The organism is Nocardia sp. PE-7, assembly GCF_030486425.1.
Lineage (GTDB): Bacteria > Actinomycetota > Actinomycetes > Mycobacteriales > Mycobacteriaceae > Nocardia > Nocardia salmonicida_A.
This window is the reverse complement of the sequence record NZ_CP129614.1, coordinates 6,359,981-6,415,836: the sequence shown is the minus strand read 5'-3', so window position 1 is coordinate 6,415,836 and position 55,856 is coordinate 6,359,981. Positions and strand designations below refer to the sequence as shown.

Genomic DNA, 55,856 nt, shown 5'->3' with positions numbered 1-55,856 from the left:
TCCGTGGCCGACTGTGCCCTGGACTTCGACGGGGGTCCCGGCATGTACGAACAGGTCTCGGGTCCCTTCGGCGAGACCAGCGGCAAGCCCGTTCCGGTCGCGGTGGAGACGTTCCACGCGCTCAAACAGCGCCAGACCAGCGAATCCACCGGCGTGAGCAGCGGCGCCCGGGTGAACCTGCTGAACTGGGACGGCAAGGGCGCCCCGGAAGGCATGTTCCCGGGCGGCCGAAAATGATGCGCGCACGCGCGGCCCGGCGCGCCGCCGAGCAGCGGCTGGTGTGGCAGGCGGCCTCGCTGCTGCTGGCCTATCCCGACAGCGAACACCGAACGCGACTCGAACTGGTCGGACAACTGTGCGCCCACCTGCCGCGCGAGCGGGCCGAGCCGCTGCTGCGGGTGGCCACCGATCTGAGCATGATCACCGAAGTGGCAGCGGCACAACAGTTCACCGAGACCTTCGATCTGCGTAGGCGGGCCACGTTGCTGCTCACCTACTGGACCGACGGCGATACCCGCAATCGCGGCATGGCGATGCTCGCGTTCACCGAGGCGTACCGCGGCGCGGGCGTGGAGCCGCCGATCGGTGAGGTCGCCGATCACCTGCCCGTCGTGCTCGAGTTCGCGGCCACCGTCGACCCCGTCGCCGGCGCCGCCCTGCTCACCGCATATCGGCGGGCGATCCACGCGATCGGACTCGCGTTGTCGGACGAGGATTCGCTGTATGCCCCGGTGCTGGCCGCGGTGATCGCCACCTTGCCGCCCGCGACCGAACAGGATCTCGGCTGGGCCCGCAGGCTGGTCGACGCGGGACCGGCCGCCGAATCGGTGGGGCTGGCCCCGTTCACTCTCACCGTGCCGCCGCGCCGAAGTGCGCACGACCGGGAACCCGCTGTAGCGAAAGGACTTCGGTGACATGGCAGCCAACGATGTGTCGGCGGGCGAGATCTATTGGGACATCGTCCCGTACGTGAGTCTGGCGATCCTGATCATCGGCACCTGGTGGCGCTACCGATACGACAAATTCGGCTGGACCACCCGGTCCTCGCAGCTGTACGAGTCGACGCTGCTGCGCATCGGCAGTCCGCTGTTCCACTACGGGATGCTGGTGGTGATCGTCGGCCACATCATCGGGCTGGTCATCCCGGAATCCTGGACCGACGCCATCGGCATGAGTCAGCACGTCTATCACATCCAGGCGATCGCGCTCGGCAGCATCGCGGGCGTCGCCACCCTCACCGGCATCGTGTTGTTGATCTATCGTCGGCGCCGCAACGGACCGGTCTTCACGGCGACCACAGTCAACGACAAGCTCATGTACCTGGTCCTGGTCTGCGCGTTGATCACCGGGCTGGCGACCACCCTGCTCGGCTCCGGCGCGATCGGGCCCGAACACAACTACCGGGAGACGGTGTCGCCGTGGTTCCGTTCGATCTGGATCCTGCAGCCGCGCGGTGACCTGATGGCCGCGGCGCCGCTGTCGTTCCACATCCACGTGACGATCGCCTTGATCTTGTTCGCGATCTGGCCGTTCACCCGGCTCGTGCACGCCTTCAGCGCACCGTTCAGCTACTTCTACCGGCCCTACATCGTCTATCGCTCCCGGACCGACGCCAAGCCCGAAGAGCTGATCGGCTCGCGGCCGCAACGGCGGGGTTGGTGAATCACCAGTGGTGGGCGACGTCGACGACCACCCGGGTGGGGTTGTCGAGGGTGCTCACCCGGAACGGCAGGCGGGCGCGGACACCCAGGCCGAAGGTGGTCTGGCCTTCGAAGGAGCCGGCGAACGCGGCTTGGCGGAAGGTCGGATAGCCGTTCACGCCGACGAGCTCGGTGCGGCTCGGCGGGTTGTAGGTGCTGTTGCCCGCGTTGTCGTAGGCGGGGGCCAGGACGGCGATCTGCAAGAACGCGCCACCGCGGAGCGGGACCGCCGCGCCGGAGCCCTCCTGGGTGACCGTGCCGACGTAACCGACGCGGTAACCGGCGGTGGGCCCGGACAGATCGATGACGAGGCGGTCGAAGCACTCGTGGCGGCCCGCGCGGACGTCGGCGACGGTGGCGCCCGAGTAGTTCGAGCTCGAGGTGTCCTGTGAGCCCCAGGCGAGACCGCAGGAGGACGGGGTGGCGGACGCGGGCAGTGCCGACAGGCCGAGGCAGGTCGCGAGGGAAGCGAGGAGGACGAGGACGCGACGCATGTCGCACCACCTTTGAATCAGGCTCGGGGTCGGGGATGCAGTACTGACATATCGGACGAATAAGACATCGCGTTAGCGCCTGTTCGGCGTCGAATACGCCGCGAAACGTACGATCACAGGTCACGATCAACCGGAGGTGGATGTGTTCCTGTGGGAGCAGCACTGTTGTCTGCCGTTGCGGCCCACAGCCAGGGTCGCGGAGCTGGCTCGATACCCGGCGGGGTCGTATCTGTCGGTCAACGTCGGGTACTCGGCGCAGACCAAGGATGATTCGCTGGCCTTGCTGCGGCAGTTCCGGGACGAGGCAGCGGCGGATTCGCGGTTCCGGTTGGTCGACCGAGTGGGCGATGTCGGTGCGCCCGGGGCGATCTCGTTGGCCTTCGACCTCGAGGATTCCGGGCCGCTCGACGGTGATCTCGACAATGTGGAACTGTTCTACGACCTCGGCGTTCGCTCGCTGCTGCCCACCTACAACCACGCGAACGCGGCGGGCTGCGGCTGCCTCGACAGCGACGACACCGGGCTGACCGGATACGGAAAAGACTTGGTGCGCAAGCTCAACGAGGTCGGGGTGTTCGCCGACGGCTCGCACTGCTCGCGCCGCACCGGCCTCGACATCGCCACCCACACCTCGGTTCCGATGATCTACAGCCACTCCAATTTCGCCGCGCTGTGGGACCACCCGCGCAATATCACCGACGAGCAGGCGCGCGCGTGCGCCGCCACCGGCGGGGTGATCGGCATCAACGGCGTCGGAATCTTCCTCGGCCACAACGAGCCCGCCGCGCGTGCTGAGCGGGTCGCGGCGACCGCCGACCACATCCGATACGGCGTCGACCTGGTCGGGATCGACCACATCGGGATCGGGTCGGACTATTCGTTCGACGGTCAAGAGTTCAACGACGAGATCCGCGACAACCCGGGCGCGTTCTCCGACTCGTACACGAAATGGGGCCCGCTGCAATGGACCCCGCCCGAGGACCTGCTCGGCGAATCCGACGTGCCCGGTCTGGACGAACTCCTCGCGGCCCGTGGCTTCACGCCTGCCGAGCGTGCGGCGATCTTCGGCGGCAACTTCGCCAGGGCAGCGAGCCACGTCTGGCGTGAGTGATTTTTCGCCCCGCCGGACCGAGGATTCCGGTGCGCGGCGGGGCGTTCGGGTTCAGGCGAGGTGGACGAGCATCTTGCCGGTGTTGGCGCCGGTAAGAACGCCGAGGAAAGCAGCGGGCGCCTGGTCGAGTCCTTCGTAGACGGTTTCGGCGGTGCGCAGGGCGCCGTCGGCGAGCCAGCCCGCGGCCTCGGCGATGTACTCGCCGAAGATCGGGAAGTAGCTGGTGACCAGCATGCCGCGCAGGGTGATCTCCTTCGTCGCCGCGAGGTAGAGATCGGGGGTCTGCCCGGTGGTGGCGCCGTTGTAGCCGCTGATCGCGCCGACCAGGGCGATCCGGCCGTGCTGGTTGAGCGCCTCGATGGCGACCTTCAGGTGTTCGCCGCCGACGCTGTCGAGGTAGACATCGATCCCATCGGGTGCGGCCGCCGCGAGCTGACCACCGAGATCGCCTGCCCGGTAGTCGATCGCCGCGTCGAAACCGAACTCCTCGAGCAGCTTTCGGGTCTTGACGGTGCCACCGGCCGAGCCGATCACCCGCTTCGCGCCGAGCGCCTTGGCGATCTGGCCCGCCACGCTGCCGACCGCTCCCGCGGCAGCGGAGATGAACACGGTGTCGCCGGGCTCGACCTGGGCGACGTCGGTGAGCGCGGCGTAGGCGGTGAGTCCCGTGGTGCCGAGCACGCTCAGGAAGTGCTGCGGTGCGGCGAGTTCGGGATCGATGGGAGTGGCGGTCGCGGCGTCGACGATGGCGTGTTCGCGCCATCCGGCGAAGTGCGTGACCGTGGCGCCGACCACGATGTCGGCCGAGCGGGAAGCGATCACCTCGCCGATCGCCGAACCGTCGAGGGCCGCGCCGATTTCGAAGGGCGGGATGTAGGACGCCTTGTCGTCCATGCGGCCGCGCATGTACGGATCGACCGACATCCAGGTGTTGCGGACCAGGATCTGGCCCTCGGCGAGTTCCGGCAGCTCCCGCCCCACCAGGGCGAAATCGCCTGCGACCGGTGCGCCGTTCGGGCGGGCGGCGAGGTGGATCTCGCGGGTGGAGGTGGGCAGTGCGCGGGTGGCCGTGTTCGACATGATCGAGCCTTCTTTCGAGGTCAGCCGGTGTTTCTCGCCGGTGATGACTACGTTATGGCGGCCGGGACCCCGCTCCGAGGTCCGCGGACGCCACCACCCGGTCCGTTCACGCCATGGTGGGCGCGCTCACCCCGCGCGCGCAGCGGTCGGGGTGGTGCCGGTCCATCGGTGGAAGGCTTTGCGCAGGGCGCGGTCGTCGGTGAAGGCGAGGCGCTGGGCAATGGTGGCGGTGCTGTGGCCTCGGTCGAGCAGGATTCTCGCGCGTTCGTGGCGGAGCAGGTCGAGCTCGTCGCGCCAGGACGTGCCGTGTTCGGCGAGATGACGTTGCAGGGTGCGCTGGCTCATGGCAAGGCTTTTCGCGACGCGGGGCAGGGCAGGGTCGCCCGCGTCCAGAGCCGCGCCGAGGGCGATGCGAAAGGCATCGAGGGGGTCGGCGATCGGGCGGGCGGAGGCGAGGACCAGGTCGGCGTGGCTGCGCATCAAGTCGGCCAGCATCGGATCCGCGCGGGCCAGTGGTGCGTTGGCGTCGTCGGCGTGGAAGGTGATCGAATCCGCCTCGGCCTCGAATTCGATGTCGGCGGTACCGAATACGGCGACCAGTCCGGCGTGGTCGGCCGGTGCGGCGTGGCTGAAGCTCACCCGGATGGGCGCGAGCGGGCGGCCGATCGCTTCGCGCGCGCGGCGCAGGTAGTAGGCGAGCACGTATTCGTTGACCACCGAGGCCACCGCGGGATCATCGGCCGAGGTCCGATAGCCGATGGTGAGATCCCCGTCGCCGGACAGGTCGAAACCCTCGGTCGCCGCGGTCACCAGGCGGTGATACGGCTGGGCCGCGCGCAGCGAATCCGCCAGTGTCTCGCCGGTTGTCACCAGATAGTCCCAGGTGTTGAGCGAGCCGAGCGGGGCGGCCGCGGCGATCGCGGCCCCCGAACCCGCACCGGGTCGCGCGTGCGCGATCAACTCCCACAACCGGAGCAGCGAACTCATCGGGATCCGGTTGAGCTCACCGCGCAAAACCACCTCGTCGGTACCGGTCACGCGGGCCAGCTGGTCCTCGGCCGCACCCGCCTGCCTGGCTGCTTGTACGAGCAACCGGACGAGATGGGTCGACGCCGTGCCGTCGAGTCGGCTGCCGATTCCGCCCGCCGATCCAGCACCGCTCACCCTTTCGACAGTACTGGCGCCACAGCGGCCAGCGGCCGGTCGAGGGCACATCTCACCTATAGGGGGGACGGGTGGGTGAACTCCTCGAAACAGAGTTAGGCTCGATGGCGTGACTTCCCACTACGATGTCGTCGTTCTCGGCGCTGGTCCCGGCGGATATGTCGCCGCGATCCGTGCCGCTCAACTCGGCCTGCGAACAGCGATTGTCGAGCAGAAATACTGGGGTGGCGTGTGCCTGAACGTGGGCTGCATCCCGTCCAAGGCACTGCTGCGCAACGCCGAGCTGGCCCATATCTTCCACAAGGAGGCCAAGACCTTCGGCATCTCCGGTGAGGTCAGCTTCGACTTCGGTGCCGCCTTCGATCGCAGCCGCAAGGTGGCCGACGGTCGGGTCAAGGGCGTGCACTTCCTGATGAAGAAGAACAAGATCGACGAGTTCGACGGTCTCGGTACCTTCACCGGCCCGAACTCGATCGACGTCGCCCTCACCAAGGGCGGCGCCGAGACGATCACGTTCGACAATGCCATCATCGCCACCGGCACCACCACCAAGCTGCTGCCCGGCACCCAGCTCTCCGAGAACGTGGTCACCTACGAGGAGCAGATCCTCACCCGTGACCTACCGGGCTCGATCCTGATCGTCGGCGCGGGCGCCATCGGCATGGAGTTCGCCTACGTCCTCAAGAACTACGGCGTCGACGTGCGGATCGTGGAATTCCTCGACCGCGCGCTGCCCAATGAGGACGCCGACGTCTCCAAGGAGATCACCAAGCAGTACAAGAAGCTCGGCATCACCATCTCCACCGGTGCGGCCGTGCAGTCGATCGACGACGACGGCTCCAAGGTCACCGTCCAGATCAAGGACAACAAGTCCGGCGCGATCGAGACCGTCACCGTCGACAAGGTGCTGCAGGCCGTCGGCTTCGCGCCGCGGGTGGAGGGCTACGGCCTGGAGACCACCGGTGTCGCGCTCACCGACCGTGGCGCCATCGAGATCGACGAGTACATGCGCACCAACGTGGCGCACATCTACGCGATCGGTGACGTCACCGCCAAGCTGCAGCTCGCCCACGTGGCGGAGGCGCAGGGCGTGGTCGCGGCCGAGACCATCGGCGGCGCCGAGACGATGCCCCTGGGTGACTACCGGATGATGCCGCGCGCCACCTTCTGTCAGCCGCAGGTCGCCAGCTTCGGTCTCACCGAGCAGCAGGCCCGCGACGAGGGCTACGACGTGAAGGTCGCGAACTTCCCGTTCCAGGCCAACGGCAAGGCGCACGGCCTCGGCGATCCGACCGGCTTCGTGAAGCTGATCGCCGACGGCACGCACGGCGAACTCCTCGGTGGGCACCTGATCGGGCCCGACGTCTCCGAGCTGCTGCCGGAACTGACCCTCGCCCAGAAGTGGGACCTCACGGTCAACGAGGTGGCCCGCAACGTGCACACCCACCCGACGCTGAGCGAAGCGGTGCAGGAAGCGATCCACGGCCTCGCGGGGCACATGATCAACTTCTGAGATATCGGCCAGGGCCGGGTGCGCGAATCGCGTGCCCGGCCCTTTGGTTTCTTTTCGGTCTTTTTCCGGGCGTTGATTTGGTGAATCACGGTCTGTGGCCGATGATCGACATCACCTCCAGGTAGTTGTTCCACGCTCGTGTTCGACATTTTGTGTTCCATGAGATGGTCCCCTCACCCGGGCAGGCTCGCGGGTGGCGGGCACGGTTGAGAGGCTACGACTGATGAGCAAGAGCATTCTCGGTTGGACAGCACGGATCGCGGCAGCAGCCGCCGTCGCTGTGGCCGGATTCGGCACGGTGACACCGGCCGTCGCGGAACCTCTTTTCCCCGGTGGGCCGGACATTCCCGGTGTTCCCGCCATCGTTCCCACCGCATCGCCGTGCCCGGTCGTCGAAGCCAGGGCGTGCCTGCGGCTGTCGACGAACGAGGCGTGGCTGGTCGACAACGGCCGGGTGATCTTCGGACCTACGCCGATTTCGCACGGGATGGCCGGATACGAAACGCCCCCCGCGGTGACCAAGATTTCCTTCAAGCGGGAATTCCACTGGAGCACGATGCACAATGCGCCGATGCGATGGGCCACCTTCTTCAACGGCGACATGGCATTCCACGTGGGACCGGTCGATTCGAAATCGCACGGCTGTGTGCGGATGACCGAGGACGGCGCCCACCGTTTCTTCGATTACCTGAAGCCGGGCGACATCACTCAAGTTATCGCGTAGCTGCGCCGGTAACTCACCGGGCCGAGCAGCCACGGTGAGTTACCGTCTGTCCATGCGTCGTTGGCTGGTGGGTGGGGTTGTCGGCATCGTGGTGGTTTCGGTGGTGGCGGTCGGCCTGTACGTGCTGATGAATTCGCGGACCTATCAGGTGGCGGGGCGGCTGGTAGATCGGGTCGAGACCGACGAGAAGGTTGTCGCGTTGACCTTCGACGACGGCCCTACCGCGCGTACCCCGGAAGTGCTGCGAATACTGGGGGAATCGCAGGTTCGCGCGACCTTCTACCTGGTCGGCGACAACCTGGCAGCCCATCCCGAATACGGTGCGGCGATCGTGGGAGCGGGCCACGAGATCGGAAATCACTCCTATTCGCACCGGCGCATGGTGCTGGTCTCCGGTGACACCGTGCGTGCGGAGATCGAACGCACCGACGACGAGATCCGCCGCGCCGGGTATCCCGGGCCGATCACGTTCCGCCCGCCCTACGGCAAGAAACTGTGGGCGCTGCCGCGGTACCTCGCCGACCACGAGCGCACCACCGTGACCTGGGACGTCGAGCCCGATTCCGCGGGCGGCGCGGCACGCTCGGCCATCGTCGCCGACACCCTCGCCCAGACCAGGCCGGGCTCGATCATCTTGCTCCACGTCATGCACGGCGCCGAGTCCCTTGCCGCGGTCCCCGAGATCGTCGACGGATTGCGGGCGCAGGGCTACCGATTCGTCACTGTCTCGGAGCTGCTCACGCGTTGAGCTGGTCCTGGCCGACGACCCCGGCCCGGTGGTAGCTGTCCTGTGCCGCGCGGACGGTGTCCATATTGGATTCCAGTACGACGATCAGCGACCGCAGATGGTCGGCGACCTGCGCGCCCAGCTCGGTGAGGGTGTATTCGACGCGGGGCGGGATCGCTTCCAGTACTTCGCGATGAACCATGCCGTCGCGTTCCAGCGCCTGCAGGGTTTGCGACAGCATGCGCTCGCTCACGCCGTCGACCCGGCGGCGCAGGGCGCTGAAGCGGACGGGACCGTCGCGCAGCGCGACCAGGGCCAGCACACCCCACCGTCCGGCGATGTTCTGCAGGACGGGACGAGAGGTGCAGTTACGCGCGAAGACGTCGGCTTCCAGCGTGGGGTCGTGGTCTGCGGGCGGCTCTGGCATGACTCCATCGTACCCACTTGACGCAAGTGCCCACCAAAGGCATAGTGCTTACTAATAGTTAGTACTTGTATCGCTGGAGGTAGCAATGACCGTGGCAGTGACAGCAGCAGGCGGACAGCTCGGCCGACTGGTCGTGGAGGCCCTGCTCGCCGCAGGGGAGCGGCCCGTCGCGATCGCGCGCGATCCGCAGAAGGTGGCCGACCTGGCCGCACGAGGAGCCGACGTACGGCAGGCGTCCTACGACGATCCGGCGGCCCTCGACGCCGCGCTGGTGGGTGTGGACCGGGTGCTGCTGATCTCGGGCAACGAATTCGGCTCTCGAATTGCCCAGCACACCAACGTCATTCGCGCCGCTGAGCGTGCGGGCGTCGAACTGCTGGCCTACACCAGCATCCCCCGTGCCGACAGCAATCCGATGCTGCTGGCGGCCGAGCATCGAGGCACCGAAGAGGTGCTGGCCACCGCCACCGTGCCGACAGTGCTGCTGCGCAACAGCTGGTACTGGGAGAACTACGACGGCGCCGTCGCGAACGCGGCGGAGTCCGGTGTCCTGCACGGCGCGATGGCCGCCGGTCGCGTCTCCGGCGCCGCACGGGCCGACTACGCCGAGGCTGCCGCGCGCGTGCTCACCGGCACGGGCCACGAGGGTCGCGTCTACGAACTGGGCGGCGACGAGGCGCTGACCGGCGCTGACCTGGCGGCCGCGGTCACCGAGGCCAAGGGCTCCATTGTGCGCTACGCGGACCTCGCCGAAGCCGACTATGTGGCGGCCCTGCGCGCGGCCGGCCTCGACGACCAGATCTCCGCCGCCCTCGCCGACGCCGACGCCCGCATCGGCGAGGGCCTGCTCGAGGTGAACACCGGCGATCTGACCAAGCTCCTCGGTCGTCCGGCGACCTCCGCGTCCACGGTGTTCGCGCGGTAGTCGCCGCCCTCGTGCCGACACCGCACGGGTAACTCACCGGGCACGGGCGATCGGTCTCTACGCCTGGATCTGGCTCGAGTTCGCGGGGAGGCGGTACCGTCGGCTGTGTGGCTGATCAAACTTCCCGTCGACCCGCGCACTCCTGGCTGAGTGGACTGCTGTTCTTCGTGGGCATCCTGCACTTCGTAGCGCCGAAGCCGTTCGACAAGATCGTGCCGCCGCAGCTGCCCGGCAACCCGCGGACCTACACCTATGGGTCCGGGGTTGCCGAGCTGGGCGTGGCGACCGCGCTGGCGGTGCCGCGCACGCGGCGGCTCGGTGGGTGGCTGGCCGCGGCCCTGTTCGTCGGCGTGTTCCCCGCCAATATCCAGATGACGGCGGATGTCCTCGGTAACCCGAAAGCCTCCAAGGTCTTCAAGGCGGGAGTGCTGGCGCGGTTGCCGTTGCAGATCCCGATGATCGTGGCCGCGCTGCGGGTCGCGCGCCGCTGATCAGACCCACTGCACGAGCTGGATGACGATGCCGTTGGGGTCGGTCATCTGGAAGTAGCGCTCGCCCCACTCCTCGGTTTCGATGGGCGTCTCGATCGGGACGCCCTCGGCCCGCAAACGGTCGTATTCGCGGTCGATATCGTCGACGACGAACACGACCAGCAGCCCCTCGCCCGCGCTGCCCGCGATGCGGGCGGGCTTGAACGAGCCGAGGCCGGTACGCAGGTAGATCACGTCCATGCCCGCGTCGGCCCGCTCCACGTTGACGAATCCGTCGGCGGCCATCTTCTCGGTGAAGCCGAGGTGGTCGATCAGGAACTGGGCCGAGGCCCGCGGGTCGGCGACGTTGAGCGAGAGGGCGGAAGCGGTGATCTGCATGGGTTCTCCTCGATGATGATGAACTCCGTACGTTGTACGTCTTTACTGTGGGAGATCCCGCGCGGGCTCGCTATATGACCTGGGTCATATTGTCAGAACGTGTCGCGCTCGATCCGCAGGGTCGTGATCGTCGAGGCCAGACCTTCGTACTGATTGATCAGCAGCACGATCTCGATCAGCACCCGCTCGTCGTAGTGCTCGGCCAGCGCGGCCCACGCCGCGTCGTCCACATTCCGGGTGGATACCAGCTGGTCGACGGCGCTCAACAAGGCCCGCTGCCGAGGTGTCCAGCCCTCGGCCTCCGGACCTGCGGCCACGCGCTCGATCTCGACGGCGGACAGCCCCGCCTTTCGCCCCAGCCGGCGATGATGATCGGCCTCGTAGTCGCACGCGCGCAGCTGCGCGACGCGCAGAATCACCAGTTCGGCCTCGGCGCGCGGCAACCTGCCGCCCGGCATCAGCTTGCCGGAGAAATGCAGCCAGCCGCGAAAGAGTCCGCCGGTGCGACCGAGAGTGCTGAACAGATGCGCGTCGTCGGTGCCAGAGGCACGGGAAAGTACCTGCCAGACAACCCAGTTGATCGGCCCGAGTTCGCCGAACCTGCCCGGCGAAACGCGTGGTAGTGGCGCTGAATCCATCGGTGATCCACCTGTCTTCTCGAACATCGTCGGCCAGGATCGGAGCGTACTCGCCGGTATAGCCGTGGTGGGCCGCCTCGCGGGTCCATCCTGCGTTTCTGCCGGTTTTCTTTGGTTTCCAGTGGTTTTCGGAACAGTTGCGCGTCATGATCGGTGGGTACCGCAGCGGGCAGCGGCGGTGTGAAGTCGCAGCACTGGTAGGGGAACATCGAACATGCTGGTTCGGATCAGACCGGGTGCCGAGCTCACCGGCGCCGAGCGCGAGCTCGTGGATTGCCTGCGCGCTTATCCGAGTACGGGGCTCGCGCTGGTCGATTGCCGGGTGGGTGACCGGCGGCTCGGCGCTGTGGTCGTGACGCCGCGCGGGATCACGGTGATCGAGGTCAAGGGCTTCCGGCGGCGGCAGAGCGGCCTGCTCACCGCTACCGCCGACGGCTCGTGGCGGATCAGCGACAGCCCGCTGGATTTAGAAGCCGAGCCGTCGAACGGTCTCACCGACCGGGTCGAGCACGGAGTGCACGCGGTGCGAGTCGCGCTGGAACGGGCGTTGCAGGACAGCAGGCATGTGTCCGGCGCGGTGGTCTTGGTGCCGTATCGCGGCGTGGTCGTGCGGCCCGCGCGCACCGCGCTGCGGCCGGGGCTCGACGTGCTGGTCGCGAACAGCGTCGACGCGCACGAGCTGCGGGTATACCTCGAAGGGTTCTCGGCGGGGCCACGCGAATGGACGATCGATCGGGTGCTCAACACCTGCGCGACGCTCGGGGTGGCCGAGGTGCCCTCGCGCGCCGAGCTGGCCGAGGCGGGGTTCACCGGCAATCGGCCCGCGCCGACCCCGGTGGTTCCGCAGGTGCGCAAGTTCAGCGCGCCCGCCCCGCCCGCCGATCCGTCGCGCCGGGGAAAGCTCGTCGGCGTCGGACTGTTCGCCGCCGCGGTGCTCGGTATCTTCGTCGTCTTCGTGGTGGTCGGGGTGGCGTTGTTCCAGGATTCGCCTGATTCGCGCCCGATGTCGGACACGTCGCAGACCTCGACGACCCGTGCGCCCTCGACGGTTACCCCGCGCAAGACCGAGTGCTTTCCGTTCCAGCGGGAGTGTTGATCAATCCCGCACGGCGCGACCGAGTTTGGTGAAGGCGATCGCCTGTTCCGCACGCACCCGAACGTGGGCGCGGGAGGAATCGATGTGGGCGGTGAGGGTGTGCAGGGCCTGTTCGTCGTCGCCGGCCAGTACCTGCTCGGCGATCGTGATGTGGTCGGCCGTCATGGCCGCGACCCGTTCGGCGGTGGGCACATCCATGGTCCGCACCGGACGAACCCGCAGGTACACGGCCGCCAACGCCTCGGCGAGCGCGGAATTGCCCGCCGCCCGCAACAGTTCGGTGTGGAACTGCTCGTCGGCGGCGACCAGATCGGGGCCGGGTTCCGGTGGGGTGTCACGGTATTCGAGCCAGCGGGCCAACTCGGCGCGCACGGTGAGTAGGTCGTGCTCGGTCGGGACGTGCACCTGGACGGAACCACCGGCAGCTATTCTCTGAAAACCCCGGGATTCCAGCACGATTCGCAGCTCGTAGAGTTCGTCGAGTTCGTCGAGACGGGGCCGGTAGAGGTAGAGCCCATCGGAATGGCGCTGCACGAGTCCGTCGGCCTGGAGCCGGGCCAGCGCCTCGCGCACCGGGGTACGCGAGACGCCGTAGCGCTCGGCCAGCCGTTCGGCGCGCAGCCGTTCGGTCGGCGCCAGTTCCCCCGTGGCGAGGTCGTGGCGCAGTTCGTCGTAGACCCGGGCGGCCAGCGGAACCCGCCGTCTCCCTCCGGCGGGGCGCAAGTCCTCGCCCGATCCCCTCCCGGCCATGCGCGCCGCTGCGATCAGATCGCCATCGCCGCGCGGACCGCGGATTCCGCACCTGCCCCGCCTGCCCCGGTCGAGCCGAGATGCCCCGAGTGCAGCACGTAGTACTGCTGCGCGGCCTGCAGTGCGAAGCCGATGTGCTGCTCCACCAGCAGCACGCTCAAACCGCCGCGTTGCGTCAATTCGATGATGGTGCGCTCGATTTCGGCGACCACCGACGGCTGGATGCCCTCGGTCGGTTCGTCGAGGATGAGCAGCTTGGGTTCGGTGATCAGCGCCCGCGCGATGGCCAGCTGCTGACGTTGCCCGCCCGAGAGCAGGCCCGCCTTGCGGGTGAGCAGGTCCTTCAGCGCGGGGAACAGATCGAGGGATTCGTCGATCAGCGCCTTGCCGCGCTTGCGTCCGTCCGCGACCACCTGCAGGTTCTCGGCGGTGGTCAGCTGCCCGAAGCTCTGCTGGCCCTGCGGCACATAGCCGATGCCGCGCTTGACCCGTTGCGAGGGCGAGAGTTTGGTGATCTTCTCGCCGTCGAAGGTGATGGTCCCCGACTTGGTGGGCAGCAGTCCCACCGCGGCGCGCAGCAGCGTGGTCTTGCCCGCGCCGTTGTGGCCCATGATCGCGACCACGCTGTCGTCGGGCACGGTCATGCTGACGCCGTGGATCACCTCCGTGCGCCCGTACCCGGAATGGATGTCGTGTAGCTCAAGCATCGGCCGACTCCTTGTCTGTCGTAACCAGAGTCGCGGTGCCGAGATAGACCTCCTGCACCTTCGGATCTGCCTGCACCTGTTCCACGCTGCCCTCGCTGAGCACCTTGCCGCCCGCGAGCACGGTCACCGAGGTGGCGAAGGACCGCATGAAGTCCATGTCGTGCTCGACGACGATCACCACTCGATCACTGCCGATGCGGCGCAACAGGTTTCCGGTCTCTTCGCGCTCCTCGGCGCTCATGCCCGCGACGGGCTCGTCGAGCAGCAGCACCGACGCGTTCTGCACCAGCAGCATGCCGATCTCGAGCCACTGCTTCTGCCCGTGCGCGAGTACCCCGGCGGGCTTGTCGCGCAGAGCGCTGAGACCTGTTGTCTCCAATGCCTCTTCGATGCTGGGCAGGACCGACTTGCGGGTGCGCAGCAGCGACCAGGCCGAACGCCCCGCGCCCGCCGCGATATCCAGGTTCTGCAACACGGTCAGCTGTTCGAAGACGCTGGCCGTCTGGAACGTGCGCCCGATGCCGAGGCGCGCGATCTGGTGCACCTTCTTGCCGAGCAGTTCGGTGCCCGACTTCTGCGCCGAACCGGTGGCCGGAACGAGGCCGGTGATGGCGTCGATCAGCGTGGTCTTGCCCGCGCCGTTCGGGCCGATCAGGAATCGCAGGTCGCCCTGCAGCACCGTGAGATCGACCTCGGTGACCGCCTTGAATCCGTCGAAACTCACCGAGAGACCGCGGATTTCGAGGTAGTCGCTGTCCATGCCGGCGTTCCCGCCTGCTTTGGGTTCGAGTGTCATCGCGCGTGCACCTCTTCCTCGATCACGACCGGGGCGGGTTCTTCCGGTGCGGGCGGCAACTTCTTGCGACTGTCGAGCCAGCCCTTGAACATCGGCCACAGCCCGGCCAGTCCGGCGGGGATGAACCCGACGACCACGATGAACAGGATGCCCTGCATGTAGGTCCAGCCCGACGGGAACGACTCCGATAGCGAGGTCTGCGCCCAGGCGACGCCGATCGCGCCGAGAATCGGCCCGAGCAGCGTGGTGCGGCCGCCGATGGCGACACCGATGAGGAAGGCGATCGACGGGATGACGCCGATGTCGGCGGGGGAGATGATGCCGACGATCGGAGTGAACAGCGCACCGGCGATACCGGCCAGGAACGCCGCCACCACATAGGCGACGATCTTGATGTTGGCCGGGTCGTAGCCGAGGAAGCGCACCCGCTCCTCGGCGTCGCGCACCGCCACCAGCAGTTCGCCGTAGCGGCTGCGGTTGAGCTGACGGATCAGCGCGACCACCACCAGTAGCGTGCCCGCCGCGATGAAGAACAGCATCTGCCGGTTGGCCGGGTCCGAGAGCCGGAATCCGAAGAAGGAGCGGAAGTCCGACAGGCCGGTGAAGCCGCCGATGGCCTGCTGGCCGGTGAGCAGGATGGCCAGCGCCGCGGCCAGCGCCTGGCTCAGGATGGCGAAGTAGGCGCCGCGCACCCGGCGCTTGAACACGCCGTACCCGAGCACCGCGGCGACCAGCGCGGGCAGCACCAGGATGGCGAGAATCGCCACCGGCGCGGAACTGAACGGCTGCCAGAATCCCGGCAGTTCGCTGATGCCGGAGATCTCCATGAACTCCGGGACGTCGTTGCCGAGGCGAGCGGCGTCGGCGAGCTGCATGTGCATGGCCATGATGTAGGCGCCGAGGCCGAAGAACACACCCTGACCGAGGGTGAGCATTCCGCCACGGCCCCAGGCCAACCCGATACCGGCGGCCACGATGGCGAAGCAGAGGAACTTGGCCAGAAGGTTCAGGCGGAAATCGCTCAGAACCGCGGGGGCGACGGCGAAGAGCAGAAGCGCCGCGACGCCGAAGCCGAGTAGTGGTGTGAGCCGCGGGTATTCGCGGAGACGTTCGGTGAGTGCGGTCATGCCAGACTCCTCGTCCGCACGGTGAACAGGCCCTGCGGGCGGACCTGCAGGAAGATGACGATCAGCACGAACACGATCACCTTCGCGATGGACGCGGTGGTGGAGTATTCGATGAACGAGTTGAGCAGGCCGAGCGCGAACGCCGCGATCACCGTGCCCTTGATCTGGCCGAGGCCACCGATCACGACCACCAGGAACGCGTCGATCAGATAGCTCTGGCCGATGGTGGGGCTGGTGGAACCGATCAGCGTGAGCGCCACACCGGCGACACCGGCCAACCCGGAGCCGATGAAGAACGTGCTGATATCGGTGAATCTGCTGGAGATGCCACTGGTTTCGGCAAGTCCTCGGTTCTGCACGACGGCGCGGATCCGTCGGCCCATGGGCGTGGTCTTGAGCACCGCGGCCAGGGTGGTCACCGCGACGATCGCCAGCACGAGGATGAAGATGCGGGTCTTCGGTACGACCGCGCCCGCGATGGTGATGCCGCCACTGAGCCACTCGGGCACCAGCACGTTCTTGGCGGGCGCGCCGAAGATGTCACGCGCGGCCTGCTGCAGTACGAGTCCGACACCGAAGGTGACGAGCAGCGTGTCGAGCGGGCGGTCGTACATGTAGCGGATGAGCCCCATCTCCAGGGCGGCGCCGAGCAGCCCGCCGATGAGGAAGCCCACCAGCAGGGACACGACCAGCGATACTCCGGCCGACGAGAAGATTTGCTGCACAACGTAAGTGGTGTAGCAACCGGCCATGATGAATTCGCCGTGCGCCATATTGATGACGCCCATCTGACCGAAGGTCAGAGACAGGCCGAGCGCGGCGAGCAGAAGAATGGATCCCAGACTCAACCCTGTGAAGAGCTGACTGATCAGCACGTCCATTGCAGTGGACTCCTTGAAAAGACGAGCGATGGGGCGATGTGGGACGCGCCCCTGTACTGAGCGCGTCCCACATCTGTCGGGCTACTTACTTGAGGCCCTTGGCCCACTCGTAGGACTTCAGGTACGGGTCGGGGGTGATGGCCTTGCCGGAATCCCAGACCGTGTAGATCAGGCCGTCGGGGCGGATCTCACCGATGCGGGCCGTCTTGGTGATGTGGTGGTTGGAGCCGTCGATGGTGACGGTGCCCTCCGGGGCGTCGAAGCTCACGCCGTCGGCCGCGGCCTGAATGTCGGCCACCGCGAACGACTTCGCCTTCTCGACGGTGTTCTTCCACAGGTAGACCGAGGCGTAGGCGGCTTCCATCGGGTCCGAGGTGGGCTTGTCGGCGCCGAAGGCGGCCTTGTAGTCGGCGACGAACTTCTTGTTCGCCGGGGAGTCGACGGTCTGGTAGTAGTTCCAGGCGGTCAGCTGGCCCGCGATGTTCTGCGCGCCGATACCGGCGACCTCTTCCTCGGCGATCGACACCGAGACCACCGGCATCTCGGCGGCTTTCAGGCCCGCGTTGGTGTACTCGCGGAAGAAGGCGACGTTGGAGTCACCGTTGAGAGTGTTGAACACCGCGCCCGCCTTGGCGGCGCGCACCTTGTTGACGATGGTGGAGAAGTCGGTGGAGCCCAGCGGGGTGTAGTCCTCGCCCTTGATCTCGATGCCGTTGGCCGCGGCGTAGGCCTTGATCTCGCGATTGGCGGTCTGCGGGAAGACGTAGTCGGAGCCGACCAGGTAGAGGGACTTGATGCCCTTCTGCTTCAGGTAGTCCAGCGCGGGGATGATCTGCTGATTGGTGGTGGCGCCGGTGTAGAAGATGTTCTTGGAATCTTCCAGACCCTCGTACTGCACGGGGTAGTAGAGCAGCGAGTTCAGGCTCTCGAACTTGGGCTTCATGGCCTTGCGGCTCGATGAGGTCCAGCCGCCGAATACCGAAGCGACACAGTCGGAGCTGATCAGCTTCTCGGCCTTCTCGGCGAAGGTCTTGGGGTCGGAGGCGCCGTCTTCGAGGACGATCTCGATCTTCTTGCCGAGCACACCGCCCGCCGCGTTGATCTGGTCGATCGCCAGCTTGGTCGAATTGGCCACGGTCACTTCGGAAATGGCCATGGTGCCCGACAGCGAGTGCAGCGAGCCCACCTTGATGGTGTCCTTGCTGGTGTCGACGCAGGAGGCGGCGGTCGAGCCGGTCGACGCGTCGTCGCGAGCACCACAGCCGGTGAGCAGCAGGCCGGCGACGGCCACCGCGGCAGGCACGACAAGTGCCTTGACCAAACGGGATTCAGACATGGGGCGGTTCTCCTCATCAGGTGTAACGGCGGCGCCACACGCGCCACAACGAATACCGCCGCTGTCTGCCCCGGAGCCTGGATGTACACCGAGTTGTATACAGAAGCTGTATTCGTGATTCGAGACAGTAGATGGAACTTGTTGCACCCGAATGTCTCCCGGTCACGTGCCCGTTTCGTCTGTTTCGTCCGTGTGAATTGTTCGCCGGACGGACTGTCGGAGGATCGGCGTACCTACGGTTGCGTAGGGGTGCGGAGGTGCGGCACGCTCGATTCGTACGACGTCGAGCAGCCGAGTCACACGGCAATCGGCCGTGTGCGGTCAGTCGAGGAGGGCCCCGTGGGGCACTACAAGGCGAACGTGCGTGACATCGAGTTCAACCTGTTCGAGGTGCTGAACCTCGACAAGCTTCTTGACACCGGGGCCTACGGCGACCTGGACTCCGATACCGTGCGTCAGCTCCTCGTCGAGGTGAAGAACCTGGCCGAGGGGCCGATCGCGGAATCGTTCGCCGACGCCGACCGGCACCCGGTGGTCTTCCGCCCCGATACCCATGACATCGCAGTGCCCGAACCCCTGCGCAAGACGGTGGACGTGGTGCACGAGGCAGGCTGGCACCGCCTCGGCATGCCTGCCGGTATGGACGGCACCGCCGCCCCCAACGTGGTGATGTGGGCGGTCAACGAGCTCATCATCTGTGCCAACCCGGCGGCCAGCTTCTTCAACATGGGCCCGCTGATGAGCTCGGTGCTCTACGAGCTCGGCAACGACGAACAGCAGCGCTGGGCGCAGGGCGGGTTCGAGCGCGGGTGGCAGGCCACCATGGTGCTCACCGAGCCGGACGCGGGGTCCGATGTCGGCGCCGGTCGCACCAAGGCGGTGCCGCAGCCCGACGGGTCTTGGCACATCGACGGGGTGAAACGGTTCATCTCCGGCGGTGACGTGGGTGATACGGCGGAGAACATGTTCCACCTGGTGCTCGCCCGGCCGGAGGGCGCCGGTCCCGGCACCAAGGGGCTCTCGCTGTTCTACGTGCCGAAATTCCTCTTCGATCCCGAGACGCTCGAACCGGGCGCCCGCAACGGTGTGTTTCTGACCGGGGTCGAGCACAAGATGGGGATCAAGTCCTCACCGACCTGCGAGCTGACCTTCGGCGGCACCGCGGTGCCCGCCAAGGGCTGGCTGGTCGGCGATGTGCACAACGGCATCGCCCAGATGTTCAAGGTGATCGAGAACGCGCGGATGACGGTGGGTGTGAAGTCGTGCGGGACGTTGTCGACCGGGTACCTGAACGCGCTCGACTACGCCAAGACGAGGGTGCAGGGCGCGGACCTGACGCAGATCGCCGACAAGGCGGCGCCGCGCGTCACCATTACCCATCACCCCGATGTGCGCCGGTCGCTGGCCATGCAGAAGGCCTACGCGGAGGGGCTGCGAGCGGTCTATCTGTTCACCGCCGCGCATCAGAACGCGGAGGTGGCGCAGCTGGTGTCGGGTGCCGATCCCGAGACCGCGCACCGCGTGGACGATCTGCTGCTGCCGATCGTGAAGGGCGTCGGATCCGAGCGCGCGTATCAGTTGCTCACGGAGTCGCTGCAAACGTTCGGCGGCTCCGGCTATCTGCAGGACTATCCGATCGAGCAGTACATCCGCGACGCCAAGATCGACTCGCTCTACGAGGGCACCACGGCGATCCAGGCGCAGGACTTCTTCTTCCGCAAGATCATTCGCGATCGTGGCGTCGCCCTGGCCCATGTGAACGCCCAGATCAGCGCCTACCTGGACAACGACACCGGCCGCTTCGCGGTCGAGCGTGCCCTGCTGCGCACCGCCCAGGCCGACATCGGCGCGATGACCGCCACCCTCACCGGCTACGCCATGGCGGGCCGGACCGAACCCACCGAGCTCTACAAGGTCGGCCTCGGCTCGGTCCGCTTCCTGATGTCGGTCGGCGACTTGCTCATCGCCTGGCGTCTGCTGGTCCAGGCCGATATCGCGGCCGCCGCCCTGGCCTCCGACGCCGCCCCGCACGACCGCCCCTTCTACCAGGGCAAAGTCGCCGCGGCGAGCTTCTTCGCCAAGAACGTCCTCCCCGAACTCACCGCCACCAAGAACATCCTCGCCGCCATCGACAACGACATCATGGCCGTCCCGGAAGAGGCCTTCTGAGATGAGCGGCGCTATTTGATGAGGTACGGCGACACTGAGCTGCGGTGTTCGCTGATATCGAGGGCCTTGCCCAGCGGGGGGAACGCGCGCTGGGGGCAGTTGGAGCGCACGCAGACTCGGCAGCCCGCGCCGATGGGGGTGGCGTTGGCTTCGCCCAGGTCGATGCCGTCGGCGTAGACGACGCGGCCCGCGTGGCGCAGTTCGCAGCCGAGGCCGATGGCGAAGGTCTTGCCGGGTTGGCCGTAGCGGGTGGCGCGGCGTTCCACGGTGCGGGCGATCCAGAGGTATTTGCGGCCGTCGGGCATCTGGGCGATCTGGGTCATGATCTTGCCGGGGTAGGCGAAGGTCTCGTAGACGTTCCACAGCGGGCAGGTGCCGCCGCTGGCGGAGAAGTGGAAACCGGTGGCGGACTGGCGTTTCGACATATTGCCCGCGCGGTCGACGCGCACGAAGGAGAAGGGGACCCCGCGCAGGGTCGGCCGTTGCAGCGTCGAGAGGCGGTGGCAGATGGTTTCGAAACTCTGCGAGAAGAACGCCGAAAGGCGCTCGATGTCGTAGCGGAAATTCTCGGCCACTTCGTGAAAGTGCGTGTAGGGCAGGACCATCGCGGCCGCGAAGTAGTTGGCCAGTCCGAGCATGGCGAGTTTGTGCGAGGCGTCGGAGGCGAAATTGCCTTCGTCGACCAGCTTTTCGAGTAGTGGTCCACATTCGAGGTAGGCCAGCTCGGCGGCGAGCTTGAAGGTGCGTTGGCCACCGGACAGATGCGGGGAGATCTCGAGCTGTTTGGTCTCGGGGTCGTAATAGTGCAGGACGCCCTCGCCGAGGTCGATGCGCTCGCTGATCCGCACGCCGTGCGCGCGCAGCAGGCGCACGATCTCGGTACTCACCTCGCCACCGTGGAATCGGATGCGCGCGGTGAGATCCTCCGCGGCGGTGTCCAATTCGTGGATGTAGTTCTGGCGCTGATAGAAGTAGTCGCGCACTTCCTCGTGCGGCTTGCTGATCGCGGCGCTACCGGAGCCGTCGGCGAACCGGTCCTCGGTGGCGGCGGCCAGCTGCGCGCTGGTGTTGCGGTAGCGGTTGTGCATGGCCACCAGGGCGCGTGCCATCGACGGATGCGCGGAGACCATGTCGGCGATCTGCTGGGTGTCGGCCTCGATGCCGAGCTCGGCGTCCATCACGACTTCGGACAACTCGGCGATCAGGCGGGTGTCGTCCTGGGCGGAGAAGAAGGTGGGGTCGACGCCGAAGACCTCGTTGATCCGCGTCAGCACCGGCACGGTGAGCGGTCGCACGTCGTGTTCGATCTGGTTCAGATAGCTGGCCGAGATCTCCAGTTTCTGCGCGAGCGCGACCTGGCTCAGCCCACGTTCGGTACGCAGCTGGCGCAGCCGCGCTCCGACATAGGTCTTGGCCATATGTCCAGTTTAAGGGCCTTTCGCAGGCTTGCCAAAGGATTGTTAACAACGGCCTCGAGCTCTGTGTCACACCCTCGCGATACTGTCGTGAGGTGCTGTTCAGCGATGTCGTCACGGCCTCCGCTGCCGTGCGAGCGACTCGGTCGCGCAAGGCGAAAACCGCCGCGCTGGCCGAGCTCTTCGGTGCCGCCGGGCCCGCCGAGATCGGCACCGTGGTGGCGTGGTTGTCCGGTGAGCTGGTGCAGGGCCGGATCGGGGCCGGTTGGCGCACGGTGACCGGGCTGGAAACGCCGCCGAGCAGCCAAGCGAGCCTCACCGTCGGCGCGGTGGACGACATCTTCTCCCAGCTCACCGGGCTCAACGGCAAAGGCTCGACCAACCGGCGTCGGGAATTGCTCACCGCGCTGTTCACCGCGGCGACCGAGGGCGAGCAGTCCTTCCTGATCCGCCTGCTCACCGGGGAACTGCGCCAGGGCGCGCTCACCGCGATCGTCGTCGATGCGCTCGCCCAGTCCACCGGTATCCCGGTCGACGTGGTGCGCCGCGCCCACATGCTCTCCGGCCAACTCCCCACCACCGCGATCGCCGCGCTCGCCGGGGGCGAAGCGGCGCTGTCGGCCTTCCGTCTCGAAGTAGGTCGTCCCGTGGCGCCGATGCTCGCCTCGCCCGGGGGCTCACTGGACGAGGCCCTCGCCGAACTGGGCTCCGACATCAGCGTCGAACACAAGCTCGACGGCGCCCGCATCCAAGTGCACCGCGACGGCGACCAGGTCTGGGTGTTCACCAGAACCCTGCGCGACATCACCACCGGCGTCCCCGAACTCGTCGACCTGGTCAAAACCCTCGACTGCACGACCGTGGTCCTGGACGGTGAAACTCTCGCGCTCACGGACGCGGGCCGCCCACGGCCGTTCCAGGAGACGATGAGCAGGTTCGCCACCATCGGCGATCCACGCCGGTTGCACCCCTATTTCTTCGACTGCCTGCACCTCGACGGCGTCGACCTCATCGACGAACCACTGCGTGCGCGCCGCGTCGCGCTCGAGCAGGTCGCGGGCGACCACAGCATCCCCGCGCTCATCGCGCCGAGTTCCGAGGCCGCCGCCGACTGCTATGACGACGCACTCGCCGTCGGCAACGAGGGCGTGATGGTCAAGGCGCTCGATGCCCCGTACGCCGCGGGCCGACGCGGCAAGGCCTGGCAGAAGATCAAGCCCGCTCACACCCTCGACCTGCTGGTGATCGGCGCCGAATGGGGCTACGGCCGCCGCACCGGATTCCTGTCCAATCTGCATCTGGCCGCTCGCGATCCGGAGACCGGCGAGCCGGTGATGGTCGGCAAGACCTTCAAGGGCCTCACCGACGAACTGCTGCGCTGGCAGACCGAGGAATTCCCGCGCCACGAAACCCATCGCGACGGTCAGACGGTGTACCTGCGCCCCGAACTCGTCGTCGAGATCGCGCTCGACGGCGTCCAGACCAGTACCCGATATCCGGGCGGCGTCGCGCTGCGCTTCGCCAGGGTGGTGCGGTACCGGCCGGACAAGGAACCAGTCGAAGCCGACACCATCGAGGCGGTGCGCGCGCTCGGCGTGGCTCCCGGCTGAGCTCCGCCGCTGGTCGTGCGACTTACCCGCAACAGTTTGGCAATCCGGCGGCAGCATACGACACACTGTTCCGGTGAGCGCCGAACTAATGGTCCTGTTGATCGTCATCGCGACAGCTCTCGCATTCGACTTCACGAACGGATTCCACGACACGGCCAACGCCATGGCGACCTCGATCGCCACCGGAGCGCTGAAGCCGAAGACGGCGGTCGCGCTCTCGGGCGTGCTGAACCTGATCGGGGCGTTCCTGTCGGTAGCGGTCGCGGCGACGGTGGCCAAGGGGATCGTGAAATTGGATGATGTGGGCGGGCAGGACCTGCTGGTAATCGTCTTCGCGGGCCTCGTCGGCGGCATCCTGTGGAACCTGCTGACCTGGCTGCTCGGCCTGCCCTCGAGTTCCTCGCACGCACTGTTCGGCGGCCTGATCGGGTCGACGATCGCCGCACTCGGCTGGAACGGCGTGATCTGGGCATCGGGGTCGGACGGCGTGCTGATCAAGATCGTGCTGCCCGCGCTGCTCGCGCCCGTGATCGCGGCCATGGTGGCGGCCATCGGCACGTTCGTGGTGTACCGGATCACCCGCGGCGTCGACCAGGAGAAGTCCGAAGAGGGTTTCCGTTGGGGCCAGATCGGCTCGGCCTCGCTGGTCTCGCTGGCGCACGGCACCAACGACGCGCAGAAGACGATGGGCGTCATCTTCCTCGCGCTGGTCGCCTACGGCTCGCTGGACAAGGACGACCACATGCCGCTGTGGGTGATGGCCGCCTGTGCCGTCGCGATCGCCCTCGGCACCTATCTCGGCGGCTGGCGGATCATCAGGACCCTCGGCAAGGGTCTGGTCGAGATCGAGTCGCCACAGGGCCTGGCCGCCGAGTCGACGTCGGCGGCGATCATTCTCACCTCGGCGCACTTCGGCCTGCCGCTGTCGACCACGCAGACCGCGACCGGCGCGATCCTCGGTACCGGCATCGGCAAGGGCGCCGAGGTGCGCTGGCGGGTGATGGGCCGGATGGCCGTCGCCTGGATGCTGACTCTGCCGATGGCGGGCATCGTCGGCGCGATCTGCTGGGTGATCGCGAATCTCATCGGTGGGCTCCCCGGGGTGCTCGTCGTGTTGGGGATTCTGATCGCCGGCGCGCTCGGAATCTATCTCCGGTCGCGCCGGGACCCGGTCGGCACCCACAATGTGAACGAATGGCCCGAGGGCCATCAGTCACCCACCTCGGCACCGTCGCCGATCGACCAGAACCATGCCGGGTAGAGGGGAGCGATCGTGCACACCGTGATCACCAATCTGAGTTCACTGTGGGAAGTGGTGCTCGCCGCGCTGATCTTCGGCGCGGGCGTACCCGCCGTTTTCGCTTACGCCGTGCGGTGGTGGGCCAAGGCCGAGACCGTCGACGCCGAGGGTCGAGTCCGGCGCAACTATCCGGCGCTGGCCGGAGCGCTGACCTGCCTGGTCCTCATCGTCGTCGTGGTGATCACCGGAATCCTGTTCACCGCCAAGGCATTCATCGCCCACCAGTTCGGCATCCACCTGTTCGGCCAATCATGAGTGAGGAAGCCATGACCGATCCGAACCCCGCCTCGCCGAGTCCCTCGGTTCGCGGCAACCTGCTCTCTCGGGTGCTCGGTTGGTTGCGTGCCGGGTATCCGCAGGGCATTCCGCAGTCGGACTACGTCGCATTGTTCGCGGTGCTGCACCGCCACCTCACCGACTACGAGGTGGTCGTGATCGGAGAAAGGCTGGTAGAGGCCAGCCGCGAGGGCGAGTTGATCAGCGAGGCCGATATCGCCGCTGCTATCGCGGATTTCGCGAAGCAGCAGCCCGCGTCCGACGATGTCTCGCGGGTGGCTTCGCATCTGGCCGCCGGTGGCTGGCCGTTGGCCGAGCCGCTCGACGACGGCGAACCCACTATCGAACAGAATTGATCACCCCGTTCGACAATTCTGTCGCGCCAGCGGGAATTCGCCTGTGGCGACAATGGCGAATCGACTGGCTACCGGGCGATCGCGCGCTAGCATGCATCCGTGGTTCGGCGTGCGGATGTAACCGATAGTGGTCGTAGTTACGGTGGATTGTCGCGCCAGCAGCGAGTAGCGCTACGCCGCAACAGGTTGACCGACGCGGCGCTGGAACTATTCGGCACCCAAGGATATTCGTCGACCTCGATCGAGCGACTGTGTGCGACCGCGAATGTGTCGACCCGCAGTTTCTACGAAGACATCGGTAGCCGCGAGGCATTGTTGATCGCACTCGTCGACCGGTTGAACGCGGCCGCGCTGCGCCGCCTCGACGAGGCGTTGGAAAGCACCAGTGAACAGCCGCTGGTGGTGCGCGTGGTGGAGAGTTTCCGTGCGTTCCTCGCGGTGACCTGCCGTGATCGCCGGGCGGCGCGGGTGTTCTATGTCGAGGTCGTCGGGGTGAGTCCGGTGGTGGAGGAATGGCGGCGCGCGCAGCGACGGTCGATTTCGGCCCTGCTCACGCGGGAAGCCCAACGCGCCGCCGAGCGCGGCGAGGCGGAATCGCGCAGCCTGCATCTGTTCGGCCTCGCGGTAATCGGCGCGGTGAATTCGCTCGCCCAGGAGATGGTGCACGCCACCGTTCCCGGTGACGCGATCTCGGTCGACGAGATCTGCGAGGAGATCGCCTATTTCATCCGCTCCGGGCTCACGGTGCGCACCGCGGTCGCGCCCACCGCGTAGTCGGCGACAACGCGAAAGCGGGAGGCATCCGAATCCGGATGCCTCCCGCTTTTCAGTGGAAAATCAGATACCCATGCCCTGAGCGAGCAGCGGCCACGACTCGTGCAGCGCCTGCTCCCAGTACGGCCAGTAGTGGGTGCCCATCGGGGTGAACTGGTAGGTCGCCGGGATACCGAGCGAGTCCAGCTTGGTCTTCAGGTTCTGGCTGCAAGCGTTGGTCGCCGCTTCGATGCCGATACCGAGACCGAGGTTGACCACGCCCATCGGGCCGGGCGAACCGTTGAGGTAGTAGGCCACGTCGGCGTTGGTCGGCATGCCGCTACCGCTGGAGATGTAGAGGTTGGTGCCGCGCAGCTTCTCGGCGTTGACGACCGGGTCGTTGTCGACCCACGCCGGATCGTTGTCCGGGCCGTACATGTTCGCGGTCTTGCCGCCTGCCCAGGTCTCCACGGAGAACTTGACGGCCTGCTTGCCCATCGGGTCGGCGATCTGCGCGCAGCCGCTGTAGGCGGCGACGGACTTGAACAGACCCGGGTTGGCCTCGGCCAGCTGCAGCACCGAGGTGCCGGAGGTGGACAGCCCGGCCAGCGAGTTCAGGCCGGTCGAGTTGAGGGCGCCGTCGAGCAGCGGCGGGAGCTCCTTGGTGAAGAAGGTGCTCCACTTGTTCAGGCCGAGCTTCGGGTCTTCCTGCTTCCAGTCGGTGTAGTAGCTGCCGCGACCACCGATCGGCTGGATGACATTGACCTGCTTGTCGGCCAGGAAGCTGAGCGCCTGGGTCTGCGCGGCCCAGCTGGCGGTGCCCTCGCCGCCGTCGAGGCCGTTGAGCATGTAGAAGTTGGGGGCGGGCTTCGACTCGTCGACGGGACGCTGCACGTCGATCGTGATGTCCTTCTTCATCGCCGCCGAGTACACCTTCAGGTGCCATACGCGTCCGTCTTTGACGATGGACGACACGGCTGAGGGCTTCTCGGGCTCGGCGGACGCGGCGCCACCGGCGACAACGGCCACCGACAATGCGGCGGTCAGAGCCACGGCGGTGGTGCGCAGCGCGGCCACGGTACGTAGTGCAGAGAGCTTCATCGAACAGTCGGTTCCAGTCCACGGGCCCTGTCGGGCACGTCATCGCAGTGCTTCCCCCGGTCGCCGAGAGCATATGCGCTCGACGCTCGCAGGGCTGTCAGATCCTCCGACACTCTATGTCCTCTCACATGAGCGAATCGTTACCGGTTCACTTTTATGGTGACCTCGAGCACGGTTTACGGGGGCGCAATCTGGGCTCCGATTCGGAAATGCCGCCGCAACCAGCCGCTCTTATGGTGACGAGCATGGGTAAGGAAATCCCCGGCAGCGCGACCGCCGGGATCGAGATCAGTGGGTTGAGCAAGACCTTCAAGGTAGGCCGCAACACGGTCGACGCGCTGGACTCGGTCGATTTGCGGACTTCGCACGGTGCATTTCTGTCATTGCTCGGGCCGTCGGGCTGCGGCAAATCGACGGTGTTGCGGATTCTGGCCGGCCTCGACGAACCGAGCGCGGGTACCGCCAGGATCAACGGCCTGTCCCCGGAACAATTGCGCGGCGGTCATCAGCTCGGAATCGCGTTCCAGGATTCGGCGTTGCTGCCGTGGCGCAGCGTGGAATCCAATATCGGGCTGCCGTTGCAGGTGGCCGGGCTGCCCGCCGCGCCGGACCGGATCGCCGAGCTGATCGCGCTGGTCGGCCTCGAAGGGTTCGAGAAGGCCAAGCCCGCGCAGTTGTCCGGCGGGATGCGCCAACGTGTTTCGATCGCCCGGGCACTGGTCGTGCAGCCGTCGGTGCTGTTGCTCGACGAACCGTTCGGCGCGCTCGACGACATGACCAGGCAGCGATTGAACCTGGAGCTGCTGCGCATCTGGACCGAGAAGCCCGCGACCACGCTGATGGTCACCCACGGGATCGGCGAGGCGGTGTTCCTCTCCGATGTGGTGGCGGTGATGAGTCCGCGACCGGGCCGGGTGCTGGAACTGGTCGAGATCGACCTGCCGCGACCGCGCACGCCCGAGATGATGCGGACCCCGGAATTCCACAAGCTCTGTGACTACCTGTCCGAGTTGCTGTTCGGGCGGGGTGGGGTCGCGTGAGCGCGGGCAGCGGCCGCGCGGCCGGTGCGCTGGGCGTGGTGGCGCTGATCGCGCTGTGGTGGGCGCTGGCCGCCGCGGGTACCGCGGGCGGGACGATTCCCACGCCGTGGCGAGTCCTGTCCACCATGTGGTCGGACGGGTGGGGGCTCTACGGGCCCAACTTCCAGGTCACCGCGATCGGGGCGGTGCAGGGTTTCCTGTGGGGGAACCTGCTGGCGATCGGGATCGCGGCGCTGATCATGTTGGTACCGCGGATCGAACCGCTCGCCACCCAGTTGGCCATCCTGAGCTACTGCACGCCGCTGGTGGCGCTCGGCCCGATCATCCTGGTGGTGTTCGGTGGACGTACACCCACGGTGTTCCTGGCCGCGATGTACTGCTTCTTCACCACCATGGTCGGCGCGGTGAGCGGATTGCGCTCGGCGGATCCGGCGAGCCTGGATCTGGTGCGCGCCTACGGCGGCGGCCGCTGGCAGCGGCTGTATCGAGTCCAATCCATCGCGGCGCTGCCGAATACGTTCGCCGCCTTGAAGATCGCCGCGCCGTCGGCCGTGCTCGGCGCGATCATCGGCGAGTACCTGGGCGGCGTCGACAGCGGCATCGGAGTCGCGCTCACCGCGGCGCAGACCGCCTACAACGTGCCACGCACCTGGGGCATGGCGATCGCCGCCGCCGCACTGGCCGGACTGGGCTACCTGCTGGTGGCGGGTGCGGCCCGACTGATCACGCCGTGGACGGCGACCGCCGAGGAGTCGACGCGATGACCACCACCGTCTTGCGCAGGATCGGCCGCTTCCTACTGCCGCTGGCGAGTTCGCTGATCCTGCTACTTGTCATCTGGACGCTGTTCCTTCGCCTGTTCCCGCAGATCGGGCCACGGGTGGGCAAGACACCGTCGGATGTCTGGGCCTATCTGGTGACCTCGGCGGGCGCGGCGACGGCACGGCAGGCGATCTTCGACGACCTCGCGATCACCCTGCGCGACGCGGCATCGGGCTTTCTCGTCGGGATGGCCGGCGCGCTCGGCGTCGCCGCGCTGTTCGTGCTGTATTCGGCTGTGCGACAGACGTTCATGCCGGTGGCGATGCTGTTGCGTTCGGTGCCGTTGGTCGCCCTGTGTCCGATCGTCGTGCTCATTTTCGGCCGTGGCACGGCAGGGGTGACGGTGCTGACGGCGATCGTCGTGTTCTTCCCCGCCCTCGTGATGATCATGACCGGCCTGCGTGAAGCACCCAGACAGGCAATGGAATTGGTGACGGCCTACGGCGGCTCGCGCTGGACCCGGCTGCGAATGGTCGCGGTGCCCGCCGCGTTGCCGTCGGTGTTCGCCGCCGCCAGGATCTCGGTGCCCGGTGCGCTGATCGGCGCCCTGCTGGGTGAATGGCTCGGTAGTGGAACAGGATTGGGCGCGAGCCTGGTTCGGGCCATCCCGATGTTCCAGTACAACCGACTGTGGGCGTCCATCGTGGTCGTCACGCTGGTATCGGTCCTGTTGTACGCGATTGTCGGAGTGCTCGAGAACGTGGTACTCGCACGCTTCGGTCCGAATGCTGGATCGTAGTGCTACGACCTCGTTCTCGGCGCGCCTCCGCCGATGGACTGACCGAAGGGTGCGACGAAGGAGTGCCCGTAGGGAGGGAAGAGGTGGAGTTCAGCGCCGAGAACCGCGGCACCAGCCGCCGAATAAACGGGAATAGCGGCGGAACGTCGCCGCAAAGAGTACGAAACGCGGCGAATCTACATTCTGCGTATGAACAGTGTCGACCGTCGTTCCTTTCTCCGCTTTTCCGCCTTGACCGGCGCCGCGCTTGGCGGCGCCGGATTGCTCTCCGCGTGTGGCAGCGGCTCGAGCACCTCCTCGAACGGTTCGACCGACGACGGATCGAAATTCGGCAAGGTCGCTATCCAGTTGTCGTGGATCAAGAACATCGAATTCGCGGGTGAGTATTTCGCCGATTCGAAAGGCTATTTCAAGGATGCGGGATTCGGTGCGGTAGATCTCGTCGCGGGTGGCGCGGCATCGACTTCGGTGGAAGCGGGCCTCGATACCGGCAAGATCTGGCTCGGCCTTTCCGCGCCGCAGACCACCGCGCCCGCCGTGCTCGAAGGACTACCCGCCAAGATCGTCGGTGCGACCTATCAGAAGAATCCGTTCGCGATTGTCAGCTCGGCGGGCAAGCCGATAAAGACGCCCGCGGATATGAAGGGCCGCAAGATCGGCGTGCAGGACACCAACCAGCTCATCTTCAGTGCCCTGCTGGCCGCCAACGGCATCAGTCCGGGCGAGGTGACCGTGGTCCCCGCGCAGTTCGATCCGACCCCGCTGGCCAACGGTGAGGTCGACGGGTGGGTGAGCTACGTGACCAACGAGCCGATCACTCTGGCCGCGAAGGGCTTCGCCAACGACCACTTCCTGTTCGCCGACTTCGGTCTACCACTGGTCGCCGAGACGATGACCGTCAGCCAGCACACCATCGACAACGAGCGCGACAAGCTCAAAGCCTTCCTGACCGCCCAGATCAAGGGGTGGAAGGACGCCGTCGCCGATCCCGCCGGGTCCGCGCGCCTCGCCGTCGAGGTCTACGGCAAGGACCTGAAGCTCGACCTGGCCGAGCAGACCGAGGAGGCCACCGCGCAGAACGACCTGGTCGTCTCCGCGTCGACCAGGACCGATGGACTGCTGACGATGTCGGACGCGCTGATCGAGCAGAATATCGCCGCCCTTCGCACCGCGAAGATCGATATCAAGGCCGACCAGCTCTTCGACCTGTCGGTTATTCGTGAGATCTACGCCGAGAACCCCGGCTTGAAGTAGACGCTCGGCCGGCGCCGCGGGCCGCGGCGCCGGCGTACCTCAAATCGCCATGCCCACACTGGCGGTCGAGACGTAGTCGCGCTGGGCCGCGAGGCGCAGACCCGCACGGGAGGCGAGGAAGTCGGCGGTGATGAAGACGGCGGTCTCGGCGGGGGTACGCGGGCCGGACTCCAGCCCCGCGGGCACGTGCACGCGCGACAGGGTCGGCTCGTCGAAGCCGCCGGCCCGCAGGTCGTCGAGGCGGCGGGCCTGGTCGGCCGGGGTGCCGAGGGCGGCCAGGTATCCGAGCTCGGGTAGTCGTAAGGCGACGGTGAGCAGCGGGATCTCGAAGCGCGGCTCGTTGGCCAGCACGACGATCGCGGTGCTGCTGTCGATCTCGCCCGCGGCCGAAAGGGTGTTGAGGTAGCGATGCGGCCAATCGACGACCACTTCGGCGCCGGGGAACGAGGCCGGGTCGGCGAACTCGGGGCGCGAGTCGCAGATGCTCACCCGGTAGCCGATCATCCGCGCCTGTGCGACGAGGGTGGCCGCATAGGCGTTGGCGCCGAAGATGATCAGGCGCGGCGGCGGGCAGTAGGAGGCGACGAACAGATCCGACTCGGGCAGCGCGACGAGTTCGGTGGCGTGCTTGCGGTCGGTGACCAGATGCTGGCCGATGACATCGGGATCCTGATTCCAGACCACGGTGAACACGGTGACCCGGCGATGGGCTTGGATATCCGCGGCAATGGTGGGGAATTCGGGAAAGTCGCGGCAGGAGAACGGTTCTACGAAAATATCGACGAGCGTGCCGTCGTCGGCCGTCGATTCCATCCCGGTGAGCATGCTGTAGCGACGCAGTTGCCGGACGCCGGTGCGGCCCGCTTCCAGAGCCGCGTCGTACACGGTCTCTTCCAGCCGGCCGGAGGCAATGGATCCGAAGACGCCACCATTGGGGGTGACGAGCATCGAAGAGCCGATGGGCAGGGAATTGGTGCCGATAGTACGGACCACGGTGGCGAGGCCACCCGTACGGCCCGAATGCCACACTCGCAGAAGGTCATCGACGATATCGCGCATATCTCACAACTCCGATCACCGTGCGCCGACTTCCGGGAAATCGCGATCGGTCCCTGTCGCCAAGTCGTCGCACGTGACGCACACCATATCCTGTCGACCGCCCAAATAGGAACCGGCCCCGACATCACCTGCCGTTACCTCCGAAATGGCTTCCCAGTGCTTGTTCTCGATCACAACGGGGTGACCAGGTGTGTCGTTGAACACAGCACGGGCAAGTCCGCTCTGGCTGGAACGGGCCGCGGCGAGCACTCTGGCGACCACATCGGCCCCGATATCGGGGGTATCGACGGGCAGAAACGCCACATAACGAGTGTCTTTCTCGAGGGCGGCGCGCAAGCCCGCGCGCACCGTCGCGGAGAGACCGGTGGCCCAGTCGGCAACCCACCGCCACTCGGTGTCGGCGGGCAGTCCGAGAGCGTCCGGATCGGGTCCGGTCGCACCGAGCGCGACGATCACCGGATCGCAACCGCCGTCGCGCAGGGCGGTGATCGCCGAGCGCAACCAGGCGCCGTCGTCGGCGAGTGCCTTGGGTTTGCCGTATCGCGTGCCCGCACCCGCCGCGAGGACGATGCCCGTGCACGAGGAGTGCTCGGGGCGGTCGACTGGGGGCATGTGAGCGAAGGTAATGACGCAATGTTGCCGCTCGATTACGGCAGGGGAGCGCGGCGACGACGACACGCCGACGTGATGGACTGCACATCGGTGGCGACGGGGCAGGGATCGCGCGATGCTGGATCGATGACGAGCCAAGGGTTGAGCCTCGCGGGTTTCAACGATCTACCTGCGGAGACTGCCGAAGCGGCCTTGCTTGCCTGTTGCGCTGCGCCGCGCTGGGCACGGGCAGTCGCGGCTGCCCGTCCCTACGCGACCACGGAATCGCTGACGGCGGCCGCCGACGCGGCGTCGGCCTCGCTCGACGACGCCGACATCGACGCGGCGCTGGCCGGTCACCCACGCATCGGCGACCGCCCGACCTCGGCGGAGTCGGCGCGCGAACAGTCCGGCGTGACCGGCCGGGACGTGCGTTCGGCGCTGGCCGAGGGCAATCGCGCCTACGAGGCGAAGTTCGGCCACATCTATCTGGTCTGCGCCGCGGGCCGCAGCGGCGAGGAGTTGCTGGCGGTGTTGCGGGCGCGCTTGGACAACGATCCGTCGACCGAAAGGCAGGTCATGCGAACAGAACTGTCGAAGATCAACCGGCTGCGACTGGCGGGGCTGGTGGTGTCATGACGAGTCTGAGCACCCATGTCCTCGATGCTGTGCGCGGGGTGCCCGCGGCGGGCGTCGCCGTGTGGCTCGTGCGAAAAGACCACCGGCTCACCGAAGCGCTCACCGATGCCGACGGGCGGGTGAAAGAGCTTGCGGCCGGGCTCAATCCGGGCGACTACCGCCTCTTCTTCGACACCGGCAGCTATTTCGCGGCGCAGGGTAGCGAGACTTTCTATCCGGAAGTCTGCGTCGCGTTCACGGTGGGTGAGCAGCCGCATCTGCATGTGCCGCTGCTGTTGTCGCCGTTCGCCTATTCCACCTACCGAGGGAGCTGAGATGGCACTGAATGGTCCGATCGTGTTGACCGATCATCGATATGGCAAGGCCGAGAATCGGGTTGTGCGTTTCTACAAAGAGAACGCGCGCCACGAGATTCGCGACGTGAACGTCTCCACCACCCTGCGGGGCGATTTCGAGGCGGCATACACCGATGGTGACCAGCGTCACGTCCTGCCCACCGATACCCAGAAGCACATGGCTTTCGTCTATTCGAAGAAGCCAGGACTCGACACCATCGAGGACTACGCGATCGCGCTGGCGAAGCATTTCGTCGATGCGGTCGAGCCGGTGTCGAGCGCTCGCATCGACGTGGATTCCTATGGCTGGCAGCGGGTCTCGGTCGACGGTGCCGAACACGATCACACGTGGGTGCGGCAGGGGCCCGAGGTGCGCACGGCCGCGGTGACGGTGGCGGGCGCCGACGCCGAGCAACAGGCCTGGGTGATCGGCGGGATCAAGGATCTGGTGCTGCTCAAGTCGACCGGCTCGGAGTTCGCCGACTTCCTCACCGACGAGTACACGACCCTCGCGCCGACCCATGATCGTGTGCTGGCCACCTCGCTGGTGGTCCAGTGGCGGTTCGCCGAAACCGGTGGATTCGACTGGGACTTGGTGTACGCCGGGATTCGCGCCACGCTGCTCGAGCTGTTCGCGACCACGTACTCCAAGGCGTTGCAGCAAACGCTGTACGCGATGGGAACAGCTGCGCTGGAACGTTTTCCGATGCTCGCCGAGATTCGCCTGTCCGCGCCGAACAAGCACCACTTCGATTACGACCTGGCGCGGTTCGAGATCGAGAACAAGGGTGAGGTCTTCTGGGCGGCCGACCGGCCGTACGGCTCGATCCATGCCACCCTGGCGCGCGCGGACGCACCCGACGCGGGGATCGCGTGGCAGCCGTGAGCGCGCCCGATCTGCTGATCCACGGATGCGCGGTGGTGACCGTCGACGCGGCGGGCACCGAGTACCGCCACGGCTGGGTCACCGTGCGTGGCAACAGGATCGATGCCGTCGGCGAGGGCACGCCGCCGGAATTCGGTCCCGAGGTGGCGCGGATCGACGGGCACGGCTGTGTGCTCACGCCCGGTCTGGTCAACACCCATCACCACCTCTACCAGTGGATCACCCGCGGGCTGGCCGCCGACAACACGCTGTTCGAGTGGCTGACCACGCTCTATCCGGTGTGGTCGCGGATCGACGAGAAATCGGTGCGGACCGCGGCCACCGGCGCGCTGGTCTCGCTGGCGCGCAGTGGCTGCACGACGTCGTCGGATCACCATTACGTGTTCCCGCGTGGCGGCGGCGATCTGCTCGCCGCGGAGATCGGGGCAGCCGCCGAGGTGGGGCTGCGGTTCCATCCGGCGCGCGGGTCGATGGATCTCGGACAGCGCGACGGCGGGCTGCCGCCGGACGCGGTGGTGGAGTCGATCGACGACATCCTGGCCGCGAGTGCCGCGGCCGTCGAGGACTGGCACGACCCGTCCTTCGACGCGATGGTGCGGATCGCGCTGGCCCCATGCTCGCCGTTCTCGGTGACCGCCGATCTCATGCGCGAGTCCGCGGCGCTGGCGCGTTCGACGGGGGTCCGGCTGCACACGCACCTCGCCGAAACCCTCGACGAGCAGCAGTTCTGCCTGGAGAAGTTCGGGTGCACGCCCGCCGAGTACATGGAACAGCTCGGCTGGCTCGGCGAGGACGTCTGGTACGCCCACGCCGTGCATCTCGACGACCCGGCGATCACGGCGATGGCCCGGACCGGGACCGGGATCGCGCACTGCCCGACGTCGAACGGTCGGCTGGGCGCCGGGATCGCGCGCACCGCCGACCTCGTGGCGGCCGGTGTGCCCGTGGGGCTCGGGGTCGACGGCGCGGCCAGCAACGAGTCGAGTTCGATGATCGAGGAGCCGCGCAACGCGCTGCTGTACGCGCGGGCGGTCGGCGGACCGCGGGCGATGACGGTGCGGACCGCGCTGGAACTGGCGACCATGGGTGGCGCGCGGGTGCTCGGACGCGCCGAGGAAATCGGGTCCATCGAGCCGGGCAAGCTGGCGGATCTGGCGCTGTGGCGGCTGGATACCCCCGCGCACGCGGGCATCGAGGACCCTGTTGTCGCGTTGGTGCTCGGGTCGGCCCCGCCGCTGGCCGCCCTGGTGGTGAACGGGCGCGAGGTTGTTCGCGACGATGTGGTGCTGACCGTGGAAGAGGAGTCGGTCGGCGCCGAGGTGGCCCAGGCGCAAGCCACGCTGCTGGCAGGGGCGTGATCGGGCGCAAGGTCTCGGTTGGGGGCGGTGCTCGTCGGCAACGGCGTGCTGAACTGCGGTTTTGCCCGGATCGGCGCACACTGGATGGCGTACACCGGGTTAACCGCGGCGCAATCTGGCGCGGGTTTCGTGCAACATCGTGGCAACTCGCGGCCCCTACTGTGGCCGGTGAGGCAAGCGAGGTGAACGTGGATCTGGATACTGTTTCCGAGGTTGTTCTCGCCCGCGAACGCGCCGATCTGGCACAGGTCGGAGCGGGTAGCGCGGTGCTGGCGGGCGGCACCTTCCTTTTCTCCGAGCCGCACGATCATCTCGACCGGCTGGTCGATATCACCACCCTCGGCTGGGTGCCGCTGACGGCCGGCGCGCGAGGACTGGAGATCGCCGCGACCTGCACGCTGGCGGAGTTCGCCGGTGCCGCGCCCGGCCGTGAACTCGGCACCCCGATGCTGCGGCCGGAGTGGCCGGGGACGGCGCTGTTCGCGCAGTCCTGCCGGGCGCTGCTGGCCTCACACAAGATCTGGCGCACCGCGACAGTCGGCGGGAATGTGTGCCTGTCGCTGCCCGCCGGTGCGGTACTCGGCGCGCTCGTCGCCCTGGACGCCACGGCGGTGGTCTGGCCACGTGGTGGCGGCGAGCGTCGAATCAGCCTGCGCGACTTCGTCACCGGGCCGGGCGAGAATATGCTGGCCTCGGGCACTGTGGTGCGCTCCTTCCTGGTGCCCACTTCGAGTCTGTCGGCGCGCACCAGCTTCCGCAAGATCGCCTTGGCTCCGCTCGGGCGTTCGGGGTCGGTGGTGATGGGCAGACGCGAGGCCGACGACCGCTGCGCGATCACCGTCACCGCGGCGACCGTGCGACCGATCGTCCTCGACTTCGATTCCGTCCCTTCGCGATCCGACCTGACCGACGCGCTGGCCGAACTGGACGACGACGTGTGGTTCGACGACCCACACGGCGCGCCGGACTGGCGCGAGCACGTGACCGGGCTGCTGGTCGCCGAGGTCGCCGCCGAACTCGGGGAGGCGTCGTGAGTTCAGATGGCCGCGTCGTAGGCGGCGCGGGCGGCGAGCACCTGATCCATGTGCTGCTCGGCCCAGCCCTTGATCGTCCGCATCACCGGCAACAACTCCTCGCCCAGCGGGGTGAGCCGGTACTCCACCCGAACCGGCACCTCGGCCAGCACGGTGCGGGTGACCAGTCCGTCGCGTTCGAGATTGCGCAGGGTCTGGGTGAGCATCTTCTGGCTCACGCCCGCCAGCCGTTGGCCGAGTTCGCTGTAGCGCAGCGCACCGTCGGCCAGCGCGTTGATCGCCAGGCTCACCCACTTGTCGCCGATCCGGTCCAGCAGCTGACGCGCCGGGCATTCGGCCACGTAGGCGTTGTAGGCCGCGCCCGCTTCGGCGCGGCGCTCGGCGGCGGTCCGCGTGCTCATCGCTCTCCCTCGCGTGCGGTACGCACTTCGCAGTGCGTACTTCCCGATAGAGAGTAGCTCTCCCTAGGTTCGGTAGATACCTACGGAAGAGAGAAACCATCATGCGCGCAGTTGTCGTCCACATCTTCGGCGGACCGGAAGCACTCGAACTCGTCGAGGTGCCGGTGCCCGCGCCGGGGCCCGGCCAGGTCAGGATCCGGGTGTCGGCGGCCGCGGTGAACCCGGTCGACGCGGTGACCAGGGCCGGTGCGCTGGTCGAGGCCGGGTTGATGGCGCCGCGACCGGTGACCGGGATCGGGTGGGACGTGGCGGGCGAGATCGACGAGATCGGTGCCGGGGTGCACGGCTTCTCGGTGGGGGAGCCCGTGATCGGCCTTCGTGATCTGCTCGACCGCTCGCTCGGCAGTTATGCGGACTACCTCGTGCTCGACGCGTCGGCGGTGGCGGCGGCCCCCCTCGGCCGATCGGCGGTGGAGGCCGCGACGCTGCCGCTGAACGGGCTCACCGCCTTTCAGGCGCTCGATCTGCTCGCGCTCGCCGAAGGCGACAGTCTGCTGGTGACCGGCGCGGCGGGTGCGGTCGGCGGGTTCGCGGTCGAGATCGCCGCGCGGTGGCGGGGGATTCGGGTGATCGCGCAGGCCGGTGACGACGATGCCGACCTCCTGCGCGGGCTCGGTGCGCAGTGGGTGCTGCCCCGCGAGACACCGGATCTGGCCGAGGCGGCTCGTGCGCTGGTGCCCGGTGGCGTGGACGCCGTGCTCGACACCGCGGGCCTGAGCGCCGGAGCGCTGGCCGCAGTGCGCAATCGAGGAGCTTTCGTCACCGTTGTCGGCGGCGCCGATCCGATTCCGTTGCGCGGCATCCGCGTTCACCACACCTGGATCAGCGCCGACGGTGCCGCCCTCGCCACCCTCGCCGGCTACGACCTCGCCCTGCGCGTGGCCGACACGCTGCCACTGGAGCAGGCCGCCGCCGCGCACACCCGACTGGCCGAGGGCGGCCTGCGCGGCCGCCTCGTGCTGACCACGGAACACGGAGGTGGTTCATGAGGCTCGATATCGACGGCCGCGCGGTCGAAGTGAGCGCGCGGCCCGGTCAGTGCCTGCGCACGCTGCTGCGCGAACACGGTGAGCTGGCGGTCAAGAAGGGATGCGACTCCGGCGACTGCGGCGCGTGCTCGGTGTTGCTCGACGGCGAGCCCGTCCACTCCTGCCTGATCCCGGCCCACCGCGCCGCCGACCGTGCGGTGACGACCGCCGCGGGACTCGGCGATGCGGACGGGCCGAACCCGGTGCAGCGCAGCTTCGTGGAGAACGCCGGGTTCCAATGTGGTTTCTGTACCGCTGGAATGGTGGTGACAGCGTCGGGTCTGGCCGCCGTTCGGCCCGACACAGCTGTGGACAACTCTGCTGCCCAGGCAATCACCGACGCCGAACGGGCCGAGCTGTTGAAGGGAAACCTGTGCCGCTGCACGGGTTATCGCGCCATCGCCGACGCTGTGGCCGCACCCTGTGCATCACTGTGCACAACTACCGAGGCCGACTCGGCGCAGCGCCGTTCGGGAGAATCCGGCACGTTGTGCATAGGGGAGGCCGGTCATGAGTCGACCGCTGACCGATTCGACAGTAGTGCGTCGGCCTCGCGCGGCATTACCGAGCAAGTCGCGCAGCGGGCGGGTGCCGGTCGCGGCGCGGAGTCGCAGGTGGAATCGGCGGACGCGGGAACGCTGCCGGACCTGTCTGCGGCTACCACGGCGAGCAGCGATGACGGTCGGTCAGCTCGTTCGCCTGGTGACGAAGTCCGGCCGCGAGGTGACGAGGTGGCGCGAGCGGCTGGGCCGATCGTCGCGGAGGGGCCTGGTGCCGAGTCCTATGTGGGCGGGCATCTGGCCGGCGAGGTCACCGCGGTCTCGGCCGAAGAAGGGCCCGAGGTCGGGGTGTCCGCCGTGTCGGTGGTGGAGGCGCGGGTCGGTGGGGTGATGCGGCGGAAGTATCGGCCGGGCCAGATCGGGGACGGGGTGGGGGCGCCCGCGGGGGCGCGGATCGTGCGGGGTGGGGAGGCGTTCACGATGGACGTGGTGCCGGGGGCGGGGGAGCAGATGCCGCCGGTGGCTCCCTGGCATCTGGCCGTGCTGGCCAGTCCGCACGCGCACGCGCGGATCGTCTCCATCGACGTGGCCGCGGCGCGGGCGGTGCCGGGTGTGCACACGGTGTTGACGCATGTGGATGGTCCGCGGACCGCGTTCTCCACGGCTCGCCACGAACTGCGCGAGGACGATCCGGACGACACCTTCGTGCTCGACAGCACGGTCCGGTTCGTGGGTCAGCGGGTGGCCGCGGTGGTGGGCGAGACCCTGGACGCCGCGCGGGCGGGGGTGCGAGCGCTGCGCGTGGAGTACGAGGTGCTGCCCGCCGTGTTCGAGCCCGAGGCGGCATTGGCCGACGGCGCGCCGTTGCTGCATGCCGACAAGCCGGACTCGGCACGGATCGCCGACGCGCGGCGCAATCTGATCGCCGAGATCCACGGTGGTGTCGGTGATTTCGACGCGGGAATCGAGCAGGCCGCCAAAGTGGTGAGTGGCGTGTGGAATTCACCTCGCGTGCAGCATGTGCACCTGGAGACCCATGGTGGAATCGGCTGGCTCGACGACACGGGCAGGCTCGTCGTCCGTTCGAGCACCCAGGTGCCGTTTCTGGTGCGCGACGAACTGTGCCACCTGTTCGAACTGGATCGAGATCGCGTGCGGGTGTTCGCGACTCGCGTGGGCGGCGGATTCGGGGCGAAGCAGGAGATGCTGGCCGAGGATCTCATCGCGCTGGCCGTGCTGCGCACCGGGCATCCCGTGCAATACGAGTTCACCCGCACCGACGAATTCACCTCGGCCACATGCCGTCACCCGATGCGCGTCGCTGTCACCGTGGCAGCCGACGCGGCGGGGGTCCTGACCGCGCTCTCGGTGGACGTCCTCGCCGACGCGGGCGCCTACGGCAATCACAGCGCGGGCGTGATGTTCCATTCGGTCGGCGAATCGGTGGCCGTCTACCGCTGCCCGAACAAGCGGGTCGACGCGCAAGCGGTGTACACCAACAATGTTCCCTCCGGCGCTTTCCGGGGATACGGGCTCGGCCAGGTGATCTTCGGCGTCGAATCGGCGATCGACGAACTGGCCCGCGAGCTCGGCATCGACCCGTTCGAATTCCGCCGGCGCAATGTGGTGATTCCGGGCGATCAGTTCACCGCCGCCGAAATCGACGAGTCCGACCTGACTTTCGGCAGTTACGGTCTCGACCAATGCCTCGACACCGCACAGCAGGCATTGCGTCGCGGCAACGGTGTCGCGGCGCCCGGCCCGCACTGGCAGGTGGGGGAGGGAATGGCCGTGGCCATGATCGCGACCGTACCTCCGCGCGGACACCACGCCGATGCCACGGCGAGCCTGCTCGCCGATGGGCGCTACGAAATAGGCGTCGGCACGGCGGAATTCGGCAACGGAACCACGACGGTCCACGCCCAGCTCGCGGCGACGGCGCTGGCCACCGCCGCCGAGCGGATCGTCATCCGCCAGTCCGACACCGACGTGGTCGGCCACGACACCGGCGCGTTCGGCTCCACCGGCACCATGGTCGCGGGCAAAGCCTCCTACGCGGCGGCGCTCGAACTGCACGCGATGATGTTGGCGAGGGCGGCCAAGGTGAGCGGCCACCCCGAACGCGACTGCCTGCTCGAAGCGGGCGGGGTTCGCTGCGGCGACGAGCTGATCACCGCGGCCCAACTGCTCGCCGACGGGGAGCTGATCGCCCACGGCACCCACGCGGGCACCCCGCGCTCGGTGAGTTTCAATGTGCACGCGTTCCGGGTGGCGGTCCAGCCCTCGACCGGCACGGTACGGATTCTGCAATCGATCCAGGTCGCCGACGCGGGCACGGTGCTCAACCCGGTGCAGTTGCGCGGGCAGGTGGAAGGCGGGGTCGCGCAGGCACTCGGTACCGCGCTCTACGAGGACATGCGGTCGGAATACGGTGTGGTGACCACTAGGACGCTGCGCCACTATCACGTTCCACAGTTCGCCGATCTGCCCCGCACGGAGGTCTATTTCGCCGAAACGAGTGACGAGTTGGGCCCGCTGGGCGCCAAATCGATGAGTGAGTCCCCCTACAACCCGGTGGCCCCCGCCCTGGCGAACGCGATCCGCGACGCCGTCGGTGTCCGCCCGGACCGATTACCGATGACCGCCGACCGGGTGTGGCGGGCCATCAAGGAAGGAACCGCCGGGTGAATACTCGCCTGCCCGAACATATTCGAGCCCGCATCGACTCCGTTCTCGACTCCGTCGACGCCGAACTGCGCGTGCGCTACCCGGGGGCCGGTGACCGGGTCCAACCCGTGCACACCGCCTACGTTCCCGCCGACCGCGCCACCGCGCAGACCCCCGACGAGTGGGGTGCCACCGCCTCGGAGTTGCTGCATCGCCACGCCGACTTCCTCGTCGGCCTCGACGTCACCGGCTCGCTGCCCGCCGTGCGCCGCCGGCTCGCGGACCGGCCGGTGCAGGACATGCGCATCGACTTCGAGGACGGTTACGGGTTCCGGACCGACGAGGAGGAGGACGCGGCGGCGAAGGTGGCGGGGGAGGCGCTGGCGGCGTGGTCCGAAAAGCCCGGCGCCCCGGTCTCCTTCGGGGTTCGGACGAAAGGGCCGGCCGCCAACGAACGTCGGCGCGCGTTGCGGACCCTCGAACTCGTCCTCGACGGGGCGGGCGGCGCGCTGCCCGGCTTCGTGTTCACGGTGCCGAAGATCCGCGCCGCGGAACAGGTGTCGGCGATCGTCGATCTGTGCACCGGGCTCGAGCGTGGCCACGGCCTGCCCGAACGGTCGCTGCGGTTCGAACTGCAGATCGAGAGCCCGCAGGCGATCATCGCCCCCGACGGCACCGCGCCGATCGTCAAGATGATCCAGCTGGCCGACGGACGCTGTAGCGCACTGCATTTCGGTACCTACGACTACACCGCCGCCTGCGGCATCGCGGCCACCGATCAGGCCCTCGACCACCCCGCCGCCGACTACGCCAAGTCGGTGATGCAGGTCGCGGCCGCGCAGACGGGGGTGTGGATCTGCGACGGTTCCACCCAGATCGTCCCCGATGTCGATCCCGAGGCCGCTATGGCCAACCATCACCGCCTGGTCGACCGAGCGCTGCGTCGCGGCTACTACCAGGGCTGGGACATGCACCCCGGTCATCTGATCACCCGCTGGCTCGCCACCTACGACTTCTTCCGTAGCGCGTCCGAGGTGGCGGTGCCGCGCTTGATCGCCTATCTGGACCGGCGTGGCGGGGGCGTGCTGGACGAGCCCGCCACCGCCGAAGCGCTGGCGAACACCGTGCTGCGTGGCCTGCGGGCCGGGGCGTTCACCGAGGCCGAACTTCTCGCGAAGGCCCCTGACCTGACCGGCGATGTTCTGCTCGACCTCGCCGCTCGGCGGGAGCGTCCGGCATGAGCTACCCGCCGCAAATAGCGGTATACCAGTAATATCGAACCCGACCAGAGGAGGCACCCGTGAGCCGAGTCAACGGCAGCGACGATTTCACCCTGCTCCCGGATCTGGCCGTCCGTACCCTCGGCGGTTCGGTGATCTGGGCGAACGACGAATTCTTCGCGGAGAAGGAGAACCTCGTGAGTCCGGGGCCGTCGGAATACCGGCCGGCGACGTTCGGGCACAAGGGCCAGGTCTACGACGGCTGGGAAACCCGCAGGCATCGCGGCAGACCCGGTGACGATTCGGCCGTCGTGCGCCTGGGCGTACCCGGCGTGATCCGCGGCGTGGTGGTGGACACCGCCTGGTTCAAGGGCAACTTCCCGCCCGAGGTGTCGTTGTCGGCGCTGGCGATCGGGGGTTACCCGCCCGCCGAGGAGATCGCCGCCCGCACCGACTGGGTGACTCTGCTCGACCGCGTGAAGGTCGGTGGCGACAGCCGCAATCCGTTCGCCGTCGACGACGAGAACCGCTGGACCCATGTGAAACTCACCATGCATCCCGATGGCGGCGTGGCCCGCCTTCGCGTGCACGGCGAAGGTCGCCCCGATACCGCGCTCCTCGGTCTCGGCCCGCTCGACCTCGCCGCGCTGGAAAACGGCGCCCTCGTGCTCGACTGCTCGAACCGCTTCTACAGTTCGCCGAACCAGATGCTCTATCCCGGCCTGGCCAGGGAGATGGGCGACGGCTGGGAGACAGCGCGTCGCCGCGACGACGGAAACGACTGGGTGCGCATCAAATTGGCGGGCCCCGGCGCGATCCGTCTCGCCGAGATCGACACCTCCTGCTTCCTGGGGAACAGCCCCGGCTCCGCGTCGCTCACCGGAGTGACCAGTGACGGAACAGAAGTCGAACTCCTGCCGCGCACCGACCTGCTCCCCGACACCCGGCATCGCTTCGCGCTCCCCCTCGTGGCGGCCTCGGTGGTTGAGGTACGACTCGACATCTATCCCGACGGCGGCCTCGCCCGACTGCGCCTCTACGGGGAGCTCAGCGCATGAGCGAGCCTCGCGATTTCGTCGGATACGGACCGAATCCGCCCGACCCGCAGTGGCCCGACGGCGCGCTGATCGCGGTGCAGTTCGTGCTGAATTACGAAGAGGGCGGGGAGAACAACGTCCTCGACGGTTCGCCGCACTCGGAGACCTTTCTCTCCGAGATGACCCCCGCCGACGCTTTTCCGAACCGGCACATGAGCATGGAATCGCTCTACGAATACGGCTCGCGCGCCGGGTTGTGGCGGGTGCTGCGCGCCTTCGAACGGCGCGGCCTACCGCTCACCGTCTTCGCCGTGGCGCAGGCGATGCAACGCAATCCCGAAGCGGTAGCGGCTTTTTCCGAACTCGGCCACGAAATCGCCTGCCACGGACTGCGCTGGAAGTCCTATCAGCTGATCGATCGCGAGAGTGAACGCGCCGACATGGCCGAAGCGGTCCGCGTGCTCACCGACCTCACCGGTGCGGCTCCTCTCGGCTGGTACACCGGTCGCGACTCCCCGAACACCCGCGAATTGGTCGTCGAACAGGGCGGTTTCGTCTACGACTCCGATTCCTACGCCGACGACCTCCCCTACTGGACCGAGGTGCGCGGGCAGAACCACCTCGTGGTGCCGTACACCCTCGACACCAACGACATGCGCTTCTCCTCCGCGGCCGGCTTCGCCAACGGCGACGAGTTCTACGCCCACCTGCGCGACGCCTTCGACGTGCTCTACCGCGAAGGGGCCGAAGGCGCCCCGAAGATGTTGTCGATCGGCCTGCACTGCCGCATCGCGGGCCGTCCCGCCCGCACCGCAGCCCTCGAGCGGTTCCTCGACCATGTCCAATCGCACGAACGGGTGTGGACTACGCGCCGTATCGACATCGCCGAACACTGGCGCAAAGTCCACCCGGCGGGGGTTCGGCTCCTCGGTGACTGATCGCGCGACGTCGACCCCGCTGCGCGCGGGGGTCGACGTCGACTCGGCGCCTACGCCAGACCGCAGCGTTCGATGTTGCTCAGCGTGATCTGTCGATCGGATTCCTTGGCCTGCGGGACGCGGTTGTAGGCGCCGAGGGAATCCATGTACTCGACGAACGTGTTCGCGATCTCTTCCGGCGTCGCATCGGGTTTCGCGGCGCGGACGTTGTCGACCAGGGTGCGGGTGGTGTCGCACTGTTCTTCCTGGGTGAAGATCGGCGGCGGGTCGGCGTGCGCGAAGGCCGGTGCGAGCAGCAGCACGAACGCGGCAAGGACGGCGGATCGAATAATTCTCACGCCTGCGACTGTACGTTCGAAAACATAACGGCCCCAAGCTACTTGGCGTAGCTCGGGGCCGTTTTCGTACCGGGTCAGGAGAACAAGGCGCTGACGAAGGGCACCGAGTCGACCAGGGAGGCGTTGACGGTGCCGTCGTGATCAGTGGGGTAGGTGCGGAAGGTGAGCGGCTGGCGGTCGGCTTGCAGGACCGCGGCGTAGCGCAGGGTCTCGGGGGTGACCACGTCGGTGTCCTGGAGGCCCTGGCCGAGGAAGAGCGGGCGGTCGTAGCCGGATTCGGGCAGGCCCATGTAGTGGGCGAGCAGGCCGTGGACGTCGGGGATCGAGGACATGGGGCGGGCGAACATGCTGCCGATCGAGGGCTTCGCGGCGGCGAGTTCGTCGCCGAGGGGGCCGATGCAGGCGGTCTGGGCGCGGGCGAGCCAGGTGCGGCCGGTGTCGGTGAGCAGGCCGTCGATGTCCAGGTCGGGGTAGGTGGTGCGCAGGCCGCTGAGGATGTACAGCACGTAGGCGGTGAGGTGTGAGCTCAGGGCGACGGGAGGCACGCCGGGGCCGAGCAGTTGGATGACGTCCTCGATGTAGGCGGGGACGCCGGTGCCCACGCCACCGCGGTAGTCCAGGTCGGGACCGCCGAATTCGGTGGCGTAGCGGGCGGTGAACACCGCGGCGCCCGCGCCTTGGGACTGGCCGACCACGGCCCACCTGTTCGACAGGGACGAGTACTGCTCGGTCGCGGCCTTCACCGCGTCGACCACGTTGTGCGCTTCGGCGACGCCGTTGAGGTAGGGATGTTCGCCGGGGCCGCCGAGGCCCGCGTAGTCGGCGGCGACGATCGCGTAGCCCTGGTTCAACCAGGCGCCGAGGTAGGCCCAGTCGCGCTCGATCGCGGCGGGTCCGGCCACGCTGTAGGCGCAGTCGTCGCCGAGTCCGACGGTGCCGTGGGCCCACGCGATCACCGGCCAGCCGCCCTGCGGGGCCTGGCCCGCGGGGAAGTACACGGCCGCGCTGGTGGTGGTCGGCTGGTCGCCCGCGGTGGTCGAACGGTAGAGCAGGCGCTCGGCCCGGGCGGAACCGGGCAGGGTCGCCGCGGCGGACAGCGACTCGACGCCGACGACCGTGCCCGCCGCGTCGGACGGTTGCGCGCTCGCCACCGGTACCAGGCTCAATGCCGCCGCCAATACGGTCAGCGATGCCGCCGCCATCCTCGAAATCCTCATGGACCCACTCTTTCGTCTTCCGAGCAACCTGTCTCGGTGGGTGAGTGTCTCGCACGCGGTTCGGTGCACCCACTTCTGGGGGCGATGGGGGAATCCGCGCGTCGTGACCGAATCGAGTGACGACACGCACATCATTCGTGTCCGGCGTGGTGTGTGAAACGACTCACACGCTGGAAGGCTCGGGAGTGTCGGAGGGCGCCCACCCGATGATCGCTAACAGTACGAGCGTTATGCTAAAACTCCTGGTCAGCGCTACCCGTCGGTAGGCCCGATGCTTGCAATCCGCCCGCTAATTTCGCAAAGTTAGCAAACGCGTCGTCAAAACTAGCTGAGATTCACACAACCAACAGGTAGACGGCTATTTCCGGGTGTGCCATTGTTTGGAAGTACACCCCTTGGGCCCTAGTAAGTCCTAGCAAGCCTGCAAATTGCTCCAGCAGTACGAGATGTGCAACCGAAAGCCTTCAGCCGCCGGTTGATTCGCACGCCGACTGCGTGGAGCACCGACCACACGAGGAAGTGGAGTCAAGAGATGTCTCTCCCCGGCACCCCGAAGACCGCAGCGGAAATCCAGCAGGATTGGGACACCAACCCGCGTTGGAAGGGCCTGACCCGCACCTACTCCGCCGAGCAGGTTTCCAAGCTGCAGGGCAACGTCGTCGAGGAGCACACCCTCGCCCGTCGCGGTTCGGAGATCCTGTGGGACCTCGTGAACAACGAGGACTACATCAACTCGCTGGGCGCCCTCACCGGCAACCAGGCCGTGCAGCAGGTTCGCGCCGGCCTGAAGGCCATCTACCTGTCCGGTTGGCAGGTCGCCGGTGACGCCAACCTGTCCGGCCACACCTACCCGGACCAGTCGCTGTACCCGGCGAACTCGGTTCCCGCGGTCGTGCGTCGCATCAACAACGCCCTGTCGCGCGCCGACGAGATCTCCAAGGTCGAAGGCGACGAGTCGGTCAAGAACTGGCTCGCCCCGATCGTGGCCGACGCCGAGGCCGGCTTCGGTGGCGCCCTGAACGCCTACGAGCTGCAGAAGGCCATGATCGTGGCCGGCGCCGCCGGTGTGCACTGGGAAGACCAGCTGGCTTCGGAGAAGAAGTGCGGCCACCTCGGTGGCAAGGTGCTGATCCCCACCCAGCAGCACATCCGCACCCTGACCTCCGCGCGTCTGGCCGCCGACGTCGCCGACGTGCCGTCGGTGATCATCGCCCGCACCGACGCCGAGGCCGCCACCCTCATCACCTCCGATGTGGACGAGCGCGACCGTGAGTTCCTGGACGGCACCCGTACCGCCGAGGGCTTCTTCGGTGTGAAGAACGGCATCGAGCCCTGCATCGCGCGTGCCAAGGCCTACGCCCCCTTCGCCGACCTCATCTGGATGGAGACCGGTATCCCGGATCTCGAGGTCGCGCGCAAGTTCGCCGAGTCGGTTCGCAGCGAGTTCCCGGACCAGCTGCTGGCCTACAACTGCTCGCCTTCGTTCAACTGGAAGGCGCACCTGGACGACGCGACCATCGCGAAGTTCCAGCGTGAGCTCGGCGCGATGGGCTTCAAGTTCCAGTTCATCACCCTGGCGGGCTTCCACTCGCTCAACTACGGCATGTTCGACCTGGCGCACGGCTACGCTCGCGAGGGCATGACCGCGTTCGTCGACCTGCAGGAGCGCGAGTTCAAGGCTGCCGCCGAGCGTGGCTTCACCGCCATCAAGCACCAGCGTGAGGTCGGTGCCGGCTACTTCGACACCATCGCCACCACCGTCGACCCCAACACGTCGACCGCCGCCCTGAAGGGCTCCACCGAAGAGGGTCAGTTCCACTGATCCCCCTCGGAGTTGCTTTGACCGGCAACGCCTTTCCTCTACTCCGGTAGGGGTGTACGCCCTCCCTCGCCGATCAGCCCTCGGTGAGGGAGGGCATCCCTATACTTTGGTCGCTATGACCTCCCCAGCCACCCCACAGCCAGACACACAGCAGGAGCGGGACGTGAGCAGCAGCGAGAAGATTCAGCGCGTTGGCATCATCGGCGCCGGACAGATGGGCGCGGGCATCGCGGAGGTGTGCGCACGCGCGCACGTCGACGTCCTCGTCTACGAGACCACCCGTGAACTCGCCGCTGCGGGTCGCGCCCGCATCCTGCGTTCGCTGGATCGTGGCGTGAGCAGTGGCAAGATCACCGAGCGTGAGCGCGAGCAGGCCGCATGGCGGCTGCGCTTCACCTCCGATCTGAGCGACTTCGCCGATCGTCAGCTGGTGGTCGAGGCCGTTGTCGAGAACGAAGAGGTCAAGACGGCCATCTTCGCCGAGCTGGACAAGGTCGTCACCGACCCCAACGCCGTGCTCGCCTCCAACACCTCCTCGATCCCGATCATGAAGATCGCCGTCGCCACCGCCAACCCCGAGCGCGTGGTGGGTCTGCACTTCTTCAACCCGGTGCCGGTGCTGCCGCTGGTCGAGCTGGTCACCACGCTCAAGACCAGCGAACCGGTCGCCAAGCGCGCCGAGCAGTTCGCCGCCGAGATCCTGGGTAAGCAGATCGTGCGCTCGGCCGACCGCTCCGGTTTCGTCGTCAACGCGCTGCTGGTGCCGTACCTGCTCTCGGCCATCCGGATGGTCGAGTCGGGCTTCGCCACCAAGGACGACGTCGACAAGGCGATGGTGCTCGGCTGTGCCCACCCGATGGGCCCGCTGGCGCTGACCGACCTCGTCGGCCTCGACACCGTGAAGTCCATCGCGGACTCGATGTACTCCGAGTTCAAGGAGCCGCTCTACTCGGCTCCGCCGCTGCTGATGCGCATGGTCGAAGCCGGGCTGCTCGGTAAGAAGACCGGAGCCGGGTTCTACCAGTACGGCAAATAGAAGTTTGCTCACCGGAGGCCACCGACATCAGCTGCGACGCGATGCCGGTGGCCTTCGGCCTTTTCCAGGTGGTTTGCAGGGGGAACGGCGAAGGGCCGTTCTCGCGGCCTAAGCTGCTGTTGCCGGACGCGCGTGCGCATCCGGTGTTATGTCGAGTGCAGCGTGTGATCGAAAGGGAGTATCGGCGGTCATGGTCAACGTCACCGATGGATTCGGGTCGAGCGTTCTCGGATACCCGAGGATCGGTCCGCACCGAGAGCTCAAGCGCGCGCTCGAGTCGTACTGGCGCGGATCGCTCGAACGCGAGGAACTGCTCACGGTAGGACGCGATATCCAGGAGCGTCAGTTCAACGAGCTGGCCGCCACCGGACTCTCGCAGGTGCCGGGTAACACCTTCTCCTTCTACGACCACATCCTCGACAACGCGCTGTTGTTCGGTGCGGTGCCCTCGCGTTTCAAGGAATTCCAAGAGGGTCTGGACCCGCTGGACTTCTACTTCCTGATGGCGCGCGGCAACCCGGACACCCCGCCGCTCGAGCTGGTGCGATTCTTCGGCACCAACTACCACTACCGTCAGCCCGAACTCGACGCCGACACCACGTTCTCGCTGCATCCCGAGGCCCTGCTCGACGAGTGGGACCGGGCGGCCGCCCGTGGGATCGAGCTGCGTCCGGTGGTGCTCGGGCCGGTGTCGCTGCTGCTGCTGTCGAAGGCCGGGCACGTGCCGGGCGAGACCGAGTTCGACACGTTGAGCCTGCTCGATCAGCTGCTGCCGTTCTACGAAGAGCTGTTCGAGATCCTCGCCAAGCGCGGGTCGACCTGCGTGCAGCTCGACGAGCCCTGCTTCACCGGTGAGCGCACGCCCGCCGAGCTGGCTGCGTTCGAGAAGGCCTACAACCAGCTGGCGAAGGCGCCGTTGCGTCCGCGCATCCTGGTCACCGGGCAGTACGGCGACTTCGGCGAGGCGTTGCGGATTCTGGCCGCGAGCAATGTCGAGGCGATCGGCCTCGACCTGGCGTCCTACCGAATGCAGCCGGAGGAACTGGCGGCGATCCCCGGCATCAAGCGCAAGCGGATCTACGCCGGTGTCATCAGCGGTCAGAACGTGTGGCGCGCCGACCGGGTGGTCACGCTGAACTACCTGAACGCGATCGCCGAGGTGTGCCCGGATCTGGTGGTGTCGACCGGCACCACGCTGCTGCACGTGCCCTACGACGTGCTCGCCGAGTACGACATCGAGGGCAATGTCGCCGACCGGCTCGCCTTCGCGAAACAGAAGGTGGGCGAGGTCGTCTCGCTCGCCAAGGCGCTCACCGAGGGCCCGTCGGAGAACTGGCGCAAGCGGCCCACCGAGGTGCACTTCAAGCAGAAGCACGCGGTGCGCCAGCGCGTGTACGCCGTGACGCCGCAGATGCGCGAACGCGCGCCCTACGACGAGCGGGCGGCCGCGCAGCAGGAACGGTTGAACCTGCCGCTGGTGCCCGCCACCACGCTCGGTTCGTTCCCGCAGAGCGGCAAACTGCGTCAGGCCCGCCACGAGGTGTCCTCGGGACGGCTGTCCGACGACGACTACCGCAAGCTGGTCGAGGCCGAGATCGAGGCGACGATCCGGCTCCAGGAAGACATCGGCCTCGACGTGTTCGTGCACGGTGAGCACGAGCGCAACGACATGATCCAGTTCTTCGCCGAACAGCTCGACGGCTTCGCGACCACCCGTTTCGGCTGGGTTCAGGTGTACGGCTCGCGGTGTGTGCGCCCGCCGATCGTCTACGGCGATGTGGCGCGGCCCGCGCCGATGTCGGTGGAGTGGACCACCTACGCGCAGTCGCTCACCGACAAGCCGGTGAAGGGCATGGTCACCGGGCCGGTCACGATGCTGGCGCGCTCGTTCGTCCGCCAGGATCAGCCGCTCTACGAGACGGCCGATCAAGTGGCACTTGCCATCCGGGACGAAGTGGTGGACCTGGAGAAGGCCGGGATCGCGATCATCCAGGTCGACGAACCCGCCATCCGTGAGCTGCTCCCCGCCCGCCCGCGCGGCCGCGAGGAGTACCTGCGCTGGGCGGTCGCCGCGTTCAAGCTGGCCACCTCGGGCGTGCGGTCCGACACCCAGATCCACACCCACATAGGCTATTCCGGCCGCACCGAGGTGGTCGACGCGATCGATCAGCTCGATGCCGACGTCACCGCGATCGTGGCGACCCGCTCGATCGAATGGGTCATCGAGGCGCTCACCGAGGACCTCTCCTCCGGCCACGGCCTCACCCACGGCGTCGGCCCCGGCGTGTACGAGAGCCGCTCGGCCCGCATCCCCGATATCGACGAATTCGACGAGCTGCTCACCCAGGCCGCGGATGCCGTGACCCCGCAACGGTTGTGGGCCAACCCCGACGGCGGCCTCAAGACCCGTCACTACTGGCAGCTGGAGCCGTCGTTGCGGAACATGGTGGCCGCGGCTCGCCGGGTCCGCCGACGGGCGCTCGCCGCGCAGGCGGCTGCCGCGACCGAGGAGTAAGCGAACAGGGCAAGGGGCGCACCGGATTCCGGTGCGCCCCTTTTGTCTGGGCGAACGGGCACAGCGTGATTCGGAATTCGCGTGCCGGGGGTCAGGTCCTGGTGATCGGGGGGAGGACGTAGGACTGGTTCAGGACTGCCTGTTGGGGCTGGTACATGCGCAGGCAGGGGCGGAAGTCGCCTTCGGGAGCGGGGAGCCAGTTGGCGCGGGCCTTGGGGTCGACGGGTTCGGCATGGCTGATGGTGATCGTGAGCGCGCCGTTGTCGTCGTAGACGAGGCCGGGGGTGCGGTCGCCGATCGAGTAGCGGTCGATCGGGTTGGCGCACAGGTAGAAGTCCGGGGTCGAGTACATGGTGATCGACCAGAAGGCGTCGACCGGCGGGGTCGGGTCGAGGCGGAGGGTGTAGGAGTTCGCGCCGGTCAACTGCCGGCCGGTGCCGTCGGTGTAGATCATCGCGTAGGCGGCCTCGTAGGCGTGGTTGCCCCAGAGTCCGGCCTTGGCGGCGACGGCGCGAGCGAGGATTCGCTGTGTCGGGTCGGTGATCTTGAAGTTCTCGTCGTCGACCGTGCCGACCTCGAAGAAGTCGATGTTGTAGTCGAAGAGGTGCAGCGTCAACTGCCAGCCGTTCTCCCCGGCGCCCGCCCCGCCCTTCGTCGCGTTGCTCAGTTCTTCCTGGCCCTCGCCCAATCCGGCGCGCAGCGCGGACGCACGGTCCGGGTCCAGCGACAGGTAGGGCGAGGCGCCCGCTGTCGTCAGGCCGATCGACGCGAACGGTTCCTGGAGCGCGAGATCGCGCCGCGCGGGCGGAAAGGCCTGCGACCAGACCCGGACTTTCTCGAGGAACATCAGGTCGGGGGCGACCGCCGGATCCGGCGACGGAAGTCCCCTCGGCTGGGCGGCCCCGTCGGCGGCGGTCAAGGTCAGCGCGTCCTGCAAGGCGTGCACGGCGGGGAGATCGGCCTCGCCTTCGCAAGCCCATCGGCCGACGATCACGCCGACAACGGTGGGGAAATGGATGACCGTCGCGGCATCGGGGGCGGTACCGGTCCAGCCCGGCGGTACCAGGAGGTAGTCGCCCGCGCGGTTTCCGGTGGCCCGCGTGCCGACGTAGGCGAAGTTGTCGGTCCAGGCGTCGATGAACTGCATGACGTAGTACCGATCCCTGGCATCCGGCACGTGGAAGGTCACTGGGCCGACGGAAAGGTCGATCAGGGCGATCGAGTACACGGTGTCGTTGTTGACCGAGACGAAAGTCGCCGAGGCGCCTGCGAGGGTGCGGGCATGAGAGAAGCCGTTGAACGGCGTCGCGGGGAGATCGCCGATGCCCTCGTGGAGCAATCGCTCGATCGAATCGAGATTGAAGACCAGGGGGAATCCATACAGGTAGGCCTGTGCGGTCAATTCGGGCACGTTCTGATCCGGCATGTGCGCTCCTCGTCCTGGCGTCCACGTCGCGCGATCATGATCGACCGCGCGAGACCAGCATCCGTCGGCACCCGGGCGGCGCGCCTCGCCCGGAGCGGGTGAAATCGCTGCGAGGGTTCGGTGGTCGAGCTGGTCAGGCGCGGATCATGGCGCGGGCGCCCGCGGTGAGCTCGGGCGCGGTGGGGGCGTTGTCCGGATCGATCAGCCACTGTAGGAGCAGGCCGCCGATCATCGTCTGCAGAATCGCGCCGACATTGCTGTCGCCGTTGCCGAAGGCCTCGGTCAGACCGGCCCGGGCCCGTCCCTGGGCGTGAGCGAGTTCGGTGCGCAGCTCGGGCGAGTGCAGCGCCTGGTTGAGACATTCGGCATTGGCGTGCCACAGCGGCGCGTTCTCCACGAATGAGGTGATCAGGCTGTGCCAGAACGCTTCGAGGCGGGCGGTGGGATCGGCCGGATCGCTCGCGGGCAGTGCGTCGAGGATCTGCGTCACCGCGCTCGCGCTCGATTCCAGCATCGCCTGTTGGAGCAGCTTGTCGCGCGTGCCGAAGTGGTAGTTGATGGCCGCGAGGTTGGTGCCGGAGGCGGCGACGATATCGCGCACGGTGGTGCGGGCGTAGCCGCGTTCGGCCAGGCACTGCTTGGCGGCTTCCAGGAGATCTTCGCGCGTTCCCACCCGCGCACGATAGCAAGCGACGCATACGCCTGTTCGTGACAGACGTTTCAAACAAACGTCAGTGACAGGCGTATGAAACGGATGTATGTTTCGACTATGACTTCTCGGCGACCGATCTCCCCGTTCGAATCCAGCTTCTTCGGCACCGGCACGACCATCGGCAGCGTGCCGACCGGCGGGATGCCACTGTTTCTCGGCACCACGGTGCACGGCGTGCTCGACCCCGCGATCCTGCGGACAGTGCTCGACGAACTCGCCGCGGCGCATCCGCTGCTGCGCAGTCGGGTGGTGACCGACGACGGCGTCGGCCATTTCGTCCGTGACGACGAGTTCCGGCCTCGACTCGACATCGTCGAAGGCGGGGAAGCCGAGTATCTGGCGCTGGTCAACGGGCCGAGGGACTGGAGTGACGGGCTGTTTCGCGCGTACCTGCTGCGGGCGGGTCTGCGTCAGCAGATCGTGTTGGTCGTCCATCACGGAATCTCCGATGGCAGATCGGGATTCGCGTTGCTCGGGCAGCTGTGGCGGCACTACACGGCGCACGCGACCGGTGTCGCTGTGCCGGAAGCGAATTCGGATCAGGCGCTGCCCGCGGCCATGGATACCCGGCTGGCCGAAGTGGTTTCGGTCGAAGCGGCCGAAGCATGGCTGAACGACATCAGGGCAGGCGCGGCGACGATGGGCCCCGAGGACGCGCCGCGAACACTGCCCCGCGATGGTTCCGATACCGATCCGCTCGGCCGATTCGCGATGCAGCGCATCGAACTTCCGCTCGGCCGATTCGCGATGCAGCGCATCGAACTGAGCGCCGAGGAAACCGCCGGACTCGTGACAGTGGCGCGCGCCCATGGCCTCTCGGTGACGAGCGTGCTCGCCGGTACGGCGCTGACCGCCTTCCGAACTCGTTTTCCCGAATCAGGCTCCTTGCCGATGTTCTGTGGGTACGCGGCCGACGTTCGCGCGGAATTCGACCCGCCGGTACCCGCCGAGACGGTCGTCAACTTCGCCTCGGGCGCGGGCGTTCTGGTCCACGCGAGCGGCGAAACCACCCAGCTCGAACTGGCTCACGCGATCGAGACCGGCCTGCGCGCCGGCCTGGACCGCCGCGAACCCGCCCACTTCCCCCTCGCCGCCCAACTCGTCGACGACGAACTCACCGCCGCGCTCCTCTCCGCGCCCCCCACCATCGCCATCTCCAATATCGGCCGCCTGCAACCCCATTCGATCCCCGACGACATCGCCTTCGTCCGCGACGACGTCTACGCCATGGGCCCGGCCATGCCCCCGAAACTCACCACCTTCACCATCGCGGGCCGCCTCACCCTCCAACTCGAATACGACACCGCCCTCTACCGCCGAACCCACATGGAAAAGCTCCGCCTCACCCTCGTCGAACTCCTCCAAACCCTCGAGTGACACGGCGGGAGTGCCGCATGGGTCGGGGTGAGTGGTCAGTTGGGTGTTCCGTAGGCGAGTACGGCCTCGACGGTGCGGGTGGTGCCGTCGGGGGCGGTGACGTCGAGGCGGATCGCGTCGGCGGGCTTGCGGAGATTGATGGCGGCGCTCAGGGCCTTGGCGGTGGTGATCGAGACGCCGTCGACCGCGGTGATCACGTCGCCGATGGTGATACCGGCCTCGCGGGCGGGCTGGCCGTAGAAGGCCCAGCTCACCTGGGCACCGGCGGGCCTGGCGTCGATGACCTGTACGCCGAGGGTGGCGGTGGGGCCGATGTGGACGGTGTCTGTCGGGGTTCCCGAACGGATCTGGGCCACGATGCGCATGGCGGTGTCGATCGGGACGGCGTAGCCGTTGGCCGGCTTGCCCTCGGCCCTGGCGTGCTCGCCGGAGGCCGCTGTGATCACCCCGACCACCGCCCCTGACGCGTCGGCCAGCGCGCCGCCGGACTGCCCGCCCATCACCGGCGCGGCGACCTCCACCATCCCCTTCAGCGCCTTGCGGGTCAGGTCGGCGGAGTTCATGGCGACGATCGTCGCGTCCAGATCGGTGATCGGACCCGCGACCGAGGTCGGCTCGCCGCCGTCGCCGCCCGCGTCGCCGATGGCCAGCACATCCTGGCTGATCCGCAGGTCGGCGGAGGTGCCGAGCCGGGCGGTCGGTAATCCCTGAGCCCCGGCCAACGACAGCAGCGCGATGTCGGCGCCGGAGTCGTAGCCGA

The 55,856-nt window shown here is 67.5% G+C and carries 56 protein-coding genes and 1 pseudogene (2 of these 57 running past the window's edge); 35 read left to right on the top strand and 22 right to left on the bottom strand.

The window, feature by feature from the left end; all coding sequences use genetic code 11:
- The 3 genes in view from narH to narI are tightly spaced (at most 16 nt apart) and all read left to right on the top strand, a layout consistent with a single transcriptional unit that may run on beyond the window.
- Positions 1-237 carry the end of a nitrate reductase subunit beta gene (gene narH / locus QX204_RS30045; protein ID WP_301903839.1) on the top strand. Its footprint begins 1,413 nt before the window's first position, so the window shows 237 of its 1,650 coding nt (coding positions 1,414-1,650); its start codon lies off the left edge, out of view; it ends in the stop codon at positions 235-237.
- Entirely contained in the window at positions 234-914 is a 681-nt protein-coding gene (gene narJ, locus QX204_RS30040; protein WP_301903838.1) for a nitrate reductase molybdenum cofactor assembly chaperone, read from the top strand. Before narH ends, narJ begins: the two co-directional genes overlap by 4 nt.
- Before the next feature lie 16 nt (positions 915-930).
- The gene (gene narI, locus QX204_RS30035) at positions 931-1,662 is read left to right on the top strand and encodes a respiratory nitrate reductase subunit gamma (protein ID WP_301908154.1); all 732 of its coding nucleotides are present in this window, start codon (positions 931-933) and stop codon (positions 1,660-1,662) included.
- 1 nt (position 1,663) lies between these two features.
- Here narI and QX204_RS30030 read toward each other — a convergent pair whose 3' ends face one another.
- Positions 1,664-2,194, bottom strand: coding sequence for an AMIN-like domain-containing (lipo)protein (locus QX204_RS30030; protein ID WP_301903837.1), 531 nt, complete (start codon positions 2,192-2,194; stop codon positions 1,664-1,666).
- 136 nt (positions 2,195-2,330) lie between these two features.
- Between QX204_RS30030 and QX204_RS30025 the strand changes: the two genes are divergently transcribed.
- Positions 2,331-3,305 carry a dipeptidase gene (locus QX204_RS30025; protein WP_301903836.1) on the top strand — a complete coding sequence of 325 codons (975 nt, stop codon included), beginning with the start codon at positions 2,331-2,333 and terminating at the stop codon, positions 3,303-3,305.
- Between the two features lie 51 nt (positions 3,306-3,356).
- Here QX204_RS30025 and QX204_RS30020 read toward each other — a convergent pair whose 3' ends face one another.
- Positions 3,357-4,385 carry an NADP-dependent oxidoreductase gene (locus QX204_RS30020; protein ID WP_301903835.1) on the bottom strand — a complete coding sequence of 343 codons (1,029 nt, stop codon included), beginning with the start codon at positions 4,383-4,385 and terminating at the stop codon, positions 3,357-3,359.
- Positions 4,386-4,511: 126 nt separating this feature from the next.
- Positions 4,512-5,549, bottom strand: coding sequence for an AraC family transcriptional regulator (locus QX204_RS30015; RefSeq protein ID WP_301903834.1), 1,038 nt, complete (start codon positions 5,547-5,549; stop codon positions 4,512-4,514).
- Between the two features lie 109 nt (positions 5,550-5,658).
- On the opposite strand from QX204_RS30015, the gene lpdA reads away from it, so the two are divergent.
- The 3 genes from lpdA to QX204_RS30000 all read left to right on the top strand — a co-directional run bounded on the left by lpdA (position 5,659) and on the right by QX204_RS30000 (position 8,534).
- Positions 5,659-7,062: a dihydrolipoyl dehydrogenase gene (lpdA, locus tag QX204_RS30010; RefSeq protein WP_301903833.1), complete on the top strand. Its 1,404-nt coding sequence runs from the start codon at positions 5,659-5,661 to the stop codon at positions 7,060-7,062.
- Between the two features lie 223 nt (positions 7,063-7,285).
- A complete protein-coding gene (locus tag QX204_RS30005; protein ID WP_301903832.1) occupies positions 7,286-7,786 on the top strand; it encodes a L,D-transpeptidase in 501 nt (166 codons plus the stop codon).
- A 52-nt stretch (positions 7,787-7,838) separates the two neighbouring features.
- Positions 7,839-8,534, top strand: a complete 696-nt coding sequence (locus QX204_RS30000) for a polysaccharide deacetylase family protein (RefSeq protein WP_301903831.1) — start codon at positions 7,839-7,841, stop codon at positions 8,532-8,534.
- Here QX204_RS30000 and QX204_RS29995 read toward each other — a convergent pair.
- Positions 8,524-8,940: a winged helix-turn-helix transcriptional regulator gene (locus QX204_RS29995; protein ID WP_301903830.1), complete on the bottom strand. Its 417-nt coding sequence runs from the start codon at positions 8,938-8,940 to the stop codon at positions 8,524-8,526. The genes QX204_RS30000 and QX204_RS29995 overlap by 11 nt on opposite strands.
- A gap of 85 nt (positions 8,941-9,025) precedes the next feature.
- Between QX204_RS29995 and QX204_RS29990 the strand changes: the two genes are divergently transcribed.
- Together QX204_RS29990 and QX204_RS29985 are read left to right on the top strand one after the other, a co-directional pair.
- Entirely contained in the window at positions 9,026-9,865 is an 840-nt protein-coding gene (locus QX204_RS29990; RefSeq protein ID WP_301903829.1) for an NAD(P)H-binding protein, read from the top strand.
- 107 nt (positions 9,866-9,972) lie between these two features.
- Positions 9,973-10,356, top strand: a complete 384-nt coding sequence (locus QX204_RS29985; RefSeq protein WP_301903828.1) for a DoxX family protein — start codon at positions 9,973-9,975, stop codon at positions 10,354-10,356.
- Here the strand turns inward: QX204_RS29985 and QX204_RS29980 are convergent, their stop codons facing one another.
- Together QX204_RS29980 and QX204_RS29975 are read right to left on the bottom strand one after the other, a co-directional pair.
- Entirely contained in the window at positions 10,357-10,734 is a 378-nt protein-coding gene (locus tag QX204_RS29980) for a VOC family protein (protein ID WP_301903827.1), read from the bottom strand. It lies immediately after the preceding gene.
- A 92-nt stretch (positions 10,735-10,826) separates the two neighbouring features.
- Positions 10,827-11,372 (bottom strand): carboxymuconolactone decarboxylase family protein, encoded by a 546-nt coding sequence (locus tag QX204_RS29975; protein ID WP_301903826.1) that lies wholly within the window; start codon positions 11,370-11,372, stop codon positions 10,827-10,829.
- Between the two features lie 214 nt (positions 11,373-11,586).
- Between QX204_RS29975 and QX204_RS29970 the strand changes: the two genes are divergently transcribed.
- Positions 11,587-12,468 carry a nuclease-related domain-containing protein gene (locus QX204_RS29970; RefSeq protein WP_301903825.1) on the top strand — a complete coding sequence of 294 codons (882 nt, stop codon included), beginning with the start codon at positions 11,587-11,589 and terminating at the stop codon, positions 12,466-12,468.
- On the opposite strand, the gene QX204_RS29965 is transcribed toward QX204_RS29970, so the two are convergent.
- From QX204_RS29965 to urtA, 6 genes are all read right to left on the bottom strand, one after another.
- Complete coding sequence (locus tag QX204_RS29965; RefSeq protein WP_301903824.1) at positions 12,469-13,218, bottom strand: GntR family transcriptional regulator; 750 nt, start codon at positions 13,216-13,218, stop codon at positions 12,469-12,471.
- Positions 13,219-13,232: 14 nt separating this feature from the next.
- Positions 13,233-13,925 carry an urea ABC transporter ATP-binding subunit UrtE gene (gene urtE / locus QX204_RS29960; protein ID WP_301903823.1) on the bottom strand — a complete coding sequence of 231 codons (693 nt, stop codon included), beginning with the start codon at positions 13,923-13,925 and terminating at the stop codon, positions 13,233-13,235.
- On the bottom strand, positions 13,918-14,721 hold the full coding sequence (gene urtD / locus QX204_RS29955; RefSeq protein WP_301903822.1) for an urea ABC transporter ATP-binding protein UrtD: 804 nt from the start codon (positions 14,719-14,721) through the stop codon (positions 13,918-13,920). The genes urtE and urtD overlap by 8 nt, the downstream gene beginning before the upstream one ends.
- Positions 14,718-15,848 (bottom strand): urea ABC transporter permease subunit UrtC, encoded by a 1,131-nt coding sequence (urtC, locus tag QX204_RS29950; RefSeq protein ID WP_301903821.1) that lies wholly within the window; start codon positions 15,846-15,848, stop codon positions 14,718-14,720. Before urtC ends, urtD begins: the two co-directional genes overlap by 4 nt.
- Positions 15,845-16,729, bottom strand: coding sequence for an urea ABC transporter permease subunit UrtB (urtB, locus tag QX204_RS29945; RefSeq protein WP_301903820.1), 885 nt, complete (start codon positions 16,727-16,729; stop codon positions 15,845-15,847). The genes urtC and urtB overlap by 4 nt, the downstream gene beginning before the upstream one ends.
- An 85-nt stretch (positions 16,730-16,814) precedes the next feature.
- Complete coding sequence (urtA, locus tag QX204_RS29940) at positions 16,815-18,065, bottom strand: urea ABC transporter substrate-binding protein (RefSeq protein WP_056814694.1); 1,251 nt, start codon at positions 18,063-18,065, stop codon at positions 16,815-16,817.
- Positions 18,066-18,404: 339 nt separating this feature from the next.
- On the opposite strand from urtA, the gene QX204_RS29935 reads away from it, so the two are divergent.
- Positions 18,405-20,234: an acyl-CoA dehydrogenase gene (locus QX204_RS29935; RefSeq protein ID WP_301903819.1), complete on the top strand. Its 1,830-nt coding sequence runs from the start codon at positions 18,405-18,407 to the stop codon at positions 20,232-20,234.
- An 11-nt stretch (positions 20,235-20,245) separates the two neighbouring features.
- On the opposite strand, the gene ramB is transcribed toward QX204_RS29935, so the two are convergent.
- Positions 20,246-21,652, bottom strand: a complete 1,407-nt coding sequence (gene ramB / locus QX204_RS29930; protein WP_301903818.1) for an acetate metabolism transcriptional regulator RamB — start codon at positions 21,650-21,652, stop codon at positions 20,246-20,248.
- 92 nt (positions 21,653-21,744) lie between these two features.
- Here ramB and QX204_RS29925 point away from each other — a divergent pair, with 92 nt between their 5' ends.
- From QX204_RS29925 to QX204_RS29900, 6 genes and pseudogenes are all read left to right on the top strand, one after another.
- Positions 21,745-23,259, top strand: coding sequence for an ATP-dependent DNA ligase (locus QX204_RS29925; protein ID WP_301903817.1), 1,515 nt, complete (start codon positions 21,745-21,747; stop codon positions 23,257-23,259).
- Between the two features lie 73 nt (positions 23,260-23,332).
- Entirely contained in the window at positions 23,333-24,520 is a 1,188-nt protein-coding gene (locus tag QX204_RS29920) for an inorganic phosphate transporter (RefSeq protein WP_301903816.1), read from the top strand.
- A 12-nt stretch (positions 24,521-24,532) separates the two neighbouring features.
- The gene (locus QX204_RS29915; protein WP_301903815.1) at positions 24,533-24,814 is read left to right on the top strand and encodes a hypothetical protein; all 282 of its coding nucleotides are present in this window, start codon (positions 24,533-24,535) and stop codon (positions 24,812-24,814) included.
- A gap of 11 nt (positions 24,815-24,825) precedes the next feature.
- Positions 24,826-25,191, top strand: a complete 366-nt coding sequence (locus QX204_RS29910; protein WP_301903814.1) for a DUF3349 domain-containing protein — start codon at positions 24,826-24,828, stop codon at positions 25,189-25,191.
- A gap of 99 nt (positions 25,192-25,290) precedes the next feature.
- Positions 25,291-25,458, top strand: a pseudogene (locus QX204_RS29905) (TetR family transcriptional regulator); the annotation flags it as partial.
- Positions 25,459-25,965 (top strand): TetR/AcrR family transcriptional regulator, encoded by a 507-nt coding sequence (locus QX204_RS29900; protein WP_301908153.1) that lies wholly within the window; start codon positions 25,459-25,461, stop codon positions 25,963-25,965.
- Positions 25,966-26,028: 63 nt separating this feature from the next.
- Here QX204_RS29900 and QX204_RS29895 read toward each other — a convergent pair whose 3' ends face one another.
- On the bottom strand, positions 26,029-27,045 hold the full coding sequence (locus QX204_RS29895) for an alpha/beta hydrolase (RefSeq protein WP_301903813.1): 1,017 nt from the start codon (positions 27,043-27,045) through the stop codon (positions 26,029-26,031).
- A 245-nt stretch (positions 27,046-27,290) separates the two neighbouring features.
- On the opposite strand from QX204_RS29895, the gene QX204_RS29890 reads away from it, so the two are divergent.
- The 4 genes from QX204_RS29890 to QX204_RS29875 all read left to right on the top strand — a co-directional run bounded on the left by QX204_RS29890 (position 27,291) and on the right by QX204_RS29875 (position 30,900).
- Positions 27,291-28,085: an ABC transporter ATP-binding protein gene (locus QX204_RS29890; protein WP_301903812.1), complete on the top strand. Its 795-nt coding sequence runs from the start codon at positions 27,291-27,293 to the stop codon at positions 28,083-28,085.
- Complete coding sequence (locus QX204_RS29885) at positions 28,082-28,849, top strand: ABC transporter permease (protein WP_301903811.1); 768 nt, start codon at positions 28,082-28,084, stop codon at positions 28,847-28,849. The genes QX204_RS29890 and QX204_RS29885 overlap by 4 nt, the downstream gene beginning before the upstream one ends.
- Positions 28,846-29,646, top strand: coding sequence for an ABC transporter permease (locus QX204_RS29880; RefSeq protein WP_301903810.1), 801 nt, complete (start codon positions 28,846-28,848; stop codon positions 29,644-29,646). The genes QX204_RS29885 and QX204_RS29880 overlap by 4 nt, the downstream gene beginning before the upstream one ends.
- Positions 29,647-29,835: 189 nt before the next feature.
- Entirely contained in the window at positions 29,836-30,900 is a 1,065-nt protein-coding gene (locus tag QX204_RS29875) for an ABC transporter substrate-binding protein (RefSeq protein ID WP_301903809.1), read from the top strand.
- A 39-nt stretch (positions 30,901-30,939) separates the two neighbouring features.
- Here the strand turns inward: QX204_RS29875 and QX204_RS29870 are convergent, their stop codons facing one another.
- Together QX204_RS29870 and QX204_RS29865 are read right to left on the bottom strand one after the other, a co-directional pair.
- A complete protein-coding gene (locus QX204_RS29870; RefSeq protein ID WP_301903808.1) occupies positions 30,940-31,959 on the bottom strand; it encodes an XdhC family protein in 1,020 nt (339 codons plus the stop codon).
- Positions 31,960-31,974: 15 nt separating this feature from the next.
- Entirely contained in the window at positions 31,975-32,571 is a 597-nt protein-coding gene (locus tag QX204_RS29865) for a nucleotidyltransferase family protein (RefSeq protein ID WP_301903807.1), read from the bottom strand.
- A gap of 126 nt (positions 32,572-32,697) precedes the next feature.
- Here QX204_RS29865 and uraD point away from each other — a divergent pair, with 126 nt between their 5' ends.
- The 5 genes from uraD to QX204_RS29840 all read left to right on the top strand — a co-directional run bounded on the left by uraD (position 32,698) and on the right by QX204_RS29840 (position 36,802).
- Positions 32,698-33,189, top strand: a complete 492-nt coding sequence (gene uraD / locus QX204_RS29860; RefSeq protein ID WP_301903806.1) for a 2-oxo-4-hydroxy-4-carboxy-5-ureidoimidazoline decarboxylase — start codon at positions 32,698-32,700, stop codon at positions 33,187-33,189.
- Positions 33,186-33,503, top strand: coding sequence for a hydroxyisourate hydrolase (gene uraH, locus QX204_RS29855; protein WP_301903805.1), 318 nt, complete (start codon positions 33,186-33,188; stop codon positions 33,501-33,503). Before uraD ends, uraH begins: the two co-directional genes overlap by 4 nt.
- 1 nt (position 33,504) lies before the next feature.
- Positions 33,505-34,410, top strand: a complete 906-nt coding sequence (pucL, locus tag QX204_RS29850; protein WP_301903804.1) for a factor-independent urate hydroxylase — start codon at positions 33,505-33,507, stop codon at positions 34,408-34,410.
- Complete coding sequence (locus QX204_RS29845; protein ID WP_301903803.1) at positions 34,398-35,768, top strand: 8-oxoguanine deaminase; 1,371 nt, start codon at positions 34,398-34,400, stop codon at positions 35,766-35,768. The genes pucL and QX204_RS29845 overlap by 13 nt, the downstream gene beginning before the upstream one ends.
- Before the next feature lie 188 nt (positions 35,769-35,956).
- Complete coding sequence (locus QX204_RS29840; RefSeq protein ID WP_301903802.1) at positions 35,957-36,802, top strand: FAD binding domain-containing protein; 846 nt, start codon at positions 35,957-35,959, stop codon at positions 36,800-36,802.
- Between the two features lie 2 nt (positions 36,803-36,804).
- Here QX204_RS29840 and QX204_RS29835 read toward each other — a convergent pair whose 3' ends face one another.
- Entirely contained in the window at positions 36,805-37,203 is a 399-nt protein-coding gene (locus QX204_RS29835; RefSeq protein WP_301903801.1) for a winged helix-turn-helix transcriptional regulator, read from the bottom strand.
- 101 nt (positions 37,204-37,304) lie between these two features.
- Here QX204_RS29835 and QX204_RS29830 point away from each other — a divergent pair, with 101 nt between their 5' ends.
- The 5 genes from QX204_RS29830 to puuE are packed head-to-tail and all read left to right on the top strand — an operon-like array spanning position 37,305 to position 44,653.
- Entirely contained in the window at positions 37,305-38,252 is a 948-nt protein-coding gene (locus QX204_RS29830; RefSeq protein ID WP_301903800.1) for an NADP-dependent oxidoreductase, read from the top strand.
- Positions 38,249-41,479: a molybdopterin-dependent oxidoreductase gene (locus tag QX204_RS29825; protein WP_301903799.1), complete on the top strand. Its 3,231-nt coding sequence runs from the start codon at positions 38,249-38,251 to the stop codon at positions 41,477-41,479. Before QX204_RS29830 ends, QX204_RS29825 begins: the two co-directional genes overlap by 4 nt.
- Positions 41,476-42,699: a DUF6986 family protein gene (locus tag QX204_RS29820; RefSeq protein ID WP_301903798.1), complete on the top strand. Its 1,224-nt coding sequence runs from the start codon at positions 41,476-41,478 to the stop codon at positions 42,697-42,699. Before QX204_RS29825 ends, QX204_RS29820 begins: the two co-directional genes overlap by 4 nt.
- 59 nt (positions 42,700-42,758) lie before the next feature.
- Positions 42,759-43,736, top strand: coding sequence for an allantoicase (gene alc / locus QX204_RS29815; protein ID WP_301903797.1), 978 nt, complete (start codon positions 42,759-42,761; stop codon positions 43,734-43,736).
- Positions 43,733-44,653 carry an allantoinase PuuE gene (gene puuE / locus QX204_RS29810; RefSeq protein ID WP_301903796.1) on the top strand — a complete coding sequence of 307 codons (921 nt, stop codon included), beginning with the start codon at positions 43,733-43,735 and terminating at the stop codon, positions 44,651-44,653. The genes alc and puuE overlap by 4 nt, the downstream gene beginning before the upstream one ends.
- Before the next feature lie 50 nt (positions 44,654-44,703).
- On the opposite strand, the gene QX204_RS29805 is transcribed toward puuE, so the two are convergent.
- Both QX204_RS29805 and QX204_RS29800 read right to left on the bottom strand, forming a co-directional pair.
- Complete coding sequence (locus tag QX204_RS29805) at positions 44,704-44,991, bottom strand: hypothetical protein (protein WP_301903795.1); 288 nt, start codon at positions 44,989-44,991, stop codon at positions 44,704-44,706.
- Between the two features lie 74 nt (positions 44,992-45,065).
- Positions 45,066-46,208 carry an alpha/beta hydrolase gene (locus tag QX204_RS29800; RefSeq protein WP_301903794.1) on the bottom strand — a complete coding sequence of 381 codons (1,143 nt, stop codon included), beginning with the start codon at positions 46,206-46,208 and terminating at the stop codon, positions 45,066-45,068.
- A 532-nt stretch (positions 46,209-46,740) separates the two neighbouring features.
- Between QX204_RS29800 and aceA the strand changes: the two genes are divergently transcribed.
- The 3 genes from aceA to metE all read left to right on the top strand — a co-directional run bounded on the left by aceA (position 46,741) and on the right by metE (position 51,581).
- A complete protein-coding gene (gene aceA / locus QX204_RS29795; protein WP_067450000.1) occupies positions 46,741-48,030 on the top strand; it encodes an isocitrate lyase in 1,290 nt (429 codons plus the stop codon).
- A 214-nt stretch (positions 48,031-48,244) separates the two neighbouring features.
- Positions 48,245-49,066 carry a 3-hydroxybutyryl-CoA dehydrogenase gene (locus tag QX204_RS29790; RefSeq protein WP_228537367.1) on the top strand — a complete coding sequence of 274 codons (822 nt, stop codon included), beginning with the start codon at positions 48,245-48,247 and terminating at the stop codon, positions 49,064-49,066.
- Between the two features lie 190 nt (positions 49,067-49,256).
- Complete coding sequence (gene metE, locus QX204_RS29785) at positions 49,257-51,581, top strand: 5-methyltetrahydropteroyltriglutamate--homocysteine S-methyltransferase (RefSeq protein WP_301903793.1); 2,325 nt, start codon at positions 49,257-49,259, stop codon at positions 51,579-51,581.
- A gap of 91 nt (positions 51,582-51,672) precedes the next feature.
- On the opposite strand, the gene QX204_RS29780 is transcribed toward metE, so the two are convergent.
- Both QX204_RS29780 and QX204_RS29775 read right to left on the bottom strand, forming a co-directional pair.
- The gene (locus QX204_RS29780) at positions 51,673-53,007 is read right to left on the bottom strand and encodes a DUF1254 domain-containing protein (RefSeq protein ID WP_301903792.1); all 1,335 of its coding nucleotides are present in this window, start codon (positions 53,005-53,007) and stop codon (positions 51,673-51,675) included.
- A 133-nt stretch (positions 53,008-53,140) separates the two neighbouring features.
- Positions 53,141-53,680: a TetR/AcrR family transcriptional regulator gene (locus QX204_RS29775; RefSeq protein WP_301903791.1), complete on the bottom strand. Its 540-nt coding sequence runs from the start codon at positions 53,678-53,680 to the stop codon at positions 53,141-53,143.
- Between the two features lie 96 nt (positions 53,681-53,776).
- On the opposite strand from QX204_RS29775, the gene QX204_RS29770 reads away from it, so the two are divergent.
- The gene (locus tag QX204_RS29770) at positions 53,777-55,096 is read left to right on the top strand and encodes a phthiocerol/phthiodiolone dimycocerosyl transferase family protein (RefSeq protein WP_301903790.1); all 1,320 of its coding nucleotides are present in this window, start codon (positions 53,777-53,779) and stop codon (positions 55,094-55,096) included.
- A gap of 35 nt (positions 55,097-55,131) precedes the next feature.
- Here the strand turns inward: QX204_RS29770 and QX204_RS29765 are convergent, their stop codons facing one another.
- Positions 55,132-55,856: the 3' portion of a S1C family serine protease gene (locus QX204_RS29765; protein WP_301903789.1), read on the bottom strand. 346 nt of this gene lie beyond the right edge of the window; the window shows 725 of its 1,071 coding nt (coding positions 347-1,071); its start codon lies off the right edge, out of view — the gene reads right to left on this strand; the stop codon is at positions 55,132-55,134.

What these genes read in the sequence shown, in the direction of transcription:
- metE (WP_301903793.1), top strand. Translation starts at nt 49,257, where the DNA reads ATGGTCAACGTCACCGATGGATTCGGGTCGAGCGTTCTCGGATACCCG.
- QX204_RS29835 (WP_301903801.1), bottom strand. Translation starts at nt 37,203, where the DNA reads ATGAGCACGCGGACCGCCGCCGAGCGCCGCGCCGAAGCGGGCGCGGCC.
- QX204_RS29790 (WP_228537367.1), top strand. Translation starts at nt 48,245, where the DNA reads ATGGGCGCGGGCATCGCGGAGGTGTGCGCACGCGCGCACGTCGACGTC.
- QX204_RS30000 (WP_301903831.1), top strand. Translation starts at nt 7,839, where the DNA reads ATGCGTCGTTGGCTGGTGGGTGGGGTTGTCGGCATCGTGGTGGTTTCG.
- QX204_RS29800 (WP_301903794.1), bottom strand. Translation starts at nt 46,208, where the DNA reads ATGAGGATTTCGAGGATGGCGGCGGCATCGCTGACCGTATTGGCGGCG.
- QX204_RS29895 (WP_301903813.1), bottom strand. Translation starts at nt 27,045, where the DNA reads ATGAAGCTCTCTGCACTACGTACCGTGGCCGCGCTGCGCACCACCGCC.
- uraH (WP_301903805.1), top strand. Translation starts at nt 33,186, where the DNA reads ATGACGAGTCTGAGCACCCATGTCCTCGATGCTGTGCGCGGGGTGCCC.
- aceA (WP_067450000.1), top strand. Translation starts at nt 46,741, where the DNA reads ATGTCTCTCCCCGGCACCCCGAAGACCGCAGCGGAAATCCAGCAGGAT.
- QX204_RS29890 (WP_301903812.1), top strand. Translation starts at nt 27,291, where the DNA reads ATGGGTAAGGAAATCCCCGGCAGCGCGACCGCCGGGATCGAGATCAGT.
- QX204_RS30020 (WP_301903835.1), bottom strand. Translation starts at nt 4,385, where the DNA reads ATGTCGAACACGGCCACCCGCGCACTGCCCACCTCCACCCGCGAGATC.
- QX204_RS29965 (WP_301903824.1), bottom strand. Translation starts at nt 13,218, where the DNA reads ATGGCCGGGAGGGGATCGGGCGAGGACTTGCGCCCCGCCGGAGGGAGA.
- QX204_RS29830 (WP_301903800.1), top strand. Translation starts at nt 37,305, where the DNA reads ATGCGCGCAGTTGTCGTCCACATCTTCGGCGGACCGGAAGCACTCGAA.
- QX204_RS29880 (WP_301903810.1), top strand. Translation starts at nt 28,846, where the DNA reads ATGACCACCACCGTCTTGCGCAGGATCGGCCGCTTCCTACTGCCGCTG.
- pucL (WP_301903804.1), top strand. Translation starts at nt 33,505, where the DNA reads ATGGCACTGAATGGTCCGATCGTGTTGACCGATCATCGATATGGCAAG.
- QX204_RS29970 (WP_301903825.1), top strand. Translation starts at nt 11,587, where the DNA reads ATGCTGGTTCGGATCAGACCGGGTGCCGAGCTCACCGGCGCCGAGCGC.
- urtC (WP_301903821.1), bottom strand. Translation starts at nt 15,848, where the DNA reads ATGACCGCACTCACCGAACGTCTCCGCGAATACCCGCGGCTCACACCA.
- QX204_RS29780 (WP_301903792.1), bottom strand. Translation starts at nt 53,007, where the DNA reads ATGCCGGATCAGAACGTGCCCGAATTGACCGCACAGGCCTACCTGTAT.
- ramB (WP_301903818.1), bottom strand. Translation starts at nt 21,652, where the DNA reads ATGGCCAAGACCTATGTCGGAGCGCGGCTGCGCCAGCTGCGTACCGAA.
- QX204_RS30030 (WP_301903837.1), bottom strand. Translation starts at nt 2,194, where the DNA reads ATGCGTCGCGTCCTCGTCCTCCTCGCTTCCCTCGCGACCTGCCTCGGC.
- urtA (WP_056814694.1), bottom strand. Translation starts at nt 18,065, where the DNA reads ATGTCTGAATCCCGTTTGGTCAAGGCACTTGTCGTGCCTGCCGCGGTG.
- QX204_RS29910 (WP_301903814.1), top strand. Translation starts at nt 24,826, where the DNA reads ATGACCGATCCGAACCCCGCCTCGCCGAGTCCCTCGGTTCGCGGCAAC.
- urtE (WP_301903823.1), bottom strand. Translation starts at nt 13,925, where the DNA reads ATGCTTGAGCTACACGACATCCATTCCGGGTACGGGCGCACGGAGGTG.
- QX204_RS29875 (WP_301903809.1), top strand. Translation starts at nt 29,836, where the DNA reads ATGAACAGTGTCGACCGTCGTTCCTTTCTCCGCTTTTCCGCCTTGACC.
- QX204_RS29825 (WP_301903799.1), top strand. Translation starts at nt 38,249, where the DNA reads ATGAGGCTCGATATCGACGGCCGCGCGGTCGAAGTGAGCGCGCGGCCC.
- QX204_RS29870 (WP_301903808.1), bottom strand. Translation starts at nt 31,959, where the DNA reads ATGCGCGATATCGTCGATGACCTTCTGCGAGTGTGGCATTCGGGCCGT.
- urtB (WP_301903820.1), bottom strand. Translation starts at nt 16,729, where the DNA reads ATGGACGTGCTGATCAGTCAGCTCTTCACAGGGTTGAGTCTGGGATCC.
- QX204_RS29990 (WP_301903829.1), top strand. Translation starts at nt 9,026, where the DNA reads ATGACCGTGGCAGTGACAGCAGCAGGCGGACAGCTCGGCCGACTGGTC.
- QX204_RS29980 (WP_301903827.1), bottom strand. Translation starts at nt 10,734, where the DNA reads ATGCAGATCACCGCTTCCGCCCTCTCGCTCAACGTCGCCGACCCGCGG.
- puuE (WP_301903796.1), top strand. Translation starts at nt 43,733, where the DNA reads ATGAGCGAGCCTCGCGATTTCGTCGGATACGGACCGAATCCGCCCGAC.
- urtD (WP_301903822.1), bottom strand. Translation starts at nt 14,721, where the DNA reads ATGACACTCGAACCCAAAGCAGGCGGGAACGCCGGCATGGACAGCGAC.
- QX204_RS29770 (WP_301903790.1), top strand. Translation starts at nt 53,777, where the DNA reads ATGACTTCTCGGCGACCGATCTCCCCGTTCGAATCCAGCTTCTTCGGC.
- QX204_RS29995 (WP_301903830.1), bottom strand. Translation starts at nt 8,940, where the DNA reads ATGCCAGAGCCGCCCGCAGACCACGACCCCACGCTGGAAGCCGACGTC.
- uraD (WP_301903806.1), top strand. Translation starts at nt 32,698, where the DNA reads ATGACGAGCCAAGGGTTGAGCCTCGCGGGTTTCAACGATCTACCTGCG.
- QX204_RS29975 (WP_301903826.1), bottom strand. Translation starts at nt 11,372, where the DNA reads ATGGATTCAGCGCCACTACCACGCGTTTCGCCGGGCAGGTTCGGCGAA.
- QX204_RS30005 (WP_301903832.1), top strand. Translation starts at nt 7,286, where the DNA reads ATGAGCAAGAGCATTCTCGGTTGGACAGCACGGATCGCGGCAGCAGCC.
- QX204_RS29865 (WP_301903807.1), bottom strand. Translation starts at nt 32,571, where the DNA reads ATGCCCCCAGTCGACCGCCCCGAGCACTCCTCGTGCACGGGCATCGTC.
- narJ (WP_301903838.1), top strand. Translation starts at nt 234, where the DNA reads ATGATGCGCGCACGCGCGGCCCGGCGCGCCGCCGAGCAGCGGCTGGTG.